The sequence below is a fragment of the Streptomyces sp. NPDC005808 genome, from assembly GCF_042871385.1.
GTDB lineage: Bacteria > Actinomycetota > Actinomycetes > Streptomycetales > Streptomycetaceae > Streptomyces.
Map to the genome: position 1 here is coordinate 1 of NZ_JBIAIK010000027.1, position 56,726 is coordinate 56,726.

Annotated in this window: 48 protein-coding genes; 23 read left to right on the forward strand and 25 right to left on the reverse strand. The window is 70.8% G+C overall.

Features of this window, described 5'->3' with window-relative positions:
* The first annotated feature begins 300 nt into the window (after positions 1–300).
* Positions 301–996 (forward strand): copper homeostasis protein CutC, encoded by a 696-nt coding sequence (locus ACFYPC_RS35705; protein ID WP_391891499.1) that lies wholly within the window; start codon positions 301–303, stop codon positions 994–996.
* A 12-nt stretch (positions 997–1,008) separates the two neighbouring features.
* Here the strand turns inward: ACFYPC_RS35705 and ACFYPC_RS35710 are convergent, their stop codons facing one another.
* Positions 1,009–2,205 carry an MFS transporter gene (locus ACFYPC_RS35710; protein WP_391891500.1) on the reverse strand — a complete coding sequence of 399 codons (1,197 nt, stop codon included), beginning with the start codon at positions 2,203–2,205 and terminating at the stop codon, positions 1,009–1,011.
* A 105-nt stretch (positions 2,206–2,310) separates the two neighbouring features.
* Here ACFYPC_RS35710 and ACFYPC_RS35715 point away from each other — a divergent pair, with 105 nt between their 5' ends.
* On the forward strand, positions 2,311–2,634 hold the full coding sequence (locus tag ACFYPC_RS35715) for an ArsR/SmtB family transcription factor (RefSeq protein WP_391891501.1): 324 nt from the start codon (positions 2,311–2,313) through the stop codon (positions 2,632–2,634).
* Here the strand turns inward: ACFYPC_RS35715 and ACFYPC_RS35720 are convergent.
* The gene (locus tag ACFYPC_RS35720) at positions 2,627–4,684 is read right to left on the reverse strand and encodes a HelD family protein (protein ID WP_391891502.1); all 2,058 of its coding nucleotides are present in this window, start codon (positions 4,682–4,684) and stop codon (positions 2,627–2,629) included. The two genes, ACFYPC_RS35715 and ACFYPC_RS35720, sit on opposite strands and share 8 nt — an antisense overlap.
* Before the next feature lie 391 nt (positions 4,685–5,075).
* Here ACFYPC_RS35720 and ACFYPC_RS35725 point away from each other — a divergent pair, with 391 nt between their 5' ends.
* The gene (locus ACFYPC_RS35725) at positions 5,076–5,261 is read left to right on the forward strand and encodes a hypothetical protein (protein ID WP_391891503.1); all 186 of its coding nucleotides are present in this window, start codon (positions 5,076–5,078) and stop codon (positions 5,259–5,261) included.
* A gap of 177 nt (positions 5,262–5,438) precedes the next feature.
* The gene (locus ACFYPC_RS35730; protein WP_391891544.1) at positions 5,439–6,539 is read left to right on the forward strand and encodes a glycosyltransferase 87 family protein; all 1,101 of its coding nucleotides are present in this window, start codon (positions 5,439–5,441) and stop codon (positions 6,537–6,539) included.
* On the opposite strand, the gene ACFYPC_RS35735 is transcribed toward ACFYPC_RS35730, so the two are convergent.
* The 4 genes from ACFYPC_RS35735 to ACFYPC_RS35750 form a co-directional block, all read right to left on the reverse strand.
* Complete coding sequence (locus tag ACFYPC_RS35735) at positions 6,488–8,140, reverse strand: DNA repair helicase XPB (RefSeq protein WP_391891545.1); 1,653 nt, start codon at positions 8,138–8,140, stop codon at positions 6,488–6,490. The two genes, ACFYPC_RS35730 and ACFYPC_RS35735, sit on opposite strands and share 52 nt — an antisense overlap.
* A 209-nt stretch (positions 8,141–8,349) precedes the next feature.
* Positions 8,350–9,981 (reverse strand): MDR family MFS transporter, encoded by a 1,632-nt coding sequence (locus ACFYPC_RS35740; RefSeq protein ID WP_391891504.1) that lies wholly within the window; start codon positions 9,979–9,981, stop codon positions 8,350–8,352.
* A gap of 214 nt (positions 9,982–10,195) precedes the next feature.
* Entirely contained in the window at positions 10,196–11,413 is a 1,218-nt protein-coding gene (locus tag ACFYPC_RS35745) for a glycosyltransferase (protein WP_391891505.1), read from the reverse strand.
* A 55-nt stretch (positions 11,414–11,468) separates the two neighbouring features.
* Entirely contained in the window at positions 11,469–12,782 is a 1,314-nt protein-coding gene (locus ACFYPC_RS35750; RefSeq protein WP_391891506.1) for a UDP-glucose dehydrogenase family protein, read from the reverse strand.
* 245 nt (positions 12,783–13,027) lie between these two features.
* Here ACFYPC_RS35750 and ACFYPC_RS35755 point away from each other — a divergent pair, with 245 nt between their 5' ends.
* Positions 13,028–13,666 carry a TetR/AcrR family transcriptional regulator gene (locus tag ACFYPC_RS35755; RefSeq protein WP_391891507.1) on the forward strand — a complete coding sequence of 213 codons (639 nt, stop codon included), beginning with the start codon at positions 13,028–13,030 and terminating at the stop codon, positions 13,664–13,666.
* 147 nt (positions 13,667–13,813) lie between these two features.
* Here ACFYPC_RS35755 and ACFYPC_RS35760 read toward each other — a convergent pair whose 3' ends face one another.
* Positions 13,814–16,492, reverse strand: coding sequence for a helicase-associated domain-containing protein (locus ACFYPC_RS35760; protein WP_391891508.1), 2,679 nt, complete (start codon positions 16,490–16,492; stop codon positions 13,814–13,816).
* A 354-nt stretch (positions 16,493–16,846) separates the two neighbouring features.
* Between ACFYPC_RS35760 and ACFYPC_RS35765 the strand changes: the two genes are divergently transcribed.
* Positions 16,847–17,833 carry a hypothetical protein gene (locus tag ACFYPC_RS35765; protein WP_391891509.1) on the forward strand — a complete coding sequence of 329 codons (987 nt, stop codon included), beginning with the start codon at positions 16,847–16,849 and terminating at the stop codon, positions 17,831–17,833.
* A 127-nt stretch (positions 17,834–17,960) separates the two neighbouring features.
* On the forward strand, positions 17,961–18,608 hold the full coding sequence (locus tag ACFYPC_RS35770; protein WP_391891510.1) for an HAD family hydrolase: 648 nt from the start codon (positions 17,961–17,963) through the stop codon (positions 18,606–18,608).
* Between the two features lie 98 nt (positions 18,609–18,706).
* On the opposite strand, the gene ACFYPC_RS35775 is transcribed toward ACFYPC_RS35770, so the two are convergent.
* Complete coding sequence (locus ACFYPC_RS35775; RefSeq protein WP_391891511.1) at positions 18,707–18,961, reverse strand: hypothetical protein; 255 nt, start codon at positions 18,959–18,961, stop codon at positions 18,707–18,709.
* A gap of 216 nt (positions 18,962–19,177) precedes the next feature.
* On the opposite strand from ACFYPC_RS35775, the gene ACFYPC_RS35780 reads away from it, so the two are divergent.
* Positions 19,178–19,561, forward strand: a complete 384-nt coding sequence (locus ACFYPC_RS35780; RefSeq protein WP_365432565.1) for a cold-shock protein — start codon at positions 19,178–19,180, stop codon at positions 19,559–19,561.
* A 112-nt stretch (positions 19,562–19,673) separates the two neighbouring features.
* Here the strand turns inward: ACFYPC_RS35780 and ACFYPC_RS35785 are convergent, their stop codons facing one another.
* The 4 genes from ACFYPC_RS35785 to ACFYPC_RS35800 form a co-directional block, all read right to left on the reverse strand.
* Positions 19,674–20,570, reverse strand: coding sequence for a 1,4-dihydroxy-6-naphthoate synthase (locus ACFYPC_RS35785; protein ID WP_391891512.1), 897 nt, complete (start codon positions 20,568–20,570; stop codon positions 19,674–19,676).
* Positions 20,560–21,318 (reverse strand): futalosine hydrolase, encoded by a 759-nt coding sequence (locus ACFYPC_RS35790; protein ID WP_391891513.1) that lies wholly within the window; start codon positions 21,316–21,318, stop codon positions 20,560–20,562. Before ACFYPC_RS35790 ends, ACFYPC_RS35785 begins: the two co-directional genes overlap by 11 nt.
* Positions 21,288–21,770 (reverse strand): DUF2771 domain-containing protein, encoded by a 483-nt coding sequence (locus ACFYPC_RS35795; protein WP_391891514.1) that lies wholly within the window; start codon positions 21,768–21,770, stop codon positions 21,288–21,290. The genes ACFYPC_RS35790 and ACFYPC_RS35795 overlap by 31 nt, the downstream gene beginning before the upstream one ends.
* A gap of 171 nt (positions 21,771–21,941) precedes the next feature.
* A complete protein-coding gene (locus tag ACFYPC_RS35800) occupies positions 21,942–23,366 on the reverse strand; it encodes an MFS transporter (protein WP_391891515.1) in 1,425 nt (474 codons plus the stop codon).
* 479 nt (positions 23,367–23,845) lie between these two features.
* Here ACFYPC_RS35800 and ACFYPC_RS35805 point away from each other — a divergent pair, with 479 nt between their 5' ends.
* Positions 23,846–24,772, forward strand: a complete 927-nt coding sequence (locus ACFYPC_RS35805; protein WP_391891516.1) for a DUF3027 domain-containing protein — start codon at positions 23,846–23,848, stop codon at positions 24,770–24,772.
* A 21-nt stretch (positions 24,773–24,793) separates the two neighbouring features.
* Here ACFYPC_RS35805 and ACFYPC_RS35810 read toward each other — a convergent pair whose 3' ends face one another.
* The 4 genes from ACFYPC_RS35810 to ACFYPC_RS35825 all read right to left on the reverse strand — a co-directional run bounded on the left by ACFYPC_RS35810 (position 24,794) and on the right by ACFYPC_RS35825 (position 27,035).
* A complete protein-coding gene (locus tag ACFYPC_RS35810) occupies positions 24,794–25,051 on the reverse strand; it encodes a hypothetical protein (RefSeq protein ID WP_391891517.1) in 258 nt (85 codons plus the stop codon).
* Entirely contained in the window at positions 25,048–25,395 is a 348-nt protein-coding gene (locus tag ACFYPC_RS35815) for a hypothetical protein (RefSeq protein WP_391891518.1), read from the reverse strand. The genes ACFYPC_RS35810 and ACFYPC_RS35815 overlap by 4 nt, the downstream gene beginning before the upstream one ends.
* A gap of 91 nt (positions 25,396–25,486) precedes the next feature.
* Entirely contained in the window at positions 25,487–26,332 is an 846-nt protein-coding gene (locus ACFYPC_RS35820) for a helix-turn-helix domain-containing protein (protein WP_391891519.1), read from the reverse strand.
* 169 nt (positions 26,333–26,501) lie between these two features.
* Complete coding sequence (locus ACFYPC_RS35825) at positions 26,502–27,035, reverse strand: ATP-binding protein (RefSeq protein ID WP_391891520.1); 534 nt, start codon at positions 27,033–27,035, stop codon at positions 26,502–26,504.
* Positions 27,036–27,189: 154 nt separating this feature from the next.
* On the opposite strand from ACFYPC_RS35825, the gene ACFYPC_RS35830 reads away from it, so the two are divergent.
* From ACFYPC_RS35830 to ACFYPC_RS35855, 6 genes are all read left to right on the forward strand, one after another.
* On the forward strand, positions 27,190–28,065 hold the full coding sequence (locus tag ACFYPC_RS35830) for a helix-turn-helix domain-containing protein (protein ID WP_391891521.1): 876 nt from the start codon (positions 27,190–27,192) through the stop codon (positions 28,063–28,065).
* Positions 28,062–28,346 carry a DUF397 domain-containing protein gene (locus tag ACFYPC_RS35835; protein WP_391891522.1) on the forward strand — a complete coding sequence of 95 codons (285 nt, stop codon included), beginning with the start codon at positions 28,062–28,064 and terminating at the stop codon, positions 28,344–28,346. Before ACFYPC_RS35830 ends, ACFYPC_RS35835 begins: the two co-directional genes overlap by 4 nt.
* 78 nt (positions 28,347–28,424) lie before the next feature.
* Positions 28,425–29,135 (forward strand): PH domain-containing protein, encoded by a 711-nt coding sequence (locus ACFYPC_RS35840; RefSeq protein WP_391891523.1) that lies wholly within the window; start codon positions 28,425–28,427, stop codon positions 29,133–29,135.
* 94 nt (positions 29,136–29,229) lie between these two features.
* Positions 29,230–32,400, forward strand: coding sequence for a sacsin N-terminal ATP-binding-like domain-containing protein (locus ACFYPC_RS35845; protein WP_391891524.1), 3,171 nt, complete (start codon positions 29,230–29,232; stop codon positions 32,398–32,400).
* 186 nt (positions 32,401–32,586) lie between these two features.
* The gene (locus ACFYPC_RS35850) at positions 32,587–33,465 is read left to right on the forward strand and encodes a calcium-binding protein (RefSeq protein ID WP_391891525.1); all 879 of its coding nucleotides are present in this window, start codon (positions 32,587–32,589) and stop codon (positions 33,463–33,465) included.
* A gap of 220 nt (positions 33,466–33,685) precedes the next feature.
* Complete coding sequence (locus tag ACFYPC_RS35855; RefSeq protein ID WP_391891526.1) at positions 33,686–34,621, forward strand: hypothetical protein; 936 nt, start codon at positions 33,686–33,688, stop codon at positions 34,619–34,621.
* Between the two features lie 12 nt (positions 34,622–34,633).
* Here the strand turns inward: ACFYPC_RS35855 and ACFYPC_RS35860 are convergent, their stop codons facing one another.
* Positions 34,634–37,039 (reverse strand): HAD-IC family P-type ATPase, encoded by a 2,406-nt coding sequence (locus ACFYPC_RS35860; RefSeq protein WP_391891527.1) that lies wholly within the window; start codon positions 37,037–37,039, stop codon positions 34,634–34,636.
* Between the two features lie 113 nt (positions 37,040–37,152).
* The gene (locus ACFYPC_RS35865; protein ID WP_391891528.1) at positions 37,153–37,428 is read right to left on the reverse strand and encodes a DUF2530 domain-containing protein; all 276 of its coding nucleotides are present in this window, start codon (positions 37,426–37,428) and stop codon (positions 37,153–37,155) included.
* 289 nt (positions 37,429–37,717) lie between these two features.
* On the opposite strand from ACFYPC_RS35865, the gene ACFYPC_RS35870 reads away from it, so the two are divergent.
* Positions 37,718–39,169 carry an NCS2 family permease gene (locus ACFYPC_RS35870; RefSeq protein WP_391891529.1) on the forward strand — a complete coding sequence of 484 codons (1,452 nt, stop codon included), beginning with the start codon at positions 37,718–37,720 and terminating at the stop codon, positions 39,167–39,169.
* A 33-nt stretch (positions 39,170–39,202) separates the two neighbouring features.
* Here ACFYPC_RS35870 and ACFYPC_RS35875 read toward each other — a convergent pair whose 3' ends face one another.
* Positions 39,203–39,385, reverse strand: a complete 183-nt coding sequence (locus ACFYPC_RS35875) for a ribbon-helix-helix protein, CopG family (RefSeq protein WP_391891530.1) — start codon at positions 39,383–39,385, stop codon at positions 39,203–39,205.
* Between the two features lie 144 nt (positions 39,386–39,529).
* On the opposite strand from ACFYPC_RS35875, the gene ACFYPC_RS35880 reads away from it, so the two are divergent.
* The 3 genes from ACFYPC_RS35880 to thpR all read left to right on the forward strand — a co-directional run bounded on the left by ACFYPC_RS35880 (position 39,530) and on the right by thpR (position 42,189).
* Positions 39,530–39,967: a MarR family winged helix-turn-helix transcriptional regulator gene (locus tag ACFYPC_RS35880; protein WP_391891531.1), complete on the forward strand. Its 438-nt coding sequence runs from the start codon at positions 39,530–39,532 to the stop codon at positions 39,965–39,967.
* 215 nt (positions 39,968–40,182) lie between these two features.
* On the forward strand, positions 40,183–41,466 hold the full coding sequence (locus ACFYPC_RS35885; RefSeq protein ID WP_391891532.1) for an MFS transporter: 1,284 nt from the start codon (positions 40,183–40,185) through the stop codon (positions 41,464–41,466).
* Positions 41,467–41,616: 150 nt separating this feature from the next.
* Positions 41,617–42,189, forward strand: a complete 573-nt coding sequence (thpR, locus tag ACFYPC_RS35890) for an RNA 2',3'-cyclic phosphodiesterase (RefSeq protein WP_391891533.1) — start codon at positions 41,617–41,619, stop codon at positions 42,187–42,189.
* Between the two features lie 135 nt (positions 42,190–42,324).
* Here thpR and ACFYPC_RS35895 read toward each other — a convergent pair whose 3' ends face one another.
* The 4 genes from ACFYPC_RS35895 to ACFYPC_RS35910 all read right to left on the reverse strand — a co-directional run bounded on the left by ACFYPC_RS35895 (position 42,325) and on the right by ACFYPC_RS35910 (position 50,290).
* The gene (locus ACFYPC_RS35895; protein WP_391891534.1) at positions 42,325–46,371 is read right to left on the reverse strand and encodes a polymorphic toxin-type HINT domain-containing protein; all 4,047 of its coding nucleotides are present in this window, start codon (positions 46,369–46,371) and stop codon (positions 42,325–42,327) included.
* 410 nt (positions 46,372–46,781) lie between these two features.
* A complete protein-coding gene (locus ACFYPC_RS35900) occupies positions 46,782–47,507 on the reverse strand; it encodes a DUF6193 family natural product biosynthesis protein (protein ID WP_391891535.1) in 726 nt (241 codons plus the stop codon).
* Between the two features lie 142 nt (positions 47,508–47,649).
* A complete protein-coding gene (locus ACFYPC_RS35905) occupies positions 47,650–49,824 on the reverse strand; it encodes a trypsin-like serine protease (RefSeq protein ID WP_391891536.1) in 2,175 nt (724 codons plus the stop codon).
* Positions 49,825–49,858: 34 nt separating this feature from the next.
* Positions 49,859–50,290, reverse strand: coding sequence for a hypothetical protein (locus ACFYPC_RS35910; RefSeq protein ID WP_391891537.1), 432 nt, complete (start codon positions 50,288–50,290; stop codon positions 49,859–49,861).
* 486 nt (positions 50,291–50,776) lie between these two features.
* Between ACFYPC_RS35910 and ACFYPC_RS35915 the strand changes: the two genes are divergently transcribed.
* The gene (locus ACFYPC_RS35915) at positions 50,777–51,769 is read left to right on the forward strand and encodes an aldo/keto reductase (protein ID WP_391891538.1); all 993 of its coding nucleotides are present in this window, start codon (positions 50,777–50,779) and stop codon (positions 51,767–51,769) included.
* A 192-nt stretch (positions 51,770–51,961) separates the two neighbouring features.
* Here the strand turns inward: ACFYPC_RS35915 and ACFYPC_RS35920 are convergent, their stop codons facing one another.
* Positions 51,962–52,636 (reverse strand): SGNH/GDSL hydrolase family protein, encoded by a 675-nt coding sequence (locus tag ACFYPC_RS35920; protein WP_391891539.1) that lies wholly within the window; start codon positions 52,634–52,636, stop codon positions 51,962–51,964.
* A 267-nt stretch (positions 52,637–52,903) separates the two neighbouring features.
* Here ACFYPC_RS35920 and ACFYPC_RS35925 point away from each other — a divergent pair, with 267 nt between their 5' ends.
* Entirely contained in the window at positions 52,904–53,872 is a 969-nt protein-coding gene (locus ACFYPC_RS35925; RefSeq protein WP_391891540.1) for a WD40 repeat domain-containing protein, read from the forward strand.
* Positions 53,873–53,910: 38 nt separating this feature from the next.
* Here ACFYPC_RS35925 and ACFYPC_RS35930 read toward each other — a convergent pair whose 3' ends face one another.
* On the reverse strand, positions 53,911–54,669 hold the full coding sequence (locus ACFYPC_RS35930; protein ID WP_391891541.1) for a TetR/AcrR family transcriptional regulator: 759 nt from the start codon (positions 54,667–54,669) through the stop codon (positions 53,911–53,913).
* Between the two features lie 90 nt (positions 54,670–54,759).
* Here ACFYPC_RS35930 and ACFYPC_RS35935 point away from each other — a divergent pair, with 90 nt between their 5' ends.
* Together ACFYPC_RS35935 and ACFYPC_RS35940 are read left to right on the forward strand one after the other, a co-directional pair.
* Positions 54,760–55,743: an ATP-binding cassette domain-containing protein gene (locus tag ACFYPC_RS35935; RefSeq protein ID WP_391891542.1), complete on the forward strand. Its 984-nt coding sequence runs from the start codon at positions 54,760–54,762 to the stop codon at positions 55,741–55,743.
* Positions 55,740–56,561, forward strand: a complete 822-nt coding sequence (locus ACFYPC_RS35940; protein WP_391891543.1) for an ABC transporter permease — start codon at positions 55,740–55,742, stop codon at positions 56,559–56,561. The genes ACFYPC_RS35935 and ACFYPC_RS35940 overlap by 4 nt, the downstream gene beginning before the upstream one ends.
* The last annotated feature ends 165 nt before the right edge of the window (positions 56,562–56,726 follow it).

Sequence of the window (56,726 nt, forward strand, 5' to 3'; positions counted from 1 at the left end):
GGGGCCCGGGGGGGGGGGGGGTTTGGGGGGGGGGGGTGGTGGGGGGGCTGGGGGTCTTGGGGGGGGGGCGGGGGGGGGGGGGGGGGGGTTTGTTCGCCCCCTCCGCCCCTGCCCGTCCCGTTTCTGGGGGCTGCCGCCCCCAGGCCCCCGCTTCGGCCTGGACGGCCTCGTCCTCAAACGCCGGACGGGCTGGAAGGTCTCCAGCCCCGTACGGGCTGAAAGATCTCCGGCCGGGGTTGAAGGATCTCGCGTACGCTTGGATTGGACTAGACCTGTAGCCGCTCCAAGGGAAGAGGTCCGATGAGCAAGCGCAAGCGTGCACTCCTGGAGGTGATCGCCCTCGGTGTGGAGGACGCGGTCGCCGCTGAGGCCGGAGGCGCGGACCGCCTTGAGCTGGTCACGGACATGGCCGCGGACGGGCTCACCCCGCCCGTGGAGACTTTCGTCGGGATCCGTGCCGCGGTCGACATCTCGCTGCGCGTGATGCTGAGGCGCTCGGACGGTTTCGCGGCGGGAGATCTCGACGCGCTCGTACGCGCCGCGGGCGAGCTGCGCAGTGCGGGGGCCGAAGAGTTCGTGCTCGGTTTCCTCGACGAGCACGGCGGCCTCGATCTGGCCGCCGTGGAGCGGATCGTCGCCGAGCTGGACGGCTGCCGCTGGACCTTCCACCGCGCGATCGACCGCGCCGCCGACCGCGACGCCCTGCGCAAGCCGCTCGCGGAGCTGCCGGGCCTCGACGCCTACCTGACCGCCGGTTCCCCCGCCGGGGTCGACGAGGGCATGCCCACCCTCCTCGCCGAGGCCGCCCGCAGCGGTGAGCCCGGCTACGAACCGCAGATCATGGTGGGCGGCGGCCTGCGCCTGGACCACGTGCCGCGGCTGCTTGCCGCGGGCGTCGACGCCTTCCACATCGGCGGCGCCGCCCGTCCCGGCGGCTGGACCGGGCCGGTCTCGGCGGAGGCGGTACGGCAGTGGCGGCAGGTCCTGGACGCTTAGGACCGCAGAGCGTCAAGTGGTCGAGCGGGCAGGGCTGTTGGTGGCCTCCGGTGCCAGGCGCCGGAGGTCACGCGTCGGCTCCCGCGTCGTGACCGCGGCCACCGCCGTAGCCACTGCCATCAGGCCCGCTCCCACCAGCAGGAACCAGCGGTCGCCGAACAGTGTGATCGCCAGACTGCCGGTGCCGCCCGCCGCCGCCATGCCCAGGTAGAGCGCGCTGCTGTTCAGGGAGACCAGGACGGGCGCGTTGGGCGGGTCGAGGGAGGCCAGGCGGGTGATCAGGGCGACCGCGATCCCCCAGCCGACCAGCGGGGTCAGCGCGGAGGCGACGAGCGCCGTCGGCATGGTGCGCAGGGTCCAGGGCGCGGCGGCGGCGAGGACGACGTACGCCGTGCTGCTCGTGAGGATCACGACGCGCGGCCCCCACTTGTCCACCAGCCGTCCGCCGATCGAGGAGCCGCCGACCGAGGCGATCCCGGAGACCAGGAGCAGGAGCGTCAGCCGGTCCTGGTCGCCGCCGGTCGCCGCGTGCGTGCCCACGGTGTAGTAGATGTACGAGGTCTGGAAGGCGAGGAAGACCAGGAAGGTGGTCAGCGCCGCGCCCAGTACGCGAGTGTTGGCGAGCGGAGCCAACCGGTCCCGCAGGGTCAACGCGGCGGCCGGCTGAGGGAGTTCGCGCAGCAGGAGGGCGAGGCCGCCGAACGCGGCCACCCCGAGGCCGGTCACCAGCCACATCGTCAGCCGCCAGTCACTGCGGCCGATCCAGGTGCCCAGCGGCACCCCGAGCGCGGTGGCGACGGTCAGCCCGCCCATCACCACGGCGATGGCCCGGCCACGCCGCTCCGGCGGCACGAGCCCGGTCGCCACCGCGTTCGCGGTGGGGGTGTAGAGGGCGGCTCCGGCCGCGGCGAGCACCCGGGTGGCGAGCAGGGTGCCGTACGAAGGGGCCAGTGCCGTGAGGCAGTTGGCGAGCGTGAAGACGATGAGCGCGATGAGCAGGGTGCGGCGGCGCGGCCAGCGGGCGGTCGCCGTGGCGAGAACGGGTGCGAGTACCGCGTAGGCCAGGGCGAAGACGGTCACCGCCTGTCCGGCGACCGAGATGGAGACGTCCAGATCGCGGGCGATGAGCGGCAGGATGCCTGCCATCACCATGCCGTCCGTTCCGACGGCGAAGGTGCCGAGGGCGAGCAGGAGCAGGCGTAGGCGCACGGGGTCCCCCAGTGGTCCGTGAATGATTCAATGACGGTTTGACGTTGGTCAAACAATAGAGACTGTTGGATGATTGTCAAACGGTATGAGGAGGGAGGCCCAGGCATGGGCGAGGAAGGCGAGTGGCTGCCGCAGCCCGACGCGGACGACATCGAGCTGGTCAAGGTGCTGCACGCGCTCGGCGACCCGGTGCGGCTGTCGCTGCTGAAGGTGTACTCGGCAGGCGAGCAGTTCAGTTGCGCGCCCGACGCGCTCGGCATCGGGCATCTGCACAAGTCGACCGTCTCGCACCACATGCGGATCATGCGTGAGGCCGGGATCACCTCGACGCGGGCCGTCGGCCGCAACCGTTACGTACAGCTGCGGCGCGACGAACTCGACGCCCGGTTTCCCGGCCTCCTGGACGCGCTCCTCAAATCCCTTACGTGAGCTGGGCCGGCAGCGGCGCCGCATGCGTCACGATCAGGCCCGACACCGCTCGGGTCAGGGCCACGTACAGGCGGCGCAGACCGGTGCGTTCGTCGGGTTCGCCGTCGACCACCGCCTGCGGCTCGTCCAGGACCACGTAGTCGTACTCGAGGCCCTTGGCGAGCGAGGCGGGTACGAGGGTGAGGCGGGTGTCGGCGGTCGTCTCCTCGCCCGGGCCGAGGCTGGTGAGGCCGGCCGCCGTCAGCGCCTCGGCGAGTACGGGGATGCGGGCATCGGCGGCGATCAGACCGATCGAGCCCTCGTGCCGGAGCAACTCCCCGCAGGCCGCGATGACTTCGGAGTCACCGGACGTCGTACGCACATCGAAGAAGCCCGGGTTCTCCCGCACCGAAGCCACCGGCGTCAGCCCCGGCGCGATGTGAGGCAGCAGCCGGGACGCGTAGGTGATGACGTCCGTGGGGACACGGAAACCCGCCGTCAGCTCCTCCACCACCGCCTCCCCCTTGCCGAGATGGCCGAGCGCCTCGGCCCAACTCCGCGTCGCCCAGGGCGTCGTGCCCTGCGCGAGATCGCCGAGCACGGTCGCCGAACCGGTGGTGCAGCGCCGCCCCACCGCCCGGTACTGCATCGGCGACAGGTCCTGCGCCTCGTCGAGGACGACATGCCCGAGTGAGTGCGTCCGCTGCACCAGGTCGGTCACCTCGTCGATCAACACGGCATCCGCCAGGGCCCACTTGGCGGCCTTCACGGACCGCGCCGGCTTCTGCCAGAGGATCTCCTTCTGCTCGTCCTCGTCGAGGATCCCCGCCGCGTGTACGGCGAGGAAGTCCGCGTCGGAGAGGAGCCGGAGGATGAGCTTGGCGGGGTCGACGGGCGGCCAGATCGCCTTGACCGCGGCCTTCACGGCGGGGTTACGGGCGACGGCGTCCTGCACCCGGTCGTCCGGAGCCTCGCCCGCGCGCTCCATCTGGACGAGCACGGCATGCGCGATCCGCTGCGGAAGAGCGTCGCGGGCGGCGCCGTACCGGATGTCGCGGTCGAGCAACTCCCGGACGATCTCCTCCAGTTCGTACGCGGGGACGCGCCAGCGCCGTGAGCCGCGGACGACCATCACCGGCTCGGTCGGCAACGTCACGTGCGCACGGACGGCCCTGCGCAGGACCTCGGCCATCCGGGCGTCGCCCTTGATGACAGCGGCGGTGGCACCGTCCGTGCCGCGGATCTCCACATGCGCGACGAGGTCGTCGACCGTTGCTTGCTTGACCTCCAACTCGCCGAGCGCGGGTAGCACTTGCTCGATGTAGTGCAGGAAGGAGCTGTTCGGCCCGATGACGAGGGTGCCGGTGCGGGCGAGCCGCTCGCGATGGGCGTACAGCAGATACGCCACGCGGTGCAGGCCGACGGCCGTCTTGCCGGTGCCGGGACCACCCTGCACGCAGACGGAGCCGGAGAGCCCCGACCGTACGATCTCGTCCTGCTCCGGCTGGATCGTCGCCACGATGTCGCGCATCGGGCCCACGCGCGGGCGCTCGATCTCCTGCTGGAGCAGCTTGCTGGTGGTCGCCGCCTCGGACGGGTCGGAGAGGTGCTCGTCCTCGTACGCGGTGAGGTCGCCGCCCGTGTAACCGAACCGGCGGCGCAGCGCGACATCCATCGGCTGCTTCTTCGAGGCCCGGTAGAACGGCTGCGACACGGGGGCGCGCCAGTCGATGACCATCGGATCGCCGTCGGCGTCGTGGACGTGCCGTCGCCCGATGTAGAAGCGCTCGCCCTCCGCGCCCTCCGCCCGGTCGGCGCCGGGAGCGTGCAGGTAGTCGAGCCGGCCGAAGAACAGCGGGGTGTGGCTGAGGTCGGCGAGGGCTTTGATGCGCTCGTCGATCTGGTGCTGGAGGACGGCCGCGTTCACCCAGTTCGCGGTGACGTCCTTGATGTCGAGGTTCTCCACGTCCTCGCGCATCGCGCGCAGGGCGGCACGGGACTCGCCGAGGTGGCTGCGCTCGCGGGAGAGGGGGTCCTGAGGGTCGTAAGGGTCGTCGGACGGGCTGGACAAGGGGGTGCCTCCGGGAGACCTGCGGTGGGGGTGATTCCTGGATGCCGTCCGGTTTCCGTCCGGACGGCGGCGCTCCGTGCTGGGAGGCGGGCAAGAGCGGAGATTCTAGGCGAGGGAGGGAGGCCGGGGCCAACCCTTTTTCGGCGGCCTCAGCGGTACGCCTTTTCCGCGGCCTCAGCGGTACGGCTTTTCGGCGGCCTCAGCGGTACGGCTTTTCGGCGGCCTCAGCGGTACGCCTTTTCCGCGGCCTCAGGGGTGCCCCCGCAAAAGCCCTAGGGGTCGGCGTCCGTCGTGAGGCGTACGAGGGGCGGCCCACAGGCGTACGACTGGGCCGCCGAGGTTCGGTCGGGAGGCCGACGCCATCCGGGGCCGCGAGTTCCACCATGGATACATGAGCGCAGCTACCTTCACCCCAGGCCCCCCTGCCCACCCCGGCGGCGCCACCGCCGCCTCCGGCACCCACCGCCGCCACCGCATCGGCGACGCCCTGCGCGCCGTCAAGGTGTTCGCGGGCGCCGCCCTCAGCGTGGTCCTCCTCGGCGAGTACGGAGAGGAGGCAGGCGTACGGCGACGGTGAGCCGTATGAGCAACGCGCGGCGCTGAGCTGTACGAGCAACCCGCGGCGCTGAGCCGTATGACCAACCCGTGGCGGTGAGCCGTACGCCGGGCCGAACTGCCCGGACACTAAGGTCACTCCGTGCTTCAACGGAACGTGATCGACACCTCACCCACCGAAGTCGTCTCCGCGCGCGCCCTGCTCCTCCTCTCCCTCGCAGCCTTCTCCGCGCTGTGCGTCCTCACCCGCGCCCCCATGGCCGACGTACTGGTCTACCGGGCCGAAGGCGCGGCCGTGGCGAACGGCACGGATCTCTACGGGTTCACCGTCACCGAGTGGCGGCTGCCCGCGACGTATCCGCCCTTCGCGGCGCTCCTCTTCGTACCGATGACCTGGCTCCCGCTCGCCGCCCTCAAGGTGGCCTTCGTCGCCGGGAACGTGGCCCTGCTGGCCGCCCTGGTCAGGCTCTCCTGCCGCCTCGCGGACCTACCGGCCAAGACCCCCGCCGTCTGCGCCGCCACCGCCCTCGCCCTCTGGCTCGAACCCGTCTTCCAGACCGTCCTGTTCGGCCAGATCAACCTCGCGCTCGCCGTGCTGATCCTCTGGGACCTCACACGGCCGACCGGCGCCCGTGGCAAGGGAATCGCGCTCGGCATCGCCGCCGGAGTGAAACTGACCCCGGCCCTCTTCATCGCGTACCTGCTGCTCAGGGGACGGCGAAGGGAGGCGGCCACAGCCGGGGCGGCCTTCGCCGGGACCCTACTGCTCGGCGCGCTCGTACTCCCCGCCGCCAGCGCCGACTTCTGGACCCGGCGGCTCTACGAGACCGGCCGCGTCGGCAAGGCGTGGATCGTCGACAACCAGTCGCTTCAGGGGCTGGTCGCCCGCGCGCTGGGGGAGCCGTCGCCGGGTCTCGCCTGGCTGCTGCCTGCCGTGGTTGTCGGCTGCGCGGGCCTCTGGCTCGCCCGCCGCGCACCCCAGGACCGCTGGGGCATCCTGCTCACCGCCACCACGGCCCTCCTCGTCTGCCCCATCAGCTGGTCGCACCACTGGGTGTGGTGCGTACCGCTGATCGCCGTCCTCTACGCCGAACGCCGCCTCCACCTGGCAGCGGCGGTGGCGGTCGTCTTCACGGCCCGCACCCTCTGGCTGGTCCCGCACCAGGGCGAGCTGGACCTGCAACTCCCCTGGTGGCAGCAGCTGTTGGCCTCTCCCTACCCTCTGCTCGGACTGGCCGTCCTGGCGTCTCAGCCGTCCTTGTCCGCCGCCAGCAACTCATCGGCGTCCATGATCCGGTAGGCGTACCCCTGCTCCGCCAGGAACCGCTGCCGATGGGCGGCGAAGTCCTGGTCGATGGTGTCGCGGGCGACGACGGAGTAGAAGTGCGCCTGGTGACCGTCGGCCTTGGGTCGCAGCACGCGCCCCAGCCGCTGGGCCTCCTCCTGCCGGGAACCGAAGGTCCCCGAGACCTGGATGGCGACGGTCGCCTCGGGCAGGTCGATGGAGAAGTTCGCCACCTTCGACACCACGAGTACGGAGATCTCGCCCTCGCGGAAGGCGCCGAACAGCTTCTCGCGCTGCGCGTTGCTCGTCTCGCCTTTGATGACCGGCGCGTTCAAGTGCTCGCCCAGCTCGTCGAGTTGGTCGATGTACTGACCGATCACCAGGATCTGCTGCCCCGCGAACCGCCGTACCAGCGCCTCCGTCACCTTCCGCTTGGTCGCGGTCGTCGCACAGAAGCGGTACTTCTCCTCGGTCTCGGCGGTCGCGTAGGCGAGCCGCTCGGTCTCGGTGAGGTTGACGCGGACCTCGACGCAGTCGGCGGGCGCGATGTACCCCTGCGCCTCGATCTCCTTCCACGGCGCGTCGAACCGCTTCGGCCCGATGAGCGAGAACACGTCCGACTCACGGCCGTCCTCGCGCACCAGGGTCGCCGTCAGACCGAGCCGACGGCGTGCCTGGAGGTCGGCGGTGAACTTGAAGACGGGCGCCGGCAGCAGATGCACCTCGTCGTAGAGGATGAGCCCCCAGTCGCGCGAGTCGAAGAGCTCCAGGTGCGGGTAGACACCCTTCCGCTTCGTCGTCAGCACCTGGTACGTCGCGATGGTGACGGGCCGGATCTCCTTGCGCGTACCGCTGTACTCGCCGATCTCCTCCTCGGTCAGCGATGTCCGCTTCACCAGCTCGTGCTTCCACTGCCGGGCGGAGACGGTGTTCGTGACGAGGATGAGGGTGGTGGCCTTGGCCTCCGCCATCGCCCCGGCGCCGACGAGGGTCTTGCCGGCGCCGCAGGGCAGTACGACGACACCGCTGCCGCCGTGCCAGAAGTTCTCCACGGCCTGTCGCTGGTAGGGGCGCAGTGCCCACCCCGTCTCGTCCAGCTCGATCGCGTGCGCCTCACCGTCGACGTACCCGGCGAGGTCCTCGGCCGGCCAGCCCAGCTTCAGCAGCGTCTGCTTGATCTGCCCGCGCTCGGAGGGGTGCACGGCGACCGTGTCCGGGTCGATCCGGTTGCCGACCAGCGGCGCGACCCGCTTGGACCGCAGGATCTCCTCCAGGATCGGCCGGTCTGTGGTGGTGAGGACCAGACCGTGGGCGGGGTGCTTGCTGAGGGTGAGCCGTCCGTAGCGGTCCATCGTCTCCGCGATGTCCACCAGCAGTGCGTGCGGCACGGGATAGCGGCTGAACTCGACGAGCGCGTCCACGACCTGCTCGGCGTCGTGCCCGGCCGCCCGCGCGTTCCACAGCCCGAGCGGCGTCACCCGGTAGGTGTGGATGTGCTCGGGCGCCCGCTCCAGCTCGGCGAACGGCGCGATGGCCCGACGGCAGGCGTCGGCGTTCTCGTGGTCGACTTCGAGCAGGAGTGTTTTGTCAGATTGGACGATGAGAGGTCCGTTCACGCCCGTGCCTTTCTGCGTGGCGGCACCCATGCGCGGGTGCTTGGCCAAACGTCCAGTGTGCATCACCGGCGGACGATCATGGGCGGCAGTTGCCCAGGCTTGTCCATCACCACACCTGGTCGTCGATCGGACCTGGTGGTCGCCGGGGCTCGCAAGCCAGGCGACCACCAGGTGTGCGAGTCGTTCCGAAGACGTCCCGAATGACTTGTCTAGTCGGCGGAGAGTTTCGTGTCCGGTACGCGCCAGGCGGCGATCACGAAGGCGATCAGGGTCACGGCGGCGCCGGTGAGGAAGACGACCTGGAGGGCGCTGACGTAGCCCTCCAGGAAGGGCATCGCCACCCGCGGATCGAGGGTGCGCAGGAAGGCCGAGTCCTCCAGGTTCACACTGCCGTCGGCCCGCAGGACGCCCGCCAGCGCGTCGGCGTTCGCCGGCTCTTCGGCCAGCCGGCGGAACGACGGCTCCTGCAAGGCGCTGGTCAGCCGCTCGCCGATCCGTGTGCCGGCCAGGGAGAAGAAGATGGAGAGGAAGGCGGCGGCGCCCACCGTGCCACCGTTGGAACGGAAGAAGTTCACCGACGCGGTCGCCGCACCCATGTCCTGGCGCGGTACTTCGGACTGGGCGAGTGTGGTGATCGTCTGCATCGCCGCGCCGAGGCCGGCCCCCATGAACAGCATGCCGATGGAGACGTGCCACAGCGGACTGTCCACCCGCAGCGTCGCGAACACCACCATGGCGACGGTGAGGGAGCCGACGCCCGCCACCAGGTGGACCTTGAACTTTCCCGTACGGGACATCAGCCGGCCGACCACCAGGGTCACCGTCACGTTGGCCACCACGGTGGGCAGCGTGGCGAGGCCGGCGCGGATGGGGCTCATCCCCCGGGCGAGCTGGAGATACAGCGGAAGCATCGTCATGGCGCCGAACATCCCGATGCCGACAACGAAGTGCAGGACGCTGCCCAGGCGGAACGCCTTGATGCGGAACAGCCGCAACGGCAGCAGGGCGGCGTCGGCCATCCGGCGTTCCACCAGGACGAAGACCACGAGGCCGGTCAGCCCCACGGCGTACAGGGCCAGCGCGCGAGAAGAGGCCCAGCCCCAGCTTCGTCCCTGCTCGGCGATGACGAGCAGCGGGACGATGCCGACCGCCAGCGCCGCCGCCCCGCCGTAGTCCAGCCGGTGCCGTACGGGCTGGTGCGGCAGGTGCAGTACACGCAGGATCGCGACGACGGCCAGGGCTGCCAACGGCACGTTGACCAGGAAGATCCAGCGCCAGCCGTCGAGACCGAGCAGGGTGGCGCGCTCCGCGAACACCCCGCCCACCAGCGGTCCGGTGACGCTGGAACCGGCGAAGACCGCCGTGATGTAACCCTGGTAGCGGCCACGTTCACGCGGCGAGGTGATGTCGGCGATGATCGTCATGGCGAGGGACATCAACCCGCCGCCGCCGAGGCCCTGTACCGCGCGGAAGGCCGCGAGTTCGTAGATGGAGGTGGCGAATCCGCACAGCAGGGATCCCACGGCGAACAGGACGATGGCGCTCAGGTAGACCGGTCGACGGCCGTAGATGTCGGAGAGCTTCCCGTACAGCGGGGTGGCTATGGTGCCGGCGACGAGGTAGGCGGTCGTCACCCAGGCCTGGGCGGTGAGTCCGTGGAGGTCGTCGGCGATGGTGCGCAGCGCGGTCGAGACCACCGTCTGGTCCAGTGCCGCGAGGAACATCCCGAGCATGAGCCCGGAAAGGACGCTGACGACTTGACGATGTGTCAGTCGGGCGGTTGCCTCCGGTTCACCTCGTGGGCCGTCCGCCGTGTCGGCCGTGCGGGGTGAGGACGTCATAGGAACCTTCTTTGCCGCAACGGCGTGCTTCGGATACGGGCGAGGAGTGGAGCGGGGAGTGGGGCGGGGAGTGGGGCGGGGACTGGGGCGAGGAGTGGGGCGGGGAGTGGAGCGGGGACTGGGGCGGGAGGCGGGGCCCGTGACTCCGCCTTCCGTGACCGCGCGGCCGGGCGGGCCTGCCGCGCGGTCACGGGACCGGGCTCCGTGGCGCGGCCTATCCGGCGAGCTTCTCCAGGTCGGCGACGGCGCTCTCGATCTCCGGCAGCGTCAGCATCGCCAGACGTGCCCGGCGGGCGTTCGCGCCGATAGCGGCGTCGGCCAGCACGTCACGGCAGACCGTCGCGATGCCGTCCGGTGTGGGGTCGGCGACCTCCAGACCGATGCCGAGTTCCTGGACGCGCCGCGCGTTGGAGTGCTGATCGCCGAACTGCGGCAGCACAGCCAGCGGCGTCGCCGTGCGCAGTGACTCCCGGATGCTGTTGAAACCGCCGTGTGTCAGAAAGAGGTCGACGGATTCCAGCAGGAGCGGCTGCGGCAGCTGTTCGGTGATGTGGACATGCGGCGGCAGGCCGTCGGTGTCCGCCGGAACGCCCGAGGTCGCCACGACGACCGTGTATTCGTCCAGCAGTGACGCCGCCTCGATGATCGTCCGCAGGGTGTCGACCGGGTCCGGCACCCAGGAGGGCAGGCCCGCGGACTCCTCGCCTTGCGCCTTCTTGCGCACCAGGGGGAGCGCGGTACCGATGGCGGCGAACATGAGGGGGCGGTCAGTGGGCAGTTCCGCGATCCACGGCGGCAGGACGGAGCGGCGGTCCACGGTCACCGTCTGCCGGTACGCCCACGATGCCGGCAGATGCTTGGCGAAGGAGAAGGCCGGCGGCACATAGTCGACGCGCCCCTGCGGGACGATGGACAGCGGGTCCTCGTGGGCGGGGAGCCCGTACTCCTCCCGGACGATGTTGAGGCCTCGCAGCATGTCGGCCGGGTCGATGGTGTTGCTGGTCCCGGACGGGGTGGGCAGCTGCGGGATACCCAGCAGTTCGGCGATCACGACACTGCCCATGTCCATGCCGTCGCGGAGGATGAGATCGGGGCGGAAGTCCCGTGCCAAGGGAAGCAAAATGTCCAGGAGCTCCCTCGCCACCGGACCGGACAGGGCCTGCGACATGGCGCGCATCCTCAACGCGCTCTGCTGTTCGGCATCGAGTTCCGGGTGGTCACCCAGTTCCTTCAGGGCGTTCGCCGCGTGGTAGACCGGTATGGAGTCGCTGATGGGGCTCGTCACCCGGACGTCGTCGTGTTCGAAGACCGCGGTGAGGTCCGGGCTGGTGGCCACCAGAACCTCATGGCCGGCGGCGGCGAGCGCCCGGGCGAGGGGCAGTTGCGCACGTCCGTGCGAGGGGCTGCCGAGGGTGGTGATCAATACACGCACGAATGGGCCTTTCTTTTGTGGGGGGTCTTGTCGCGAGGGGGACGCCGGTCCGCGGTCAGCCAGCCATCGCGAACGAGCGGCCGATGCCCTCCCAGGACAGTCCGGCGCGGTGGAGCAGCGTCGGGTCGAGGAGGTTGCGGAAGTCGTAGACGACCGGACTCTCCAGCAGTCCGGCGACCGTTTCCCAGTCGAGGTCACGGAATTGAGGCCACTCGGTGAGGACGACGCAGGCACGGGCGTGCTCGACGGCCTTCTCCGGGGTGTCCACGATGGTGAGCAGATCGCTGAGGTCGGGGCGGCTCTCGCTGAGGGCGGGGTCGTAGGCGTAGAGCTCGGCGCCACGCTCCCTGAGCAGGCGGGCGACAGCAAGGGCGGGCGAGTCGCGCAGGTCGGAGGTGCCGGCCTTGAAGGAAAGGCCGAGCAGTGCCAGCCGTACGCCGTGCAGCGAGCCGTCCTGCGTCGAGCACCCGTCGACCACGCGCTCGACGAGCCGGCGCTGGTGCTCCACGTTGGTCTCGATGGTGGCCCGCAACAGCGGGAAGTCCACGCCGGACTCCTCGCAGGCGGTCAGCAGCGCGTGGGTGTCCTTCGGGAGGCAGGAGCCGCCCCATCCCGGTCCCGGACTGAGGAACGCGCCGCCTATGCGCGGGTCGTGGCCGATGCCGGAGATGACGTCGTCGACGTCCGCGCCGAGGCGTTCGCACAGCGTGGCCAGGTTGTTCGCGAAAGACAGCTTCATGGCCAGGAAGAAGTTCGCCGCGTACTTGGTGAGTTCCGCGCCGGCCGTGTCCGTGAGCACCAGCGGGGCGTCGAGTTCGGCGTACAGGTCTGCCACGCGCTGCGCGGCGGCCCGGTCGGCGGCGCCGACCACGATGCGGTCGGGGTTGAGGAAGTCCCGCACCGCGTGCCCCTCGCGGAGGAACTCCGGGTTGCTCACCACGGTCACGTCAGGACGCCCGAGCAGCGCCGCGACGCGCTCGGCCGTGCCCACCGGCACCGTGGACTTGTTGGTCACGACGGCTTCGTACGGCAGGACCGTGCGGATCTCCTCCGCGACGGCCTCGACGGCGGCCAGATCCGCGCCGCCGCCGACTCCCATCGGGGTCGGCAGGCAGAGGAACACCACATCGGCGGCCTTGACGGCGCCCGGCGTGTCCTGGACGAACTCCAGGCGGCCCGAGTCCAGTCCCTGCCTGACGAGTTCCGGCAGGCCGGGTTCCAGGATGTCGACCTCCGCTCGCCGAAGACGTTCGATCTTGTGGGGGTCGGAGTCCGCGCACACCACCCGGTGGCCGAGCGAGGCCAGGCAGGCTCCGGTGGTCAGTCCGACGTATCCGGTTCCAATGACGGCGATGCGTCGATCAGGCAAGGAAGATCACCACTTCTGCTGGGTTCGGGGGCGGGCGCCTGGCGCGTGAGCCGATGTACCGGCCTTTCCCGGAGTGCTCTCGGCAGTGGCTGTGCGAACGGAGGGCCCAAGATCACTGCCCGTTGATCAAAAAATATGGTTGCCCCAGGCGTGAGTCAACGATTGGTGACAACGTTCGATGACTTTTGGACATGGGTGAAGCTGGGCGACAGCATGGGTGGCATGACCAAGGCGGAGGTACGGCAGTGAACAGACCAGGCACATCGGACCAGGGCGAAATCTGTTCCGGGCAAGCCCGCAAGTACGACGCGGCGGGTACGCGCGCGGCTCTGATGGACGCCGCCATCTCGCGTTTCGGGAAGTACGGCTACGACGGCACCAGCGTCCGGGACATCGCCAAGGAGGCCGGAGTGGACGCGGCCCTGGTCTACCGCTACTTCGGCTCAAAAGAAGCACTGTTCAAAGCGGTGACGACGAACACCGCCCTGTTCGAACCGCTGCGCTGCCTACCGCTCGAAGACGTGCCGGCATGGATCTGTGACTTCGTCCTCAACGCGCCCAGCGAGGACGAGGTCCCGCATCCGGTGCTGTCGGTGCTCCGCTCCTCCAGCCGGGAGGAGGCCGTCGGGCAGCTCCGCGACGAGATCACCGAAATCTTCTCGGAGTGCTTCGCCCGGCGCCTCGACGGCCCTGATGCCGCGCTGCGGGCCGAGTTGCTCTCGTCCTGGCTGCTCGGCATCACCCTGATGCGTAAGGCCATCCGCACCCCGGCGCTGGCCTCCGTGTCGGACAGCACGCTGCTCACGTACCTCAGGGCGGGGATCGACCCTCTGCTGAGCCCGCCCGCCGACCCCGCCGAGGCCGCCGAGACCGACGGGCGGTGACGCCCGTGACGGTGTCAGGAGGCCGGCGCGGCCGGGGCCGCTCGCACCCGAACGGACCGGACCTTCAGCGGACACCTGGCCGGAGTACCCAAGCCGCTCCCCGTGCCCGCCGTCACCATCCGCGGTCGGCGGACGCCCGCCGGTCGCTCAGGCCTGTCCCTCGGCCAGTTCCGCGACTCCCGTGACGCGGTGCAGGGGGTACGTCCGGACTTCGTCCGCCGTGTGGTCGTACGCCGTCACGAAACCGCCCTCGACACGGATCGGGGCGATGACCCGCTGGGTGGCGGTGCCCTCCGCGTTGACGTAGCCGATCCAGAGGGCCTCGCCGGTCATCACGGCGGCCTGCACGGTGGCGAGGGTCTCGGCGGGGCTGGTGCGCGGGAGGCCGCCGCTGCCGGGCCCGCTGTCCGAGGCGGGCTTGCGGGGCGTCGTGGACGCCAGGTCGCCGGCACGGATGGCACGGACGGCGGCGCCGAGCAGGGTGGCGTCGGGGACCGGCGGGCCGTCCGGGACGGGCGCGGGGGCCGAGCGCGGCGGGGTGCGGTGGGCGTGCGCGCGGGTGATCAGGACGTCACCCTCGGCGGACTCGGCGGCGGGCGCGAAGCCCATCGCGCGCAGCCCTTCGAGGAGCGCCCCCGGATCGGCCTGCGCGGCGAGCACGGTCGGCGCGAGGCGCCTCAGACGCAGCACCTGCGACCGCTTGTCGGCGAGGATCTCGTTCAGCATCGAGTCGTCGTCGCACCGCACGTACGCCGACGCCGAGCCGATCCGCAGATGACCGTGCCTGCGCGCCACGTCGTCGATCAGATACGTGAGCGGCTGCGGGACGGGCGTGCGCGAGTGCGCGGCGAGGAACGCGTGCAGGTCCGACGCCGACCGGCCGGCGTCCAGCGCCCGCCGTACCGACCCCGGCGTGAAGCGGTAGACCGTCGCCCCGCCCTTCGACTCGACGTCCGCGAGGACGCCGAGCGTGTCGCTGAGCGGGCGTTGCAGCGGGCCCGGCGCGACCGCCGTCAGGTCCGCCTGGAGGAGGACGTGGTCCAGCGGCTCGGGCAGGAGCGGGGCGAGGAGCCGGGCCGCCCGCTCAGCGGCGGCGGCCTGCTCGGCGGGGGAGCGGGGGAACTCGGGGGCGGGGTGGGCGCGCCTGTGGACGGGGAGCTTGTCGCCGGGACCGGCCGCGGCGACGGCGTCATGGCCGGTTCCGGTACCGGCGTTGTGGCCAGCCGCGGAACCGGCGTCGTGGCCGCCCGCGGAACCGGCGTTGCGGTTGGTTGCGGTACCGGCGTCATGACCGGCCGCCGACGGCAGACCGAGCAGCGCCCGCCCCTGCGCCGACAGCGCACCCCGGCCCGTCACGCCCAGCGACTCCGCCTCGGACAGGGTCCAGCGGGCGAGCCGGGTACGCAGGTCGTCCGTCGACTGCGGGCTCCGCAGCGGGCGTTCCCACTGGAGGCGCGCGAGGACGGAGGCCGCGGCGGGGGAGGCACCTTCGGGGAGGGCGGCCAGGAGGCTGAGGACGCGGTGGCGGACCTCGGAGGCCGCCGAGCGGTCCAGACCCGGGCCGAGCGCCGACAACGTACGGTCCTTCGCGTCCCGCCCGCCGACCAGGCCCGGCGCACGGGTCGACGTCAGCCACGCCGAGGCGAGCCGCACCCAGCGCTCGGCGGAAGGCAGTTCCACCCACTCGTCGTACGCGGGTGTCGCCGCGTACCGCTCCTCGGCCGCACCGTCCGACGCCAGCAGGCCCGCCGCGTAGGCGAGTTCGACCCAGAACGCGGCCACCGGCTCCGACACGTCCAGCGCCACCGCCGTCCGCTTCAGATCACGCACACTCAGCCCGCCCGCGCGCAGCACGGCCGGACCGCCCTCGTGCCAGTCCTTCAGCAGCTCCTCGACGGTGGCGAGCGCCGTGTACGCCTGGCCCGCCGCGGTGCTGTCCACAAGCTGTGGACGGTGCGTCGCCGCGGCCGCGGACTGGACGGGCGGTGCCACCGGCTCCGTCTCCCGGTGCGCGCGGCCCGCCCGCAGGTGCAGGGCCACCTCCCTGGGCAGTACGACCGTGCCGGGCGCCGTCGGCAGCAGCAGCCCCCGGTCGATCAGCCAGCGCAGATGGCGTGCCGGATCGGCGGTCACCTGCCCGTACGGCGGCCCCCACACCAGCCGGGACAGCACGTCCACGGACTCGGCCGGGGCGCTGTCGAGGAGCGCCGACATCCTGGCGCGGTCCGTGAACAGGCCGGTCAGCGCCGCCCTGGCCGATACGGAGTCATGGGTGCTCGGCAGCCCGGCCGCGGTCACGATCTCCTGGACCCGCCCCGGCGACATGCCCGCCGTGGCCTCCGCGACCGTCGGCCCCAGGCCCGTCGGGGACGGGTGCTGCGGGGACGGCGCGAGCAGCTCACGGGCCGTGCGCACGAGACGCAGACGGTCGTCGGGTCCCCAGACGAGAGCCTGCTCGCGGAGCGTGCCCAGGGCGCGCGGGAACGCCCCGGTGACCGTCGGATCGCGGTCGTCGCCCGCCAGCAAGGCCAGCAGCTCCTCGTACGCCGCCGGTTCCGACGCCACGGCCAGGGCCTCGGCCGTCTGCAGGGCGAACCGGTCCAGGCGCTCCAGGGCGCGCACGACCGACGCGCGCGTGCCTGCCCGGGTGGCCAGCTGCGTCAGGTCCGTGGGGACGGGGGTGATCAGGTCCGGGCGGGCACGGAGGAGCGCGGCCAGCGAGGCGTCGTCGCGGGTGCGGAGGGCTTCCGCCAGCGAACGCGGAGCGTTCCCCGCGGGGGCGGGGTCCGTGCCGCCTGGGCGCGTGGGGTGCTCCTCGGTGCTCATCCGGCCAACGGTAGCGGGTTTCGGCTCCTGTGCCCCTGACCTCCCTGGCCTCCTTGACCCCGGGCTCGGTCCTGGGGCTACGGGCCGGGTTCCGTGCGGGACCTTCCCCGGTCTCGCTTCCGGTCCTGCTCCGGCCTTTGGTCCGGTCCTGCTCCAGCCTTGGTCCGGTCCTGCTCCGGCCTTTGCTCCGGGCCTGCTCCGGCCTTTGCTCCGGGCCTGCTCCGGGTACGCCGGAAGCGCCGGAAGCGCCGGAAGCGCCGGAATCCCGGGAGCGGCGGGTGCGGAAAACCCGGTACCGTCGTGACCACGGACTATGCACGGACTGTGCAACGCGTGCGCCCCGGAGGGGACTTCGTGGGGATTGAGAGCGACCAGCTGGTCTACGACTACCTGAGCCGGGTCGGAGACCTGGCCCAGCAGCGCCAGGTGCCGTCCGCGACGCGCATGCGGCTCGTGTCGGAACTGCGCAACGAGATCGACCGGCGCAGGGCGAGAACGACCGGCGACAGCCCCGCCGCCGTCCGCAGGATCCTCGACCGCCTCGGCACCCCCGACGCGATCGTCGACGCCGCGGGCGCGGGCACCCCGGGAGAGGCGGCCGGCGGGACGGGAACCTGGGCCGCCGTGCCCACCCAACGGCAGGCCGACGCCCCGCAGCCCCGTCCCAAGGGCCTGCGCCGCGTCGTCCCGAAGCCGCGCCCCGCGGAACCGGACCCCGTCGAGGACGCGCCGTCCCCGCCGCATCTCGCGAGCGCGGACGAGCTGGGCGACAGCGCCACCCAGCCGGACTGGTGGCGGGTGGACAGCAGCCTGTTCGGTCCCGGGGAGAGTGTGCCGGGGTTCGTGGGCGGCGTGGAGATCCCCGAAATACTGAAGCCGCCGCCACCCGAGACGGTCGGGGGCGCGGTACCTGAGGCGCAGGGCAAGGCCGCTGCCGCGGACGTCGTGGACGAGCCTGTGGTCGAGGCCCGGCGGCGCCGTCTCCTCCGCCTCCCGCGCCTCGGCGCGTGGAGCAACCCGCTCCTGCTGCTGGCCGCCGCCCTCCTCGTCGCGGGCGCCGTCCTCGGCAACTGGTTCGCCCTCGTCCTCGGCTGGGTCATCGCCTACGCCTCCCGCCGACTGACCCCCGCCGAGGTGAAGGGCGCCGTCCTCGTCCTGCCCGGCCTGGCGGCCACGGCCGGCATCGTCTGGTTGTGGGGGCGCATGAACGGCCGCTGGGGCGCGCCGATCCCCGAGGGGCACCTGAACGAGGCGATCACGCAGACCTGGCCGTGGGTCGTGCGGGGGGCGGCGGTGGGGTCGGCCTTGTATGTGGTCTGGCGGTCGCAGCGACGGCGGTGACGGGTGGTGTTTTTCGCCCCCTCCGCCCCTCCCCGTCCCCTTTCTGGGGGCTGCCGCCCCAGGCCCCCACTTCGGCCTGGACGGCCTCGGAGGGGGCGAAAACCCCACCCCCCACCCCCTGGGCACAATGACGCACATGACATCGCGCCCCCGCACCCCCCTCACCGTCGGCTTCGACCTCGACATGACGCTGATCGACTCCCGGCCCGGGATCCACGCGTGCTACCAGGCGTTCTCGGCGCGCACGGGGACGTACATCGACTGCGACCTGGCCATCACGCGGCTCGGGCCGCCGCTGGAGGAGGAGCTCGCCAACTGGTTCCCCGCGGACGAGGTGGCCGCGGCGGCGGACATCTACCGTGAGATGTACCCCACATACGCGATCGCGGCCACGCCCGCCATGCCCGGCGCCCGCGAGGCCGTAGCGGCGGTGCAGGCGGCGGGCGGGCGCGCGATCGTCGTCACCGCGAAGTGGGAGCCCAACGCGAAGCTGCACCTGAAGCACCTGGGGATCGACGCGGACGCGGTCGTCGGCAACCTGTGGGCGGAGCAGAAGGCGCAGGCGCTGCGTGAGCACGGCGCGAGCGTGTACGTCGGCGACCACACCGGCGACGTACGCGGCGCGCACACCGCGGACGCGTACTCCGTCGCGGTGGCCACCGGCCCGTGCGACGCCGCGGAACTGCACGCGGCGGGCGCAGACGTGGTGCTCGCCGACCTGACGGAGTTCCCGGCATGGCTGACGGGGTTCTGCGAGGCGCCGCTGAGGGCGTGACTTACCGCGAGGCCCGCTACCGGCCCGCCGGTTACCGCGAGGCACCGCCTCGGGCCTGACGGGAGTGCCCGCCAGGCGCCGCTACCGGCCTGCCGGGGTCACCGCGAGGCGCCCTCGCGGGCCTGACGGCGTCCCGCGGCGAGCGACTGGAACACCCCCGCTCCGGCCATCAGGAAGCCGACGCCCATGAGCATGCTCAACCCGAACATGTACGTCGGGAAAGGCGCCGTATCGAGCAACAGCGGGGCCACGGTGACCAGAGTGGCCACGGCGCCGAGGAAGAACACGATGGCACCGGCACGGATCAGCCGGTCACCGGGTTCCGCGGAATTCGCTTGGGTTTTGTCACGCACCCGACCAGGGTAGTTCCCAGCGGCAAGGAACAATCCGGCGACGTCTTGTCAGCAGCCGCCCTGCCACTAGCCTTGGTAGCGGCGGGTCCGACGACCCGCTGTAGTGCTATCCAGAGCTGTTTCCGAGCAGTTGCCGCGAACGAGCCGAGCAGTTGCAAAGCACTACCCAGCAGTTTTCAGAGCAGTTTCCCGACGAGTACGAGGACGAGGACAGACGTGCCCACCGGCAAGGTCAAGTGGTTCAACAGTGAGAAGGGCTTCGGCTTTCTCTCCCGCGACGACGGCGGCGACGTCTTCGTTCATTCCTCGGTCCTGCCCGCCGGAGTCGAAGTCCTCAAGCCCGGCCAGCGCGTGGAGTTCGGTGTGGTCGCCGGCCAGCGCGGTGACCAGGCGCTTTCGGTGGTCCTCCTGGACCCGACGCCCTCCGTGGCGGTCGCGCAGCGCCGTAAGCCGGACGAACTGGCCTCCATCGTCCAGGATCTGACGACCCTTCTCGAAAACATCACGCCGATGCTGGAGAGGGGCCGTTACCCCGACAAGGCCTCCGGCAGCAAGATCGCGGGCCTGCTGAGAGCGGTCGCCGACCAGCTCGACGTATAGCCGGAATCCCCCGGTAGGAGCCCTCCGGTAGCCCGTATTCCGTATCCGGTTCTACGGGAAGCAATCTCAGCGCGTCCGGGCCGAGGGGCGGCACCAGCCCCTCGGCGATGGCTCAGGGGAACGACAGTGCGTCGGGCCCCAGCGCCGGAACGAGCCCCTCCGCCGCCGCGCGTGTCAGCAGGCCCCTGACTGCCGCGTAACCGTCGTCGCCGAGATCGGCCGTGAATTCGTTCACATACAGGCCGATGTGCTGGTCGGCGACGGCGGGGTCCATTTCCTGGGCGTGTTCCAGGACGTAGGGGCGGGAGATCTCCGGGTCGTCCCAGGCCATCCTGACCGACGTACGGGCAGCCGCGGCGAGCGCGGTGAGCCGCTCCTCGCCCAGCGAACGCTTGGCGATGATCGCGCCCAGCGGGATGGGCAGGCCGGTCGTCCGCTCCCAGTGCTCGCCCATGTCGGCGAGCTTGTGCAGCCCGTAGTTCTGGTACGTGAAACGCGCCTCGTGGATGACGAGTCCCGCGTCGACCTTCCCGTCCCGTACGGCGGGCATGATCTCGTGGAACGGCATGACCACGACCTCGCCGACCCCGTCGGCCAGCGTGTCCGCCGCCCACAGACGGAAGAGCAGATACGCCGTCGACCGCTCGCTCGGCACGGCGACCGTACGGCCTGTCAGGTCAGCGTCCGCCTCCCGGGTGAGCACCAGGGGCCCGCAGCCCCGGCCCAGCGCCCCGCCGCAGGGCAGCAGCGCGTACTCGTCGAGGACGTACGGCAGCACGGCGTACGACACCTTCAGCACGTCGAACTCACCGCGCTCGGCCATGCCGTTGGTGATGTCGATGTCCGCGAAGGTGACGTCGAGCGCGGGCGCCCCCGGCACGCGGCCGTGCGCCCAGGCGTCGAAGACGAAGGTGTCGTTCGGGCAGGGCGAGTACGCGATCCGCAGGGATGCAGGCAGGTTCTCGGACAGCTTCTCGGACAGCTTCTCGGGCAGCTTCTCAGGGCTCATGTGGGTTCCAACTCTCCAGTACGGGCGCGAGCTTCCCGAATGCCTCGGTGAGCGCCGTGAGCGCCTCGCCGATGCGCCAGGCGGCGCGGTCGCGGGGGCCGACGGGATTGGAGACCGCGCGCAGTTCGAGTACGGGCACGCCGTGCGCGGCGGCGGCCTCGGCGACCCCGAAACCCTCCATGGCCTCGGCGAGGGCGCGGGGGTGGCGGGCGCGCAGCTCGGCGGCGCGGGCGGCGCTGCCGGTGACGGTGGACACGGTCAGGACCGTCCCGGCGCGGCCCCCCGTGGCGGCCACGAGGTCTCGTACGAGTGAAGGGGGTGGATGGTGGCTGACGACTCCGAAGCCGAGTCCGGTGACGGACACGAACCCGTCGGCGGTCTCGGCGCCAAGGTCGGCCACCGTGATCTCGTCGGCGACGACGAGGGAGCCGACGGGCGCGTCGGGCTGGAAACCGCCGGCGATGCCCGTGGAGATGACGAGGTCGTACGGCGTGTCCGCCAGGGCGGCCGCGGTGAGGGCGGCGGCGGTGGACGCGGCGGCGAGGGCGGGACCGACGCCGGCGGCGAGCAGGTCGACGGCACCGGCGCGGTGGAGGGTTGCCCCGGGGAGCTGGACCTCAAGGAGAGTCCGGTGCGGGAACGCCTGTGCCACCGCGTCCCGTTCGACCGGGACGGCGGTGGCTACGAGGACACGTGCCGCGGGTACGGCGGACGTGGTCAGGAGTCCTTCTTGAGCGTGAAGGACCACAGACCGCTGACCGCCGTGTCGCCCTGCTCGGCCTCCTGGATGGAGACGAGCGTGGAGTTGCCGCTCGCGCCGTACTGGGCGTTGAAGAACACGCTGCCCGGGATCGTGCGGTACGTCTTCTTGCTGGAGTCGGTCAGCGGCTGACCGTTCATCAGGATCGTCCAGCCCTTGTCGGCGATGTCGGGGTCCACGCCGAACCGCACGGTCTCGTCGGGGTCGACCGTGATGGACTTGATGTCCTTGGCCTTGAGGCACTTGGCCAGCTCATCGGTCTTCACCTCCTTGCCGTCGTTGTAGCAGTCGGTCTCGGAGCTCACCGAGTTGTCGCCGACCGTGATGGTGGCCAGCGGTGTCGGCTTGTCGCAGGCGGACAGGACGAGAAGTCCGGCGGATACGGCTCCGACGGCGGCGACGGCGCGACGACGGCGCGCGGCGCTGAATCCAGAGGTCATGGGCGAAGGTTATCGGGCACGTCCACCGCTCCCCCCACGTGGGGTACGGCGTGCCGTGGCCGGGGTGTGCCGTGGCTACGCCCCGCGCGGCCGTGCAGAGCCCCGCGCAGCCTGCCGCCGCTATGCCCCGCGCGGTGGTGCGGAGCCCCCGTGCGCCTGCCGCCGCTATGCCTATGCCACGCGCGGCCGTGCGGAGCCCCCGCGCCGGGCCACCCCGATCAGCCCCCGCACGGTGGTGAGCCAGCCGGTGGCGACGATCGCGGCGGCCACGGAGAGGCCCAGCGTGCCGTTCAGGGGCAGCGCCATGCCGATGCCGCCGCCGATGACCCAGGCCATCTGCAGCAGCGTCTCGGAGCGCGCGAAGGCGGACGTACGGACGAGTTCGGGTACGTCCCGCTGGATCAGCGCGTCCAGGGACAGCTTGGCGAGGGCCTGCGCGAACCCGGCGACCGCGGCCAGACAGGCCACCAGGACCGCGCCGAAGAACACCGCGGCGATGATCGCGGCCCCCAGCACGAACGCGACGACCGTCACGATGATGATCTCGGGAGCGCGCGATTTCAGCCATGCTCCGACCGCCGTGCCGAGCGCGTTGCCTGCCCCCGCCGAGACGCCCACTATCGCCAGCGAGGCCGCCGCGCTCGCCCCGGCCAGCGGATGCTCGCGCATCAGGAAGGCGAGGAAGAAGATCAGGAAGCCGGAGAGACAGCGCAGGGCGGCGTTCGCCGCGAGGGCGTGCGTGACGGCGGTGCCGACGGTACGCAGCCCGGGGCGCGGGACCTTCTTCAGGTGCGGCCCGTGCAGATGCTCCGCGTCCGCCGCGAGCAGCGCCTTGTCCTCGCCCTTGGCCGAGTCGACCTTGGGCGGCAGCGAGAACGACAGGAACATCCCCGCGATGAAGATCACGAAGGCGCCGTAGAGCGGATAGCGCGGGCCGAGCGCCTGCAGCCCCGCCCCGATCGGTGCCGCAACACCGGTGGCGAGCAGCCCGCCGAGGGTGACCCGGGAGTTCGCCTTCACCAGGGAGAACCCCGGTGGCAGCAGCCGGGGCACGACGGCGCTGCGCACCACCCCGTACGCCTTCGACGACACCAGCACACCCAGCGCGGCGGGGTACAGCTCGATGCCACCGGTGACCACCGCGCCGGACAGCAGGAGCGCGAGGAAGGCCCGGGCGAGCATCGCGCCCGCCATCGCGGCGCGCCGGCCGTGCGGGACGCGGTCCAGGAGCGGGCCGATCACGGGGGCCAGGAGCGTGAAGGGGGCCATGGTGATGGCGAGGTAGAGCGCGACGCGGCCGCGGGCCTCGTCCGTGGGCACCGAGAAGAAGACGGTGGAGGCCAGCGCGACGGTGATCATGACGTCGCCCGCGCCGTTCACGCCGTGCAGTTCGATGAGTTTCCCGAGGCCCGACTCGCCCGCGCCGTGCGCGTGCGTCGCCTTGCGGATGCCGCGCGCCGTACCCGTCACCGGGAAGTGCAGGGCACGGCCGACCGCACGGACGGGCCCGGTCACCCGGGCCGATCCGCCACCTCGGCTGTTCCCCTTGGCGCCACCGATCCCGGTGGCTCCGTGGGGCGACCTTGCGGCTGCCACCCCGTCATAGTGCCCCGAGATGGCGGTGCGTAGTGCAGTTACCGCGCGTATGGCGGCCGAGTGGGGTGGGGTGGGGGCGCTCGGGGAGGCTGTGTTTTTCGGTGCTTTCCAGCCGACCGAGACGGGCGGGCGGGCGGTAAACATCGCCGCGGAGCGGCGGGAATCGAGCCGCGGAGCGGCGGGAGGCTGGGGCCGCGGAGCGGCGAAAAACGCGGCGCGGAGCGCCGAAAAACGCGGCGCGGAGCGCCGAAGAGGCCCGCCGGTGTGGGCCCAGGGGCCAGGAGAAGGTAGCGTGCGTAGCGCGCCAGTGGCGATTGTTCTCGGCCGCGCGCCTCTCGGTCATCCCGCAGAATGGATGACGTAGGTGCGCCCGAGCGCGATCGGGCGCGGACGTCGACGCGGTCCCCTGGTCCGCTCCGTCCGCACCCCCGCCGTGGAATGGCGCACCCGTGAGACGGCGTAGGAGAGAAGCGATACCTGTGAGCGCAGCGACCACGCGAAGCCGCACCCCCGACCGCCTGTGCGCCGAGGCGGTCGATCTCGCCCGCGCCGCCGCCGAGGAGGCCGCCGCCCCCGGCGTCGTCGGCGAGCACGTGGAGCTCGTTTCCGAAGGTGACCGGGTCGTCACCCACTTCTTCGAGTGCAAGGAGATGGGCTACCGCGGCTGGCGCTGGGCCGTGACCGTCGCCCGCGCCTCCCGCGCGAAGCTCGTCACCCTCAGCGAGACCGTGCTGCTGCCCGGCCCCGACTCCATCCTGGCCCCCGAGTGGGTGCCGTGGAGCGAGCGTCTGCGCCCCGGTGACCTGGGCCCCGGTGACCTGCTGCCCACGGACGCCGAGGATCTGCGCCTGGAGCCGGGCTACACCGGCGAGGACGAGCCCCCGCCCAACTCGCCGCTCTCCGAGGAGATGGCCGAGCTGGTCGAGGCGGAGGACGCCGAGGTCTCGGGTGTGACGCCCGCGGACCTGCTCCTCGCGCCGATGCGCGGTTCGATCGCGTCGGTCGCCGAGGAGCTGGGGCTACGGCGTGCGCGTGTCCTGTCCCGCTACGGGCTGCATGTCGCGGCCGACCGCTGGGAAGAGGGGTACGGGCCGAAGACGCCCATGGCGCAGGCGGCGCCGGCGTCGTGCGTCAGCTGCGGTTTCCTCAACCGGATCGGCGGCTCGCTCGGACAGGCGTTCGGCGTATGCGCGAACGAGTTCTCGCCGGCCGACGGTCATGTCGTCTCCCTCGCCTACGGCTGCGGCGGCCACTCCGAGGCCGCGGTCATGCCCGCACCGCCGCGTCCGGCGCCTCACGTGATCGACGAGACCCGGGTGGACCCGTTCCCGCTGCGCCCGGCGGCGGACTCGGGGTCGGTGTCGGAGGTCTCGGACGAGGCTGCGGCGGAGTTGGGGCACTCGTAAGACGGGGGGCGCGTCAGAGGTTCAGAATCCCAGGTAGGTGATCTGAACGACGTAGACGCGTTCGCTACGCACGACGACCTGATACGTGAACATGCCGCCCGGCACGATGATGTTGCCGCCTTTCGGGTCGATTCCTTGGTGGGCCCGTCCGTGGATATGGAGGGATTCGGCGGCTCTGACCAGCTCTTGCGCCTTTCTGTCCACTCTGGCGAGGAAATCGGCCGGAGCGGTGCGGGCGGCTTCCTCCGCGCCGAAGGCGTACTCCCATTTCCAGCTCAACCGCGCACTGCCTTCATGGCTTCGTCCAGGACGGCGCTCAGCTCCCTCAGGGCTTCTTGGGCGGTGGCCGGGTCCTCGTTTTCCAGCGTGCTCTGCGCGCGGGCGTGACGAGAGGAAAGTCCGGGGCGGCGGGCGATCTCGATATCCCTGGCCCACATCAGGACCCAGCTCTGCACCGGGCTCAGGGACTGCCACTCGACAGCCTGTGCAAAGGCTTCGTCCTTCGTGGCCTGCATCTCCCCCAAGCGGCCCGGGGCAACGACGGCCAAGGCCGCGCGCAGGGCGTCAGGGGTCTGCGCCGGGCGGGGGATCAGCTCGCGTCCGTGGTCGGGCAGTGTGCTCATGATGTCCTCCAGGAGTGCCCTGCCCAGGCTATCCGCCCGGGGCGGCGGCGAGGAGGGCTCCTCGGCGGCGGGAACGGCAAGGATCGACTTGCTAGGCGCCCTCCAGAAGATCGGTTCGGCAGTCTCGGCACCGGCCGGGGGTGGGGGAGCGGAACGCGCGGTCGCAGCCGTCGCAGGTCTGGAAGGGGTGCCGTACGGCCGGGGGCGGGGTGGGGGCCCGGAACGGGGGCAGTGGGGGGAGCTGCGCGGCCAGGCGGTGGGCCAGGAAGGCTGCCGGGCGGCGTAGGTCCTCGGGTGGCAGGTCCGCTGCCAGGGCGTGGCGTACGGCGGTGGGGGTGAGGTCGCGCTCCAGCCAGGCGGCGACGCCGGGAGCGAGGTGTTCGGCGTCGGTGGCCGAGAGCAGGAGGCGGGGATCCTGGCGGCGGAGACCGGCGAGGAGGTCGGTTGCCTGCTGGAGGAGGGTGGGGGAGGAGTAGGCGGGCCCCGGGACGGGCGGGAGTTTCTTGCGGGGTGGGGCGGCGTCCGGCCGTCTGCGCGGTGGCTTCGGGGCGTCGGCCGGCCGGTCGTGGTGCCCGGGCCGGTTGCAGGACACCGTCCGGGTGACGATGCGGCCGCCGGGAACGCGTTCGCGGGTGCGGCGCAGATAGCCGTGGGCTTCCAACTCCCGCAGGGCGGCGGCGATACGGGCCGGACTCTCCGGGAAGCGGGCCGCGAGGGTCTTGATGTCGGCGGAGGCGCCCGTGGGGAGGGACTGGATGTGGACGGCCAGTCCGATGGCGAGGCCCGACAACTCCGGGTGCTGGGCGAGGTGATTGCCGATCACCGTGAAGCGTTCGGTGTGCCGGGCGTTGTCGTGAATCACACCGGAGTGGGGGTGATTCCGGGCCCGAGTACGGGACTGGGGGCGCGCGGGGGCGCTAGTGTTTTGCGTGTCCATCGGGAAGCGATCTCTTCCTTGGTGGTCAGGCCCTCGCATTGGGATGCCAGTCCCGGCGAGGGCCGTCGTATGTCTGCGGTTGTTCCGCGGTTGTTCTGTGGTTGTCAGTGCTTGTCGCGCTGAGCGTAGGGCAGGCAACCGGGCCCGAATCCAGCTGAGTTGGTGATGTTCACTCTCGCGAGTGAGTTTGGGCTGCGGGCGGGAGGGGTGGGGCTTGGTGAGGGTTCTTTCTCCCGGGTCCTTTGGAAAGACCGCCCGCGTCACCGGAGCTCAGAGGGCTGAGCTTCGGTGGTGACGGCGACGGGAGGGTGACTTCGGCCCATACGGTTTTGCGAGGGTGCGGACCCGTGTTCGTGCCCCAGCGGTCGGCGAGGGCGTCCACGATGAGCAGCCCCCGGCCCGACTCCGCGTCGGGGGTGGGGTGTTGGGCGTGCGGGGCACGGTCCCCTCTCGTGTCCGTGACCTCGATACGGAGGGTGTCGCCGACGACGTAGAGCGTGAGCCGGAAGTCCCGGCCCGGGACCCGGCCGTGCGTGACCGCGTTCGCCGCCAGCTCCGCCACGATGTGCGCCGCCGGGTCCAACGGGAGCCCCCAGTCGCGGAGTTGCTCCGTGGCGAGCAGCCGGGCGAGACGGGCTCCGCGTGGCGTGGCGGACAGAGGCACGCTGAAGTTGCGGATGAGGGTGGAGGTTTCCTGATTCACGTCACTCAGCGTGGCCGCGCCCGCCTACCGTGAACAGTGACGACGCCGTTGCGTACGGTGACTGTCCGGAGCTTGTCCGGAGCTGTCCGGGCTGTCGGGGGCGGGCGCACGGGTAGGGGCGTTGCGGCACGGTCGTACGACGGAGGGGTGCGGTATGTCGGTGGACGCGGGCGCGGGTCGGCTCAGGACCGAGGCGGACGAGCCGGGCTGGGAGGTGGATCCCGACGACGAGTGGGGAGTCGCGGTCATCGCCACGGTGGGACGGCAGCTCAAGCTGCGGCGGGAGGCGTCCGGCATGCGGGCCGCCGAGTTCGGGGAGTCGGTCGGGTACGGCGAGGACCTCGTCTACAAGATCGAGGGCGGCAAGCGGATCCCTCGGCAGGAGTATCTGGACAGGGCGGACGAGGTGTTGGGGGCGGGTGGGCTGATCTCGGCGACTTGGGAGGACGTCAAGAGGGTTCGGTATCCGAAGAAGGTGCGGGAGCTGGGGCAGTTGGAGGCCAAGGCGGTCGAGCTTCAGCTCTATGACCCGCTGAACATCCACGGGCTGTTGCAGACGCCGGAGTACGCACGCGGGCTGCTCCTCATGCGGCGCCCGGCGTATACCGAGGACGAGGTGGAGCGGTTCATCTCGGCGCGCGTGGCCCGCAAGGCCGTATTCGAGCGGGACCCGGTGCCCGAACTCAGCTTCGTCCTGGAGGAATGGACGCTACGACGTCCGCTTGGAGGGAGGTCGGTGCTGCGCCGCCAGCTTGAACGTCTCTTGGAGGCCGGGCAGTTGCGGAACGTCGAGCTTCAGGTGATGCCGATGGATCGCGAGGAGCACGCGGGACTGGCCGGTGGCATCGAGGTGCTGAAGTTCGCAGACGGATCTGCGGTGGGTCGATCACCAGTGGTGGTCGGCGGGCGGCCGGTCTCGGAGCCCAAGCAGCTCCGTATCCTTGAACTGCGGTATGGCATCATCCGGGCCCAAGCTCTCACGCCCCGTGAGTCAGCGGCCTTCATCGAACAACTGCTGGGGGAAACATGATCCGTAACACCTCGGCCGGGGGCGCCCCTGATCTGGCGTGGTTCAAGAGCAGCTACAGCAGCAGCAGCGAGGGCGACTCCTGCGTGGAGATCGCGCTGGACTGGTTCAAGAGCAGCTACAGCAGCGGCAACGATGGAAACTCCTGCGTCGAGATCGCGGCAGCCCCCCGCACCATCCACGTCCGCGACTCCAAGTGCCTCACCACCGGCCCCCAACTCGCCCTAACCCCCCAGGCCTGGGCCGACTTCGTGCCGTATGTGTCCCGGGGTTCCTACGTCTGACATGCACAGAGACCGCCTGTAACATCCCCCCGCCCTCATGCGTCTGCCATGCAGGGCCGTGAAAGCGGGGGAGTTGCGATGAATGACGGCATAGAGCGGCAGTACCGCAGACGTCGGACGGCGCCGACGGTGTACGTACTGCTGGTGGCCGTGACGATGGTGGTCGCGCTCAACCTGCTGGACGCGATGACGCTGCCCGGGCTGAGGGCCTCGGAAGCGATGGTCCCGGTGCTCTGGCTGTTCATCGGTGTCCGACTGGCCCTGGAGCAGTGGCGGGCGCGTACGTTCGTCACGGCCGAGGGGATCACCGTACGAGGGCCGTTGCGCACTCGAACCTGGGCCTGGTCCGATATCCACGGCATCCGGGTCGAGGGCAACAGCTGGGGCAGCCCCCGATGGCAGGCGTATCTCTACGGTACCGACGGGCGCCGGGTTCGCCTCCCCCACCTCGACGAGGTTCAGCTGGGCGACCCGGTCGCCGAGGCCGCCGACCTGTGCGCCACCGCCGTAGGGCTCGGGCTCATGTCTCTTGAGACGCCGCCCGAGGTGGAGGAGCGTATCCGGCGAGGGGCGCGACGGCGCAAGGCGTTGCAGCGGGCGGGCGTCGCCAGCCTGGCAGTCATTGGCGCCCTGCTCGTCCGCGACTTCTGGATGATTGTCACCGACCGGCCCACGCTCTCGTTCCCGTTCCTCCTGGGCATCCCCCTCCTCAGCCTCCCCGTCTTCTTCTTCCTCCTGGACCGCCTCGGCGAGGCCCTCGCAGCCCGGCGTCCACCGGGTCACGCCTAGCGTTCACCGGGCGGTTCGACCTGGGTGTGGACTGGCGGGGCGCCCGGCGCCGCCTCGCGGTACCTTCATCGTCACGCCGATGAGGAGAACCAACGTGAGCAAGTTCGTGCGGCCCGCAGCCGAGGGTGCCGACCCGTTCGGGACCGCCCGTCTCAGGCGGGGTGTGCTGGACGCCTGGGCGACCAGCCCGGCCCGGTTCCGCGAGGACGCCAACGCCGAGGAGGACCTCGTCCTCGGCGGATACCGCGACCGTCTGGTCGTGGAGCTTGCCCAGAACGCGGCCGACGCCGCGGCGAGGGCCCGGGTTCCCGGCCGCCTCCGGCTCACCCTCCGTGGCGGCGTGCTCGTCGCGGCCAACACCGGCGCCCCCCTGGACGCGACGGGTGTCGAGTCGCTCTCCACGCTCCGTGCCTCCGCGAAGCGGGATGCCGACGACACGGCGGTCGGCCGCTTCGGTGTCGGCTTCGCCGCGGTTCTCGCGGTGACCGACGAGCCCGCGGTGGTGGGTCGGCACGGCGGTGTCCGCTGGTCCCTCGCAGAGGCCCGCGACCTGGCCTCGGAGACCGCCCGTCACAGCCCGGGACTGGGTGACGAGATCCGCCGCCGGGACGGTCATGTGCCCCTGCTCCGGCTGCCGTTCGCCGCCGAGGGCACGGCCCCCGACCCGTACGACACCGCGGTGATCCTCCCGCTGCGGGACCCCGCCGCGCAGGACCTCGCCGAGCGGCTCCTGCAGAACGTCGACGACGCGCTGCTCCTCGCGCTGCCCGGCCTCGAAGAGGTCGTCGTCGAGATCGGCGATGACGAGGTGCGTACGCTGCGGCGTCGCGCGGGCGAGCACGGCGTTGTGATCGAGGACTCCCGCGACGGCACCACCCGCTGGCGCACTGTCTTCCACCACGGCGCCCTGGAACCCGCTCTGCTCGCCGACCGCCCGGTGGAGGAACGGCTGCGTCCGCACTGGTCGGTGACCTGGGCCGTCCCCGTGGACGCCGATGGCGCTCCGGCCAAGCCCCGCACCAGCCCCGTCGTGCACGCGCCCACGCCCAGCGACGAACCCCTGGGCGTACCCGCGCTGTTGATCGCCTCCCTCCCGCTCGACACCACCCGCCGCCACGCGGCCCCCGGCCCCCTCACCGCCTTCATCGTGGAGCGCGCGGCCGACGCGTACGCCGAACTGCTCGCCGCCTGGAGCCCGGTGGACACCGGGATCATCGACCTCGTGCCGGGCCCGCTGGGCAAGGGCGAACTGGACGGCACCCTGCGGCAGGCGATCCTGGAGCGGCTGCCGCGCACCGCGTTCCTGCCGCCCGCGGCCCCGCCGGACACCGCCGTCCCGGAGACTCCCGTCGACTGGCCCGACACCGGCGCCAGTACCGCGGAGAACCCCGTCGCTCTGCGTCCTCGTGACGCCGAGGTGGTCGAGGGCGCCGGTGCCGACACCGTCCGGGTGCTCGCCGAGGTGCTGCCCAGCCTGCTGCCCGCCGGGCTCGAACGCCGGGCGGAACTACGGACGTTGGGCGTCGCCCGGGTGCCGCTCACCGAGGCCGTGGACCGGCTGGCGGGTCTGGAGAAGGACCCGGGCTGGTGGCGGCGGCTGTACGACAGCCTCTCCGGCGTCGACCCCGACCGGCTCTCGGGGCTGCCGGTGCCGCTCGCTGACGGACGCACGACGATCGGCCCCCGCCAGGTCCTGCTTCCGCTGCCCGACGACGCCGATACCGCCGCGGCTCCCGAAACCCTCGCCCGGCTCGGCCTCAAGGTCGCCCACCCGGATGCCGCCCACCCGCTCCTGGAGAAGCTGGGCGCCCTCCCGGCCACCCCCCGCGCCGTCCTCACCACCCCGCAGGTGCGCGCCGCCGTAGCGGCCTCCCTCGACGACGAGGGCGCTGGCTGGGACGAGGACACCCCGGACGCCGAGGAGCTGGCCGACACCGTCCTCGCGCTCGTCCGCGCCGCCGGTCTCGAACCCGGCGACGAGCCCTGGCTCGGCGCCCTCGCCCTCCCCGACGACGAGGGCGAACTGGTGCCCGCGGGTGAACTGGTCCTGCCCGGCAGCCCGTTCGCCCAGGTCATGCGCGAGGACGAACTCGCGTTCGTCGACTCCGAGTTGGCCGACCGCTGGGGCGAGCAGCCGCTGGCCGCCTGTGGCGTCCTCGCCAACTTCACCCTCGTACGCGCCACCGATGTCGTCCTGGACCCGGACGAACTGGAGCCGCGCGACTCCGACTTCGCGGAGCCCGACGACGCGGGTCTCCTCGATGCCGTCGACGTGTGGTGCGAGGACGTCCTGGACCGGCTGCCCGACACACCCGTGCCGCCCGTCGCCACCGAGATCGTCGCCGTCCGGGACCTGGATCTCGTCGACGACGACCGCTGGCCGCAGGCCCTCGCCCTGCTGTCGCAGCCGCCGCTGCGAGACGCGCTCACCCAGCCGGTGCGGCTGCTGCTGCCGGACGGGACGCACGAGATCGTACGGTCGTACACGGCCTGGTGGCTGCGCGGTAACCCCGTCCTGGACGGGCGTCGCCCGGCCGGATTGCGGTCCGCGGGCGGCGACCCGCTGCTGCACGGGCTCTACGACGCCGCCGACGCGAGCGGTTTCGAGGACGAGCAGGTGCTGCGGGCGCTGGGCGTACGGACCTCCGTGGCCGCCCTCCTCGACGAACCCGGCGGCGCGGCCGAGCTCCTGGACCGCCTCGCCGACCCGGACCGCGAGGTCTCCGGCGCCCAACTGCACGCCCTCTACAGCGCCTTGGCCGACCTCGACCCCGAGCAGGTCACCCTGCCGGACGAGCTGCGGGCCGTCGTCGACGGTCAGGTGACCGTCGTGGACGCGGCCGACGCCATGGTCGTGGACTCACCCGACCTGCTGCCCTTCACCAGCGGCGTGCCGCTGCTCCCGGTACGGCCTGCGCGGGCCGCCGAACTCGCCGAGCTCTTCCAGGTGCGGCGGCTGAGCGAGTCGGTGACCGGCGAGGTCGACTCCGAGGGCGCCGAGCACGACGTACCGGAGTCCGTGCGGGTGCTGCTCGGCCCCGCCACCCCGGCGTCGTACACCGAGCACGAGGAACTCGTCGTCGACGGCGTCGAACTGGACTGGCTCCGCACCCGCGACGGGGTGCTGCACGCCGCCACCCTGGAGGGCGTCGCCGCCGCCCTCGCCTGGGCGTCCGGCCAGTGGCCCCGCCGCTTCGAGGTCGCAGCCCTCCTGGAGGACCCGTCCCGCACGGAGGAACTGGAACGGGACCGTTGGTTCGACTGACCGCGATCCGCGGGTGCGGCCACTTTTCATCTCACGCACATTTCCCTCACCAGTCGTACAACTATCCACCTCCGCCATGCATCTGATCATGTGAGTCAGCAGGCTCACATGATCACTCGGGTCCCGAGCCGACGACGAGCCGTAGGGAACAACCAGCGCTCGGGACTCCTTCAACGTGGGGAACACATGCGTATACGAGCCACCGTGGCCGCCGTCACCGGCGCCCTGGCCCTCTCCGCCCTCGTCATCCCGGCAGCGCAGGCCGACGCGCAGGGTGCCGCGAGCCTGGACCGTCCGAGTGCCGCGGAGCGTTTCGGCACATCCTCCGCCAAGTCGACGTTCAGCACCGCCGCCGCCGCGTTCACCATCTCCAACCTCCAGGTGAACGCCAACAAGAGCGTCGTCGTCGGCACCCCCGCCGCCAAGACCTTCACCGTGTCCGTGACCGCCAGCCACGCCAGCGGCATCGTGGACGCCTACATCGACCTGTGGCACGGCACGGACGTCGAGAGCGATGTCGACGGTTGGCTCCCGCCGAACGAGGAAGCGGCGAATTGCACGGCCATCAGCGCAACGAAGTCGAACTGCAAGCTCACCCTCACGGCCACTCCCGGTTTGAACACCGACACCGGCATCGGCGACCTGTACGCCAACGTGCTGGCCGGTAACTGGCACGTCACCGTGGGCGCGCTGTCCACGGACGGCGAGATCTACTGGAACGACTTCTACAAGACCCACAAGGTTCAGCGTGCCTCGAAGCTGACGGTCAACGCCGCTCCGGAGCCGGTGAAGAAGGGCAAGACCATCACGGTCACCGGCAAGCTGACGCGTGCCGACTGGGAGACGAACAAGTACGCGGGCCTGAGTGGTCAGTCGGTCGTTCTGCAGTTCCGCAAGGCCGGGACCACGACGTACAAGAACGTCAAGACCATCAAGTCGACCTCGGGCGGCGCGCTGAAGACCACGGTCAAGGCCTCGGTCGACGGCTTCTACCGCTACACCTACGCGGGCGTCTCGACCGTCGGCGCCTCCACCGCCACGGGTGACTACATCGACGTGAAGTAGTCGACCGGCTGAAGCTCCAGTGTCTTTCGAACGGCCCCCGGGTTTTCCCGGGGGCCGTTCGTCATTCATGGGCAAAATCCATCTCACCCGTACAACCAATCGCACCTCGCCAGGCATCTGATCATCCGAGTCAACAGACTCCGACATCACTTGGGCCCCAGGTGTGAATCGAGCCGTAAGGACGACCACCGGCGGGCCCCTTTCTCCACTTGGGGATCGCATGCGCATCAGAGCCACCGTGGCCGCCGTCTCCGGCGCCCTGGCCCTCTCCGCCTTCGCTGTACCCGGCGCGCACGCCGCCGACTCCGGCTCCGCCTACCGCGCGGACGTCGCCAAGGTGCGGGAAGCCGCCCGCGCCGCCGACTCCGGCGAGAGCGTGTTCCGCGCCGCCGCCGTCGCCGTGGACGAGCCGTACGCCCTCGACGTCACCTTCTCCAACATCAAGGTGAACCAGGGCAAGTCGATCGTCGTCGGCGCCACCACCCACACCGTCGTCCCGGTCACGTACACCCTGACCCACCCCGTGGACGTCAACATCGCCGCCGCCGACTTCTTCAGCGGCCCGTACATCTACAGGGGCACCTTCGGCAACGCGGACAACGAGCAGTTCGGCGACAAGCCGGGCACCTGCACCCCCACCACGTCGACGACCGCCTCCTGCAAGGGCAACATCGACATCTACGCCAACGAGGGCTACCTGGCCAACTCGGATGCCGGCACCTGGAAGGCCGCCGGCCTCGCCATCGCGTACAACGGCCAGGACCCGTCGAGCACGAGCTTCGACATCACCAAGGTCGGCCTCGCCGACCAGGGCGGCTTCACCTCTCCCAATGTCAAGCGGATGTCGAAGCTGACGGTCAACGCCGCGCCGGAGCCGGTCGTGAAGGGCAAGACCATCACGGTCACCGGGAAGCTGACGCGTGCCGACTGGGAGACGAACACGTACGCGGGTCTGAGCGGTCAGTCGGTCGTTCTCCAGTACCGCAAGGCCGGGACCACGACGTACAAGAACGTCAAGACCATCAAGTCGACCTCGGGCGGCGCGCTGAAGACCACGGTCACGGCCTCGGCCGACGGCTTCTACCGCTACACCTACGCGGGCGTCTCGACCGTCGGGGCCTCCACCGCCACGGGTGACTACATCGACGTGAAGTAGGCAGCCCCGCGCCTACGCCGGAATGCGGCGGTCGACCCACCTCCAGGTGAACTCCAGGGCGGCCGCCGCCACCGCCGCGATACCCACCGCGATCCACGGCATCGTCACCCCGACCAGCTTCAGCGCGAAGAAGTTCTGCAGCCACGGCACGACGAGCACCACCAGGAACGCCCCGCCCATGCTCGCGACCAGGGTGATCCGCCACCAGGTGTAGGGCCGGGCGATGATCGCCAGCACCCACATCGAGATCAGGAAGAGCGTCAGCGTCGCGGCGCTCGTCTCCGCGGCCAAGGCGCCGGTCCCGGTGTAGTGGTGACGGGCGATCAGGTAGCTGACGAAGGTGGCCACTGCGGCGATCACACCGCCGGGGATCGAGTACCGCATGACCCGCCGGACGAAATTGGGCCTGGCCCGTTCCTTGTTGGGGGCGAGGGCGAGGAAGAAGGCGGGGACGCCGATCGTCAGGGTGGACAGCAGCGTCAAGTGGCGCGGCAGGAAGGGGTATTCGACCTGCCAGCACACCACCAGGATGGCCAGCAGCACCGAGTAGACCGTCTTCACCAGGAACAGGGTCGCGACCCGGGTGATGTTCCCGATGACCCTGCGGCCCTCCGCGACCACCGAAGGCAGCGTCGCGAAACTGTTGTTGAGCAGCACGATCTGCGCCACGGCTCGCGTCGCCTCGGAGCCCGAGCCCATGCTGACCCCGATGTCGGCGTCCTTCAGGGCCAGTACGTCGTTCACGCCGTCGCCGGTCATCGCCACGGTGTGCCCGTTCGACTGCAGCGCGCCCACCATGTCCCGCTTCTGCTGCGGGGTCACCCGCCCGAACACCGTGCCCTCGTCCAGCGACCTCGCCATCTCCGCCCGCTCGGTGGGCAGCCGGCGCGCGTCCACGACCGCGCCGCTGAGCCCGAGCTTCCCGGCCACCGCGCCCACCGACACCGCGTTGTCGCCGGAGATGACCTTCGCCTGGACGTTCTGCTCCGCGAAGTACCGCAGCGTGTCCGCCGCGTCCGGGCGCAGCCGCTGCTCCAGGACGACCAGGGCGGTGGGCCTCGCGCCCTCGGCGACCGCGGGATCGCCGAGGTCCTTCGTGGCCCGGGTGAGCAGCAGCACCCGCAGCCCCGCCTCGTTCAGCCGCGCGGTCTCGGCGAGCGCCGGATCCCCGTCGGACAGCAGCACGTCCGGGGCGCCGAGCAGCCAGGTGCTCGCCTCGCCGTTTCCCTCGCTGAACGTCGCCCCGCTGTACTTGCGGGCCGAGGAGAAAGGCAGCGACTCCGTGCAGCGCCAGTCCTCGCTGTCCGGGTAGGCGTCGATGATCGCCTGGAGCGATGCGTTCGGTCGCGGGTCCGACTCGCCGAGTGAGCCGAGGACCTTCCGTACGTAATTCTCGTCGCTGCCGTTGAGCGAGCGCACCTCGGTGACGTCCATGCCGCCCTCGGTGAGCGTGCCCGTCTTGTCGAGGCAGACGGTGTCGACGCGGGCGAGGCCCTCGATGGCGGGCAACTCCTGCACCAGGCACTGCTGCCGGCCGAGCCGGATGACGCCGATCGCGAAGGCGACGGAGGTGAGGAGAACCAGACCCTCCGGGACCATGGGGACGATCCCGCCGACCGTCCGGGCGACGGAGCCCTTGAAGTCGTTCTGCTTGACCACCAGTTGGGTGATGACCAGACCGATCGCGCTCGGGATCATCATCCACGTCACGTACTTGAGGATCGTGGAGATGCCCGTCCGCAGCTCGGACTGAACGAGCGTGAACCGGGACGCCTCCTCGGCGAGCTGCGCCGCGTACGCCTCCCGGCCCACCTTCGTCGCTGTGAACGCGCCGCCGCCCGCGACCACGAAGCTGCCCGACATCACCTCGTCACCGGCCTGCTTGACCACCGGGTCGGCCTCGCCGGTGAGCAGCGACTCGTCGATCTCCAGGCCGTCGGCCTCCACGCACGCGCCATCGACGACGATCTTGTCCCCCGGCCCGATCTCGATCAGGTCCCCGAGCACGATCTGCGAGGTGCTGACCTCGGCGGCGACCCCGTCCCTTCGTACGGTCGGTTTCGCCTCGCCGATCACCGCGAGCGAGTCCAGGGTCTTCTTGGCCCGCCACTCCTGGATGATGCCGATCCCGGTGTTGGCGAGGATGACGTACCCGAACAGGCTGTCCTGGAACGGCGCCACGAACAGCATGATCAGCCAGAGCACACCGATGATCGCGTTGAACCGGGTGAAGACGTTCGCGCGGACGATCTCCCGCACGGAGCGGCTGCTGCGCACGGGTACGTCGTTCACCTCGCCGCGCGCCACCCGCTGGGCCACCTCGGCGGCGGACAGCCCCCGCGCCCGTCCGGAGGGGGAGGCAGGCAGGGGCACAGGGTGAACGGGATCGAGTTCGGCGCCCGCGTCGATGTGCGTCATGCGTTCGACGGTACGTGTGGATATACGGCTTCACCCGCCGAGTGCCCGAAAGATCCGACCAGGGGAGGACGGGGGTGGCGGTCAATGATGCCGTGGTCGTAGGCGGGGAGTGGTCACTCCGTAGGGGAGTCGGCGGGGGACTTGAGCGCCGCGTTCCGCTTGAGGGCGGCCTCGCGCCCGCGGACGTACCAGATGCCGATCAGGCCGAGACCCGCGCCGGCCAGGCACGTCCATACCCACCAGGTGTGCCCGTGGTCGTCGAACCAGCCGTAGAACGGCAGCTGCACCAGGAAGAGGACGAACCAGAGAATCGTCAGGCCTGTGATGGTGGCGACGACGGGACCCTCCAGGGGCTCCGGCGCCTCGTGCTTGGGGGTCCACTTCGCCATGGGGACAGCTTACGAGAGCGCGTCCAGGTCCTCTTAAGCGCGTGGGAAGTCCTTGTATACCAAGGGTCTACGCGCGGAGATGGCGATTAAGGACTCATATGTTCATACTGAAACCACCTGAGCCTGGCTCTTTCTGTTCGTACGAAACACCAACGGAAACACTCAGGAAACCTGACGGTGATCACGCAGCGGCCAGAGTGGTGGCCAGACTCGATCAAGTTCCCCAGCCCGGCGCCGTCCCGCCCGGCGCCCACCGGCCCCGCAAGGCCCCGTACGTATGAGGTCACGCATGTCCACCTCGGCTCTCGCCAAGGCCCCCACCCCGGAGCAGCCGGAGCCCCGGCCCGGGCACGGCGTACTGGACCGCTACTTCAAGATCTCCGAGCGGGGCAGCACGCTGCCGCGCGAGATCCGCGGCGGTTTCGCCACCTTCTTCGCGATGGCCTACATCATCGTGCTGAACCCGATCATCCTGGGCAGCGCGAAGGACATGTACGGGCACCAGCTGGACAACGGCCAGCTGGTCACCGCGACCGCGCTGACCGCGGCGCTCACCACGCTCCTCATGGGTGTCATCGGCAATGTGCCGATCGCGCTCGCCGCCGGCCTCGGAGTGAACACGGTCGTCGCGCTCCAGCTCGCCCCGCGGATGTCCTGGCCCGACGCCATGGGCATGGTGGTCCTCGCGGGCCTCGTCGTGATGCTCCTGGTCGCCACCGGCCTGCGTGAGCGCGTGATGAACGCCGTGCCGCTGGGCCTGCGCAAGGCCATCTCCATCGGTATCGGCCTGTTCATCATGCTGATCGGTCTGGTCGACTCCGGCTTCGTCTCGCGCATCCCGGACGTCGCGCAGACCACCGTCCCGCTCCAGCTGGGCTGCGACGGTCACCTCAACGGCTGGCCCGTCCTGATCTTCGTCCTCGGTGTGCTGCTCACGCTCGCCCTGATGGTCCGCAAGGTGTCCGGCGCGATCCTCATCTCGATCGTCACGATGACCGTCCTCGCGGTGATCATCAACGCCGTCGCCAAGGTCCCGTCCTGGGGTCTGACCACCCCGAAGTGGCCCGGCAACCCCGTCGCGACCCCCGACTTCGGGCTCGTCGGCAAGGTCAGCCTCTTCGGCGGCTTCGACAAGGTCGGCGTGCTGACCGGCGTCCTCTTCGTCTTCACCGTGCTGCTGTCGTGCTTCTTCGACGCGATGGGCACGATCATGGGAGTCAGCGACGAGGCCAGACTGACCGACGCCCAGGGCAACATGCCCGGCATCAACAAGGTCCTCTTCGTCGACGGCATCGCGGTCGCCGCGGGCGGTGCCACCTCCTCCTCGGCCACCACCTGCTTCGTGGAGTCCACGGCGGGCGTCGGCGAGGGCGCCCGCACCGGTTTCGCCAACGTCGTCACCGGAGCGCTCTTCGCCGTCGCGCTCTTCCTGACCCCCGTCGCCACCATGGTCCCGTCCCAGGCGGCCACGCCCGCACTGCTCGCGGTCGGCTTCATGATCCTGGCGGGGTCGATCAGGGAGATCGACTGGGCGGACCACACGATCGCCATCCCGGCGTTCATCACGATGGTGATGATGCCGTTCACCTACTCGATCACGAACGGCATCGGTATGGGCTTCATCACCTTCGTGGTGCTGCGCCTGGTGGCGGGACGCGGCCGTGACATCCCGGTCGCGATGTACGTGGTGGCGGCGGTGTTCGGGTTCTACTACCTGATGCCGGCGCTGGGGCTGACCTGAGCGGCGACCGTACGGGGCCGGGCGGCCCACCGCTCACGTGACCCCGTAGAACTTCTCCGTCTCCTCGACCGCGGTCTGGAACCGCTCGTCGAAGTCGTCGCGAATGAGCGTCTGGACCACATAGTCCTGGACGCTCATTCCGCGTTTGGCGGCGTGGTGTCGGAGCCGGTTGAGCAGCTCCCCGTCTATCCGCAGGCTGAGCACGCTGGTCCCCATGGAGTCGAGGGTCGCGTTCCCCTGTGGGGTGAGGGGTCACTTTCCGGATCTGGCTCACTCGTATGAGTGACGTAAAGATTCGGTTTCCGGTTTCGCGGGCATCGCGGTGGTCTTTAGGGAGAGTAATGAGTTATGCTAAGGAACATGCCTGACCTTGCCCATGGCGACGATGCTGCCGCCGTGAACTCCCTCCGCTCCGCAGTCATGCGGCTGTCGCGCCGACTCAAGCACCAACGGGTCGACGAGTCGCTGAGCCCCACCGAGATCTCGGTGCTCGGCACCCTCGCCCGCTGTGGCAACGCCACGCCGGGTGAACTCGCCCGCAAAGAGCATGTGCAGCCGCCGTCGATGACCCGCATCGTCGCGCTGCTCGAAGCCAAGGGACTGGTCAGACTGGAGCCGCACCCCGACGACCGGCGACAGAAGGTCGTCACGCCGACCGACAAGGCCGAGGCCATGCTCGAAGAGGCCCGCCGCAAGCGGAACGCGTGGCTGGCCGGCCTGGCCGAAGGCCTCGACGAGGACGAGTGGGCCAAGCTCCGTGCGGCCGCTCCCGTTCTGGAGAAGCTCGCACAGATCTGAACCGAGCCGCAGCCGCACCGGTCGCGGTGTCCATCACGGGCGGACGACGACGTCCGCCGTCTCGGGACGACGACGTCCGCCGTCTCGGGACGACGACGTCCGCACACCCCCCCACGCCTAGGAGGCGAGCCCTTTTGAGTTCGGGACCCGGAGCAGACTCCGCACCCGCACCAGCCACCCACGACTCCCCGCCCACCCCACACACCCGCTCGTCGATGTTCAGCTCGCTGAAGGTCCGGAACTACCGCCTGTTCTTCATGGGCCAGGTCGTCTCCAACACCGGCACCTGGATGCAGCGCATCGCTCAGGACTGGCTGGTGCTGAGCCTGACCGGCTCGTCCGCCGCGGTCGGTATCACCACCGCACTGCAGTTCCTGCCGATGCTGCTGTTCGGGCTGTACGGCGGCGTCCTCGTCGACCGGCTCCGCAAGCGCCCGACCCTGCTGGCCACGCAGGCGGCCATGGGCGTCACCGGCCTCGTGCTCGCCTTCCTCACCCTCTCCGGCAACGTCCAGGTCTGGCAGGTCTACCTGGCCGCCTTTGTGGCCGGCCTCGTCACGGTCGTCGACAACCCGGCCCGCCAGTCCTTCGTCTCCGAGATGGTCGGCCCGGACCAGCTGCAGAACGCGGTCAGTCTGAACTCCGCCAACTTCCAGTCCGCCCGCCTGGTCGGCCCGGCCGTCGCGGGTGTCCTGATCACCGGCGTGGGCACCGGCTGGGCGTTCCTCTTCAACGGCCTGTCGTTCGTGGCGCCCCTCGCGGGCCTGCTGCTGATGCGCAGTCGCGACCTGCACCCCGTCAAGCGCGCCCCGCGTGCCAAGGGCCAGCTCCGCGAAGGACTCCACTACGTCGCCGGCCGCCCCGAGCTGCTCTGGCCGATCGTCCTCGTCGGCTTCATCGGCACCTTCGGCTTCAACTTCCCGGTCTGGCTCTCGGCCTACGCCGACGACATCTTCCACGCCGGCGCGGGCGCGTACAGCCTGTTCAACATCCTGATGGCGGCCGGCTCCCTGGCCGGCGCGCTGCTCGCCGCCCGCCGCGGCACGGCCCGGCTGCGCGTCCTGATCGCCGCCGCGGTGGCCTTCGGTGTCCTGGAGGTGCTGGCGTCCGCGGCCCCCTCGCTCTGGCTCTTCGCCCTCCTCATGGTCCCGATCGGCGTCTTCGGCCTGACGGTCAACGTCACCGCGAACACCTCGGTCCAGATGGCCACCGACCCCGCGATGCGCGGCCGCGTCATGGCCCTGTTCATGATGGTCTTCATGGGCGGTACGCCCCTGGGGGCGCCCCTCGTCGGCTGGGTCACCGACGCCTACGGCCCGCGCATCGGCTTCGCCCTCGGCGGACTGATCTCGACGCTCTCCGCCATCACCATCGGCCTGGTCCTGGCCCGCCTCGGCGGCCTCCGCCTCTCCCTGGGCTGGAACCGCGGCCACCCGCACGTCCGCTTCGTACCGAAGGAGCAGCGGGAGCAGCGGGAGCCGCTGACCGCGGTGGTGTGACGGGCTTCATCCGGCGGTCCGCGGTGGTGTGACGGGCCTCGTCCGGCGGTCCGCAGTGACGTGACCTGCCCCGTCCGGCGGTCCGCGGTGGTGTGACGGGCCTCGTCCGGGAGAGGCGCCGGATGGTTCGTTCCCTGGAAGGGTGACGTCATGAGACTCTTCGCGGCTGTGGTGCCACCCGAGGACGTGGTGAGTGAACTAGGCTCGGTGGTGGACGAGTTGCGCGAGCTGCCGGGGGCGGACGCCTTGCGCTGGACCGGCCGTCCCGGCTGGCACTACACGCTCGCGTTCTACGGCGAGGTGGCGGAGGAGCTGCTGCCGGACCTGTCGGCGCGGCTGGAGCGGGCCGCCCACCGCACCGCGCCCTTCCTGCTGGCAGTGCGCGGCGGGGGCCAGTTCGGCAAGGGTCGCGCCCTGTGGGCAGGTGCGGAGGGCGACCTGCCCGCGCTGCGGCTGCTGGCCGACCGGGCCGGGTCGGCGGCGCGCAAGGCGGGCGTGGAGACCGGGGAGCACCGTCGGTACAGGGCCCACCTGACCGTGGCCCGTAGCCGGGACGAGGTGGACGTAGGACCCTACGTCGACGTCCTCGCGTCCTTCACCAGCCGCACCTGGACGGTGACCGAGCTGGCGCTGATCCGCAGCAACCTGCCGAACTCGGGCGTCCCGGGCGAGCAGCCGCGTTACGAGGTGGTCGACCGCCGGCCCCTCGGCTCGGCCGGTTAGGCTCAAGGCGTGGACCCGAAAACCCGGAACCGGATCATGGCCGGTGTGCTTGTGCTGATGTTCGTCGTCGTCGCCCTGGCCGCTGCGGTCGGCCGGTAGGGCAGCGCCCCCTGGTGAGGCGCTGCCCTGAGGCGATCAGTTGGGCGGGTTGATAGGCACCACTTCACCGTATTCGCCATAGAAGGTCACGTTGTTCCAGTCCAGATCGCCTCTGCCGTGGTATTTGGCGATCTGGGCCATCTCCCATTCCGTGGAACGCCAGGGCTGGCCCGGCTGTCCGTTCGTCACGGCGAGGTCGAACCTCTGTTGATACGTGGCGCCGTCGAATCCCTTCAGGCTCACGGCGATCTTGCCGTTGTTCCGCATGACGTCGGTGACTCCGGCCATCCACCCGGTCATCGGTGTGCCGTCGGGCAGGTAAGCCTCCACCGTCTTGTACTTGTCATCCATGAAGTTGTATCCGCCCAGGCGGGTGGTCTCGCCGTCGATGTGCTCGGTCAGGCCGAGGATCAGGACCTTGCACTCGGAGTTGTGGACAAGGACCGGGGTGTCTTTGGCGAGGACGTAGAAGGAGTGCAGCCCCGCGACGGTGAGGCTGTATGTGACGGTCGTACGGGTGTAGGCCCGGTTGGCGAGCACCGTGGCGGTTTCGCCGCTGTCCGTGCGCAGGGTGTCGCCCGGCCGCAGGTCTTTTGCCGGCACCCAGGCCTGGAGGCTGGTGCTCCAGAAGGGGTGCTCGTAGGTGGCCGAGAGGTCGGCGCGCTCACCGGTCGGTCCCCGGATGGTGAGGGCGGCGAGGTACTTGTCGTCGTCGGGGGTGACGATCTGCTGCGTCACCCGCCGGGCCGCGGTCTCGCCGGTGACCGGGTCGGTGGCCCGGACCAGGTCGCCCGCCTCGATTTTCTCGATCGGCAGGCTGCCGCCGTCCGCCATGAGGACGCGGGTGCCGGGCAGGAAGCACTGGGTGCAGCCGCGCTGCAGCGCCATCAGCGACTTGTACGCGATGCCCACCATGCGGAACTTGGAGTTCATCGCCATGTCGCGGCCCAGTTCCCAGCACGCTTCCAGATCGCCCTTCTGGGCGCAGTTCTCCAGCTGGGTGAGGCCGGTGATGGCCTGGACGAACTCGTTGAGTTGCTTCATGCTCGCCTCGAAGGCGGGCCCCTGGGAGAGGATGTCGCAGTAGACCTCGTTGTGCTGGCACCACCGCCCCGGGTTCTCGACCGCCTCGCAGCCGAGGATTCCGCACCGGTAGAGCTCGGCGGGCGTGAGGCCCTCCTTCTCCTGGGCCTCCTTCGCGGCGACGGCCGCGCGGCGGCGGGCCTCCTCTTCCTCGCGGTACTTCTGGATGGTGACCACGAACGCCTCGGTCGCGGCCTGGGCCGCTTCCGCCGCGCTCTTGCCGGCCCGTTCCGCCGAGGTCTGCGCCGCGGTGGCCGAGGCCCACGCGGAGGACGCGGAGTTCTGGGCGAGTTCCGCGGACACGGTCGCGTCGCTGGCGGATTTGGCGGCGTTCTGCGCGGCCGTGTCGGCCCTGTTCGCCGCGGCCCGAGCCGTCTTCGCCGACTCCGCTGCCTGCTGCGCGGAGGCCTCCGCGTCGTCGGCGTACTGGTCGGCCTGGGTGGAGTAGTCGGCCGCCTCGTCGGCGGACTGCTTCGCCTTCGTCGCCCACTGCTGGGCCTCGGCCGACGCCTTGCGGGCCGTTGCCGCGGTGGCCTGGGCCTCGGCGGCGTCCTGCTGTGCCTTCGCGCCCACCTGGGCGGCTTCGGACACGAGCTGCTGTACCTGCAACTGGTGGGTCAGCGACAGGAGGTCCTGGCGCTGGGCGGTGTACTGCCCGGACGCCACGAACCGGCGCAGCAGCTCCGCGGGACCCTCCAGGGCGATGCGCGCGGCGGAACTCACCTCCGGGTCGCCGCTGTCGACCAGCTGGGCGGCGGTCACCCGGTCGTCCTGGACCTGGGCCTCGGCGAGGGTGCTGGTGAGGAAGGTGCGGTAGGCGTCGGTGGTACCGGCGCTCAGCGCGGCGCGCGCCTTGTCCTGGACGTTCGGGCCCCCGGCGTCGGCTGCTTGGGCGACCGCAACCCGGAACGCCTCGCGGCCGGCCTCGTACTGGCCCTCGCGCAGGAACGCGCCGACCGCGGTCGCGTCGCCGTCCAGTGCCGTCTCCGCCGCGTCGCGGACCTCCTTGACGGAGCTCTCCTCGGCGAGGCGTGCCACGTCCGCGCGGTCGTCCTGCTGCTGGGCCTCGGCCCGGCCGGTGCGCACATACGCGACGACGCCGGCGGTGTCGTCGCCCAGTGCCTCCTGGGCGGCGGCGCGGAGCCAGGGCTTGCCGTCCTTCGTGTCGAGCAGGGCGAGCTCGCGGCCCTGTACGGCGATCTCCTCGTCGTCGGTGCCTGACTGGGCTTGTCGGGCCAACTCCTCGGCGGTGGCCTGCCGTTCGGCCGCCTCAGTGGCCTCCTGCTCGCGCTGCTGCGCGGCGGCGGTCTCCTGGGCCTTGAGGTCGCGGGCGTTCTCGATGCCCGCGTTGGTGCGGCCGAGCAGTTCCGCCGCCTCGACCTCGCGGGCCAGCGTGTAGACGGTCTGGGCCTGCTGGGCGGCCTTCGTGGCGGCGTTCGCCGCTTCGGTCGCCGCGTTGGCGTGGGCGGTGGACTTCGCGGCTGCGGTGGCCGCGTCGCCCGCGCTGTCGGCGGCTTCCAGCGCGGCCGTCGCCGCGTTCCTGGCGTGGACGGCGGCCGACCGCGCGGAGTCCCGGGCTTCCCCGGCCGCAGTGGCTGCCTTGCGGGCCAGCGATTCGGCCTGGCCTGCGGCCCGGTTGGCCTCTGCGGCCTGCCGGTGTGCCGAGGCCGCGGCGGCCCGGGCGTTCGCCGCCGCGGAGCTGCCCGCGCCGGCGTACTGGCTGGCCAGTACCGCCGCGTCGGCCGCCGCGGCGGCGTTGGTGCCCGCGCCGGCGGCGGACCTGGCGGCGTCACCGGCGGCGGTGGCGGCCTTCACCGCCTGGTCGGCGGCATCCGCCGCCCGGTCCGCGCCCTTGGCCGCGTCGCTGGCCTTGGTGGCGGCCTTCCTGGCCGCGTCCGCGTTGGCCTCGTCGGTCGCGGCCGCGGCCGCCGCGTTGCGCGCGTCGGAGGCCGCGTTGGCGGCGTTGACCGCCGCTGCCGCCGCCTGGGCCGCTGCCGCCGCCGCGGTCCGCGCGGACTGCTCGGCGGAGTTGGCCGCGCTGATGGCCCGCTGCGCGGCCTTCGCCGCCCCGGACGCGGCGCTCGCCGCCCGGTTCGCGGCGCGTGCCGCGTCGGCGGAGTCCTCCTGCGTGGCCTCGGCCTCGGCGGCCGCCTCCTGCGCGGCCTTCTTGGCCTGCGCGGCGGCTTCGACGGCCTCCGCGGAGGCGTCCTCGGCTTTCGCGGTCTCCTCCGCGGCGAGCTTTCCCGCCCGCTCGGCCTGGTCCGCGAGCTCCGCGATGCTCGCGTACTCCTGGTCGCGGTTGCGGGCGACGAACTGTCCGACGTCCAGGAACTCCCGTACGTCGTCGATGGTTCCGCTCAGTGCGAGCCGCCCGGCGGCCCGCACATTGGTGCCGCCGGCGGCGATGATCTGCGACAGCAGAACCCGGTCGTCCTGCTCCTGGGCCTCACTCAGCCCGGTGCCCAGGAAGGTCTGGATGTCCTCGGTGGTGCCGGCGAGCGCCGCCCGGCCGCGCTCCTGAACCTCGGGGCCGCCCGCGTCGATCGCCCGGGCGACCAGGACCCGCTGGTCCTGCTCCAGGGGCTCCTGCCAGCCCGACTTCATGAACAGGGCGAGGTCGCCCTCGTCGCCGGCCAGCGCGGTGCGGACGGCGGCGAGCGTGTTCTCCCCGCCGATGGCGGCCAGTTGGGCGGCCTCGACCCGGTAGTCCTGTAGCTGCTGGTCCCCGTAGGTGGTGAGGAAGGCGGCGATTTCGTCAGGGCTGCCGACCAGCGCGGCCTCGGCGGCCGACCGCACCTCGGTACCCCCGGACGCCCAGAGGTCCACCGCCTGCTGACGGAAGGTGCGGGATATCGGTACGACGGTCTCGTCGGCCGTGTCGTCGGCGGCGGCCGGGTACGTGGCGAGCAGGCCGGCCAGCACGGCCAGGGCCAGGGAACTCGCTGTGCGTCTGCGGGCGCTCGCGAGTTTCCCGGAGCGCCCGGGTGGCTTTCCTCTCATGGATGTCCTCGGTTCGTCGTAGGGCCGTGCGGCCGGCCGGACTTCACGAAGACCGGAGGCTGCGGGCGGCGGAACGGGTCGGCTCCGTCCGGCAGTCCGCCCGGTCTGCGGGTCCGCCCTCCCTGCGACGGCGAGGCATCCCCGGGCGGCGGCCGCGGACGTCGTCGACCGACGACCGACCGCTCCTTTTCCCCCCGGAAATCAGCCTTACCAGACTGCGACCCTTTTACCGCGCGCCGGACATTGCCACGGAAAGCATAACTGGATGGCCATGGAAAATGGAGTGGAATTGGAAAGTTGATTCCCTGTCCAGTCATCCCGGCAATGAGCATTGCGGAGAATTTACCGGGCCATCCCTTTTGGGGGTCGACTTCTGCTTTCGGACATCTCGGTGGGGTATCGTCGCACGGTCAGTCGGACCCGCCGGGGTACCCCGCGACGGCCGGACCGACAGTGTCCGGGAGGTTCGCCAGGGCGAGCGCCACCGCCTCCGCGGCGGTGGAGACTTCGCCGAGCATGCCGGTGTTCGGGTGCCGCAGGACGAAGTACTGCCCACCGTGGTACGGGGCGATCGCGACCTCGGTCCGGTAGCGGCGCCCGGTGCAGGAGCTGAAGGCGACCGTCCAGTGGCTGGTGAACGGGAAGAGCTGCCGCAGCCGGGGTTCCGCGTGCGCCGCCTCCACCACCAGGCCGAACTCGGGGAAGGTCGGGGTGTCGGCAGCCAGTTCCTTCAGCCGCTCCCACTGCGCCGTGACCGCTGCGGCGGGTCCGCGCTCGTGGGCATCGGCGATCGGGTCGTACAGGAGGGAGGGCAGCGCCTGACGCATCTGTGGCACGGGCGTGCCCGCCGCCCAGAGCGCGCCCGCCTCGACCACGTCCCGGAGTTCCGGGACCCCCCCGGTGACGATGTCGACCTCCCTGGCACGGCCGATGACGTGGAAGCCACGGGCATCGGCGCGCGGGAACACCAGGAGCGGGAGCCGGCCGGGGGCCGTGGTGGCGATACCGACCGCATCGGGTATTTCATTTCGTCCGGGAACGAGAACGAGAGGGACGCCGAGGTCGGCTGCCGATCGCTCCAGCGCGGCGGCCAGGCCACCGGCTTCGACCAGGTCCGGATAGAATTCGGAATTCACCCGGACAGTGTGGCATCGGGCGGCCTCGAAATGGAACCGCAATTCTCCTTTCGGTCCTGTGAGGGTGGGTGGCTGGCGGCGGGCGCCCCGCGGTCTCCCGGGGGATGCCCGCCGCCCACGCGTGCGGTACGGCGGAACAGACCTACCGTGCCGCGTATCCGAAACTGACGTCCGCGGCCGGGAGACCGCCCGCGCCCGGCTGGTAGGTGGTGACCGCGGCGACGGTGCCACCGGCCGTCACGTTGGACAGGGGCAGGGCGTACAGGGAGCCGTAGACGGACGGACCGTAGGGCAGGCCGACGTACAGCTTGGTGCCGGTGAAGTGGAGGCTGGTGCCCAGCCGCTGGTTGGCGCCGGGGGTGCCGGGGATGCCGTCACCGTCGCCTGCCTCGAGCCAGCGGTCGTTGGCGCCGGGCGTGCCCAGGAGCGAGAAGGTGCTGATGGCGCCCGCGCTCGCGGTGGTGCCGATGGCCTCGCCCGGGATTCCGACGGCCAGCTTGAGGGTGTCGGTGGTGCTCACTGCGCGCGGCGCGGTGTTCACGGCGGTCAGTGCCTGGCCGAAGTGGTCCCCGGCCTCGGCGGTGCCGGACACGTCGTCCTCGCCGGTGCCCGAGGAGTAGCCCTCGAGTTGGCTGTAGGTGCCCGTGGCGGTGATCCGGAAGGTCAGGACCCAGCCCGTTTCGGCCTTGTCGACGCCGTCGATGCTCAGGGCCTCGCCGGGGGAGCCGACCGCGAGGATCGACTCGGTGGCGGCCGTGCTCCCGGAGGGGCGGTAGGGGACCAGGGCCAGGGACTGGCCGAAGAGGTCACCGGCCTCGGCGGCGCCGGAGACGGCGTCGAGGTCCTGGTCCAGGCCGAAGAGCGGGGTGGGACGGCCCTCGGAGTTCAGGGTGTGGGAGAAGACGGCCAGGTTGCCGGCGTTGGCGTCGGAGCCGATGGCGTCTCCCGGTGCGCCGATGGCCATGTGGTTGGCGTCGGCGGCGACGCTGGTGCCGAAGCCGTCGTTGGCCTCCGCCGCGCCGTCCACACCGGTGGCCTCCTGGTTGACGGCGATGTTGGTGGTGCCGTGCAGGTAGATCACGCTGCCGGCCTTGGCGATGGAGCCGAGGGCCTCGCCGGGCACGCCCATTACGATGAACGGTTCACCGGTGGCGGAGTTTCCCGCGGCCAGGGCCTGGCCCAGACGGTCTCCGCTCTCGTTGGCGGATGCGCCCAGCGAACCGGTGCCCGAGCCCTGCTCGAAGTGGGTGTCCTTCTTGGTGCCCGTGCCGAGGCCGCCGGTCGCGCCGTGCAGCACATCGACCATGCCGGCGTCGGCGACGGTGCCGAGGTCCTCGGCCGGGGTGCCGACGACCAGGTCGGTGCAGCCGTCCTCGTCGTAGTCGACCGTGGCGATGGCCGTGCCGAAGCCGTCGGACGCCTCTGCCGCGCCGGAGACCCAGTCGACGTCCTGGTTGAGCTCGGCGGTGCCCTTGCCGCCGCCGTAGACGACGCGGACCAGACCGGCCTTGGCGACCCCGCCCACGGTGGCCTCGGGGTCGGAGATCGCGATGTCCGCCACGCCGTCGCAGTTGAAGTCGCTCACGGGTGCCGCACCGGTGGTGGCGGACACCCAGGCGGACAGGTCGTCGGAGCGGGCGGCGACCGCGCCGGTGCGGGTCTCCGTTTCTCCGAGGCAACCGCCCTGCCAGGACCGGCTGCCGACACCGACCAGCTGGGCCGTGCCGCTGGTCTCACGCAGAAGGGGGCCGCCGGTGTCGCCCTGGCACAGCGCGCCGTCCAGGCCGGTGACGGTGAGGTCGTCGGTGCCGACGGCGTCCACGCTGAAGGCGCTGGTGTGCGCGGTGTCCGTCACCCAGTCGGTCGCGGTGCGGCCGTAGCCGACCGCTCGCAGTTGCTCCCCCGCGGTGACGGCGGTGGATGCGACGGTCACAGGGGTGACCCCGGTGACGGGCCGCGCGAGGCGGGCAAGCACCAGGTCACGGCCGGCCCGCGGCACGAGCTGCACCACGGCGCTGGTCCTGCCCGCGACGGTGGCGGTGGCCGACAGGGCGGGCTTGCCCGCGGCGACGGTGGGCACCTCGGGGTCGGCGGCGAAACAGCTCGCCGCGGTGAGGATCCAGTCCGGTGCGACGAGGGCGCCGCTGCACGCGCGGGCCGTGTCGTCGGCACCGAGGGACACCTTGGCGGTGAAGGCGTAGGAGCCGGCGGACACGGGGGCGCCCGCGACGGCGTGGGCCGGGACGGCGAGCAGGGCTCCGGCGGTGGCGACTGCCGTCACCAGGGCGGCGCCCGCGGAAGAACGCAGGGAGGTCACGTTTCTCGATTCCTTGACGCTGGGCACGGCCGGGTCAGCCGGTGACACGGATCTCGACGAGGACGGAGCGGGCGCCGCCCACGGTGCCCTCGCCGACGCTCGCGAAGCCGCCCTCGGCGACGGCGACGGTGGTCGTCGCGCCGTTCGCGGTCAGGTCGGCGCTGATCGGGTGGTCGCCGGTCTCCAGGGCGAAGACCCGGGGCAGTTCGAGCGTGAGGTAGCCGGACGCGGCGGTGGCCTTGAAGCAGTAGTCGCCCCGGCGGCCCGCGGTGCTGTCCGCCACGGTGTAGACCCTGATCTGGTCCGCCGAGCCGTCGCAGGTGACGAGCACGATGTGGCCGTCGCCCTTCTTCAGCTGAATGCCGTCGGACGCGAGGATGCCCGCCGCGCCCGGATAGGCGAACTGCTCCACCGCGACGGGCGGTGTTTCGGCCGCCGCGACCGTGGAATCGTCGGCGACGGCCATTGGAATACCTACTGCCGCCCCCAGGATTCCGATAAGTCCGGCGAGGCCGGCAAAAACTAGACTACGAGCGCGGAAATTCACCGCACCCTCCTTTCGGGTGCGGCATTTCCATGCCGAAAGCCGCGCCCCCCGCGAGCACTGAATAAACAAAGATCTTCCACAACGTAACCACAAGTTCTTCCGCAGTCAATTTGTTTTTCACAGTGCCCAATCCGCTCCGTTCTGAGGCATTTTGGCCGCGCCAGAATTAGGCAAACGGCTTATGAAGGATATGATCGGCAAAATACATAAATGCCGGGATCGTGTACAGACCACGCATCGCCCACGCGTCGCCCACGCATCAACCACGCATTGCCGATGGCCTGAGGAGCAGGCTCTCCCCACCAGAGGAGGTGGCGAGAGCCTGCTCCTCAGGTGGGGAAGCTCGATGAAGCTCCGAGTGGGGCCCTTGCTTCGAGCGGACTCGAAGGCGTTGGCTGGGGACTCATGAAGTACACGCAGCTCGGACGCACGGGACTCAAGGTCAGTCGGCTGGTCCTTGGGACGATGAACTTCGGACCGCAGACCAACGAGGCCGACAGCCACGTCATCATGGACGCGGCGCTGGACGCGGGACTGAATTTCTTCGACACGGCCAATGTGTATGGCTGGGGCGAGGACAAGGGCCGTACTGAGAGCATCATCGGCAATTGGTTCGCGAAGGGCGGCGACCGCCGCGACAAGGTCGTGCTCGCCACCAAGGTGTACGGGAACATGGGCCCCGAGGGCGAGGCCTGGCCCAATCACGACCTGCTCTCCGCCCTCAACATCCGGCGCGCCGTCGACGCCAGCCTGAAGCGGCTGCAGACGGACCACATCGACGTCTACCAGTTCCACCACGTCGACCGCCGCACTCCTTTCGAGGAGATCTGGCAGGCGATCGACGTGCTGGTGCAGCAGGGGAAGATCCTTTACGTCGGGTCCTCCAACTTCCCCGGCTACAAGATCGCCCAGGCCAACGAAATCGCCGCCCGGCGCGGCGGCACCATCGGGCTGGTCAGCGAGCAGTGCCTGTACAACCTCGCTGAGCGGCGCGCCGAGATGGAGGTGATCCCGGCGGCCGAGGAGTACGGGCTGGGGGTCATCCCCTGGTCACCGCTGCAGGGCGGGCTGCTCGGCGGGGTCATCAAGAAGGAGGTCACGGGCGGGCGCCGGGCGAGCGGCCGGGCCGCCGACACGCTCGCCAACCCGACCTCACGGGCGCAGATCCAGGCATACGAGGACCTGCTCGGCAAACACGGGATCGAGCCCGGCGAGGCGGCCCTGGCCTGGTTGCTCACCAGGCCCGGCGTCACAGGACCGATCGTCGGTCCGCGCACGGCCGAACAACTCGACTCCGCACTGCGCGCCGTCGAACTGGAGCTGAGCGACGAACTGCTGGCCGGCCTCGACGAGATCTTCCCGGGCCCGGGACCGTCCCCGGAAGCGTTCGCCTGGTGATGTCCTGAGCGGGCGGCCACACCTGACAGGGCAGGCTCGTGGCCGTCCGCCTCGCCGGTCAGCGGACGGAGTTCGCCGGGGCTCGTCGCCAGCTCGTCGCCGCCGTCGAGTGACCGTGGGGCGATTTGTTCGGCGTTTTCGGCGCGATGATCCCCACACCGGGCCGATGCCGGCTGCGCGCAGGCGCCCCGCTCACGCGGAGTACGGCTCGCCCAGGTCCCAGGCCTGGTACATCGCCTCTGCGAAGACCTCCGCGATGCGGTGTTCGCCGCTCTCGTTCGGGTGCGTGCCGTCGTAGGTGTCGAGGTTGACGTCGTACGGGGACGGGGGCGATGTCAGGAGGAGGGGGGAGCGGGGTTCGTCGAGGTCGGCGACGGTCTTGGCGAGGAGTTCGTTGAAGGCGGCGACCTCGGTGGCGAAGGCGGCGTCGGACTCGGCGCGGACGTTCGGGGTCACCGGGAGCACGACCATGCGGATGCGCGGGTTCGCGGCGCGGGCCTCCGCGACGAAGGCGCGGGCGTTGTCCGCGGTCTGTGCCGCGTTCGTGTAGAAACCCAGGTCGATCAGGCCCAGGGAGACCAGCAAAATGTCGGCGCGCTGCGAGCGGACCGCCTCGCGGATCAGCGGGGTCATGTGGAGCCAGCCCTCGCCCCAGCCCGCGAGGTGGGCGCGGGGGAAGTCCGGGTCGGCGTACTCGTAGGAGTCGGGGGACTCCGTCGCCTTGTCGTAGAGCGTCTCGCGCGGGCCGACGATCCGGAACGGGCCCGCGTACGTCTCGCGCAGGTGCTGCCACATCCGGTAACGCCATGTGTGTTCGCCGACGCTTCCGATCGTCATGGAGTCGCCGACGGGCATGAACCTGAGCATTCGCTCATCATGAACGATCGGTACGGGTGCCATGGGCGGTGCGGGTGTGAGGCTGGACACGCCTCAACGGGCGGTGTGAGGTGGGGTGGTCACGCGTCACGGGCGGCGTGAGCGTGTGGGTGGTCACGCGTCACGGCCGGTGTGAGCGTGTGGGTTGGCACGCCTCACGGGCGGTGTCAGGTGTGGCTGGGCATGCCTCATGGCGGTCGGTCGGGCGGGAAGGTCGATGTGAACATCAGTCCCGGTGCGGAATGGCAGGCTTGGGGCATGCGCCGACCGCTCGTGTTCCTTGCCGGGGTCCTTCTCATGGGTGCGCTCGCCGCGCCCGCCTTCGCCGCCGACGGTGACGAGGGGTTCACGATCAAGGATCCTCGTATTACCGAGTCCAGCGGCCTTGCCGCTTCCCGGCAGCATCCCGGGATCTACTGGACCCACAACGACCAGGACACCGGCGCCTACCTCTACGCCGTCGACAGCCGCACCGGCGAGACCGTCGCGACGATCACCATGACCGGCGTGGGCACCCCGCGCGACGTCGAGGCCATCTCGATCGGCCCGGACAACCAGATCTACGTCGGTGACATCGGCGACAACGACGGCGTCGTCTGGGACTACGTGTGGGTCTACCAACTGCCCGAGCCCAAGGAACTCAAGGACCAGACGATCCGCACCACGCAGTACGTGGTGAAGTACTCCGACGGACCCCGTGACGCCGAGTCGCTCGTCGTGCACCCCAAGACCGGGCGGGTCTACATCATCGACAAACAGGAGGACGGCGGACACCTGTACGAGGGGTCCGCCGAGCTCTCCGCCTCCGGGACCAATGTCTTCAAGCCCGTCGTCGCCGTCGATCTGTGGGCCACCGACGCCGCCTTCTCCCCGGACGGCACGCGGCTCGCCGTACGCGGCTACTTCGGCGGGATCGCGTACGACTGGAACGACGGGAAGATCGAGAAGCTGGAGCGGATCAGCGTGCCCCTTGGGCAGGGGGAGTCCGTCAGCTACTCCACCGACGGGACCAAGCTCATGCTCGGCATGGAAGGCGCCGGGAGTGCGGTCGTGGCGGAGGATGCCCCCGGAGACGCCGGCGAGGCATCCGAGTCGCCTTCCGGGAGCGGGAGTTCAGCGGCAGAGGGTGGTGACGGTGACAGCGACGGCTTCAAGGTCGGCGCTCTTGCGATCGCCATCGGGCTTGTCGTCGTCATCGGCTTCAAGCGGCTGCTGCGGCGGTCGTAGCCGAAGGCCAGTCGTGCAGGCGCTGATCCCTCGGTTCGTCACCCTTCGGTGCGCCGGGAGACGAAGGTTTCGAGGCCGTCGAGGATGCGCTGAAGCCCGAACTCGAAGTGGTCGAAGTCGGTCCCGAAGGCGTCCTCGCTGAGGGCGGCGAGGAAGGGGTGGCTGCCGTCGGCCATGACCTTCTCGAAGATCGGCATGTGGGCCTGCCAGAACTCGGCATCCGTCAGACCGGTTCTGCGTTCCGCTTCCTCCTGGTACACCTGCGTGCGGGCCGCCCCGACGACGTATCCGTCGATCATGACGATCGCCGAGACCAGCTCTGGATCGGACAGGCCCATCGGCTTGATGCGGGAGAGCATCTTCTCCATGCCGTCGAGGGCGCTCGGACCGAGGATCGGGCGGGACTGGTTGACCTGGAGCAGCCAGGGATGGCGCCGGTAGAGGGCGAGGGTCGCGCGGCCCAGAGCCTCCAGGGCTGAACGCCAGCTGCCGTCGCCGAGGTCTGCCGGGTTCTCGGAGGGCCGCTGGACCCGGTCCAGCATCAGGTCGAGCAGCTCTCCCTTGCCGGGGACATAGCGGTAGAGGGACATCGCACCGGTGCCGAGTTCGGTGGCGACCCGGCGCATCGAGACCGCCTCGAGCCCGTCGGCGTCAGCGACCCGGATCGCCGCCTCCACGATCCCCTCCAGTGTCAGACCCGGCTTGGGCCCGCGACTGGGGCGCTTGCCGGTGTCCCACAGCAGTTCGAGGGTGCGCTGGATGTCACCGCTGCCACTGGTCTCCGTGCTGCTCTTCATGGGTGCAGCTTAGTTGCGCGAGAAAAAACTGGGTACGTTGTACGCGCAATCGGGTACGCTGTACTCAGTTACGGAGGAGAAGGGGGAACCATGAACGACGGTTACGCGGTACGGGCCGAGGGCCTGGAGAAGAGGTACGGAGACAAGCGCGCGCTCGACGGCTTCGATCTGGCGGTGCGGGAGGGGACGGTGCACGGCCTGCTCGGGCCGAACGGCGCGGGCAAGACCACCGCTGTCCGTATCCTCTCCACGCTCCTGCGGCTCGACGGCGGGAGCGCGACGGTGGCCGGCCTGGACGTGGCACGGCAGCCGCGGGAGGTACGGGCGAGGATCGGGCTGACCGGTCAGTACGCGGCGGTGGACGAGGTGCTCACCGGGCGGCAGAACCTGGAGATGTTCGGCCGGCTGTTCCATCTGGGCGGACGCCGGGCGCGGCTGCGGGCCGGCGAGCTGCTTGAGCAGTTCGACCTCGTCGAGGCAGCCGACAAGGGCGTCGGGAAGTACAGCGGCGGCATGCGGCGCCGGCTCGACCTCGCCGCGTCCATGATCCTCACCCCGAGCGTGCTGTTCCTGGACGAGCCGACGACCGGGCTCGATCCGCGCGGCCGGGGTGAAGTCTGGGATTCCGTAAGGGCGTTGGTGACCGGCGGCACGACCGTGCTGCTGACCACGCAGTATCTGGAGGAGGCCGACAAGCTCGCCTCGCACATCACGGTGATCGACCAGGGCCGGGCCATCGCGGACGACACACCGGACGGGCTGAAGGACATGGTCGGCGGCGACCGCATCGAGGTCGTGGTGAGCGAACGCGCCGACATCTCGCGGGCGGTGAAGGTCGTGGCCCGGGTCGCGGACGGCGAACCGGAGTCGGACGAGACCGAACTCCGCGTCCACGCGCCGGTGACCGACCGCGTGGCCGCGCTCACCGACGTGGCGCGGACCCTCCAGGACGAGGGCGTCGCGGTCGAGGACATCGGACTGCGCAGGCCGAGCCTCGACGACGTGTTCCTGCGCCTGACCGGACACCGTACGGAGACGACCACGGACACGAACGCGAAGGAGGCGGCGGCATGAGCGCGCCGGAGCTGACCGGACCGAGCGGTCACGGTCGTACGTACTGGGCACTCGTCGACTGCTGGAACGTCGTCCGGCGCGGACTGACCCACTACCAGCGCCAACCCATCAACATCGTCTGGCAGTTGGGCTTCCCGATCCTCTCCGTGCTGCTGTACGGGTATGTTTTCGGCAGCGCGATGAAGGTGCCTGGGGGCGGGGACTACAAGGACTTCCTGATGCCGGGCATGTTCGTGATGACGATGGCCTTCGGCTTCATCAACACCGCGACGGTCGTGGTCTACGACGCGACCAAGGGCGTCATCGACCGGTTCCGCTCGATGCCGATGGCGCCGTCCGCCGTGGTCTCCGGACGTGGGGTGACCGATCTGCTCGGCGCCTGCGCGGAGTTGACGATCCTGATGCTCACCGCGTTCGCCATGGGCTGGCGTCCCGACGGCGGACTCGCCTTCCTGGCGGCCTTCGCGCTGCTGCTCTGGCTGCGCTTCGCGCTGATCTGGCTCGGCGTGTGGCTCGGGCTGATGGTGCCCAACCCGGAGGCGGCGGGTGGGCTGTTCGCGGTGGCCTTCCCGCTGACGATGATCTCCAGCATCTTCGTCGCGCCGCAGCTGATGCCGGACTGGCTCGGCTTCGTCGCGGCCTGGAACCCGATCTCGTCCACGGCGGCGGCCTCGCGTGAGCTGTTCGGAACGCCCGTGGGCAGCGGGGACTCATGGGTCGAACAGCACGCGCTGCTGATGGCGGGCGTGTGGCCGGCGATCCTCACGCTGATCTTCCTGCCGCTCGCGGTACGGCGGTTCAGGAAGCTCAGCCACTGAGACGGGACATGAGACGCAGCCACTGAGACGGGACATGAGGGAGGGGGGGGGGGGGCGGGGGGGGTGGGGGGGGCGCCCCCCCCCCGGGTGACCGGGTAAAGGTGTAGTAATACCCCTTGATTTAGCGAGGGGCGGGGCCGCCGGCCGCCCCGGCGGGTGGCCGGG

What these genes read in the sequence shown, in the direction of transcription:
- ACFYPC_RS35870 (WP_391891529.1), top strand. Translation starts at nt 37,718, where the DNA reads ATGTCCACCTCGGCTCTCGCCAAGGCCCCCACCCCGGAGCAGCCGGAG.
- ACFYPC_RS35865 (WP_391891528.1), bottom strand. Translation starts at nt 37,428, where the DNA reads ATGGCGAAGTGGACCCCCAAGCACGAGGCGCCGGAGCCCCTGGAGGGT.
- ACFYPC_RS35920 (WP_391891539.1), bottom strand. Translation starts at nt 52,636, where the DNA reads ATGCTCAGGTTCATGCCCGTCGGCGACTCCATGACGATCGGAAGCGTC.
- ACFYPC_RS35835 (WP_391891522.1), top strand. Translation starts at nt 28,062, where the DNA reads ATGATCCGTAACACCTCGGCCGGGGGCGCCCCTGATCTGGCGTGGTTC.
- ACFYPC_RS35855 (WP_391891526.1), top strand. Translation starts at nt 33,686, where the DNA reads ATGCGCATCAGAGCCACCGTGGCCGCCGTCTCCGGCGCCCTGGCCCTC.
- ACFYPC_RS35860 (WP_391891527.1), bottom strand. Translation starts at nt 37,039, where the DNA reads ATGACGCACATCGACGCGGGCGCCGAACTCGATCCCGTTCACCCTGTG.
- ACFYPC_RS35930 (WP_391891541.1), bottom strand. Translation starts at nt 54,669, where the DNA reads ATGAAGAGCAGCACGGAGACCAGTGGCAGCGGTGACATCCAGCGCACC.
- ACFYPC_RS35770 (WP_391891510.1), top strand. Translation starts at nt 17,961, where the DNA reads ATGACGCACATGACATCGCGCCCCCGCACCCCCCTCACCGTCGGCTTC.
- ACFYPC_RS35705 (WP_391891499.1), top strand. Translation starts at nt 301, where the DNA reads ATGAGCAAGCGCAAGCGTGCACTCCTGGAGGTGATCGCCCTCGGTGTG.
- ACFYPC_RS35740 (WP_391891504.1), bottom strand. Translation starts at nt 9,981, where the DNA reads ATGACGTCCTCACCCCGCACGGCCGACACGGCGGACGGCCCACGAGGT.
- ACFYPC_RS35910 (WP_391891537.1), bottom strand. Translation starts at nt 50,290, where the DNA reads ATGGCCGTCGCCGACGATTCCACGGTCGCGGCGGCCGAAACACCGCCC.
- ACFYPC_RS35785 (WP_391891512.1), bottom strand. Translation starts at nt 20,570, where the DNA reads ATGAGCCCTGAGAAGCTGCCCGAGAAGCTGTCCGAGAAGCTGTCCGAG.
- ACFYPC_RS35940 (WP_391891543.1), top strand. Translation starts at nt 55,740, where the DNA reads ATGAGCGCGCCGGAGCTGACCGGACCGAGCGGTCACGGTCGTACGTAC.
- ACFYPC_RS35725 (WP_391891503.1), top strand. Translation starts at nt 5,076, where the DNA reads ATGAGCGCAGCTACCTTCACCCCAGGCCCCCCTGCCCACCCCGGCGGC.
- ACFYPC_RS35840 (WP_391891523.1), top strand. Translation starts at nt 28,425, where the DNA reads ATGAATGACGGCATAGAGCGGCAGTACCGCAGACGTCGGACGGCGCCG.
- ACFYPC_RS35830 (WP_391891521.1), top strand. Translation starts at nt 27,190, where the DNA reads ATGTCGGTGGACGCGGGCGCGGGTCGGCTCAGGACCGAGGCGGACGAG.
- ACFYPC_RS35875 (WP_391891530.1), bottom strand. Translation starts at nt 39,385, where the DNA reads ATGGGGACCAGCGTGCTCAGCCTGCGGATAGACGGGGAGCTGCTCAAC.
- ACFYPC_RS35815 (WP_391891518.1), bottom strand. Translation starts at nt 25,395, where the DNA reads ATGAGCACACTGCCCGACCACGGACGCGAGCTGATCCCCCGCCCGGCG.
- ACFYPC_RS35880 (WP_391891531.1), top strand. Translation starts at nt 39,530, where the DNA reads ATGCCTGACCTTGCCCATGGCGACGATGCTGCCGCCGTGAACTCCCTC.
- ACFYPC_RS35850 (WP_391891525.1), top strand. Translation starts at nt 32,587, where the DNA reads ATGCGTATACGAGCCACCGTGGCCGCCGTCACCGGCGCCCTGGCCCTC.
- ACFYPC_RS35820 (WP_391891519.1), bottom strand. Translation starts at nt 26,332, where the DNA reads ATGGACACGCAAAACACTAGCGCCCCCGCGCGCCCCCAGTCCCGTACT.
- ACFYPC_RS35915 (WP_391891538.1), top strand. Translation starts at nt 50,777, where the DNA reads ATGAAGTACACGCAGCTCGGACGCACGGGACTCAAGGTCAGTCGGCTG.
- ACFYPC_RS35795 (WP_391891514.1), bottom strand. Translation starts at nt 21,770, where the DNA reads ATGACCTCTGGATTCAGCGCCGCGCGCCGTCGTCGCGCCGTCGCCGCC.
- ACFYPC_RS35925 (WP_391891540.1), top strand. Translation starts at nt 52,904, where the DNA reads ATGCGCCGACCGCTCGTGTTCCTTGCCGGGGTCCTTCTCATGGGTGCG.
- ACFYPC_RS35715 (WP_391891501.1), top strand. Translation starts at nt 2,311, where the DNA reads ATGGGCGAGGAAGGCGAGTGGCTGCCGCAGCCCGACGCGGACGACATC.
- ACFYPC_RS35760 (WP_391891508.1), bottom strand. Translation starts at nt 16,492, where the DNA reads ATGAGCACCGAGGAGCACCCCACGCGCCCAGGCGGCACGGACCCCGCC.
- ACFYPC_RS35935 (WP_391891542.1), top strand. Translation starts at nt 54,760, where the DNA reads ATGAACGACGGTTACGCGGTACGGGCCGAGGGCCTGGAGAAGAGGTAC.
- thpR (WP_391891533.1), top strand. Translation starts at nt 41,617, where the DNA reads ATGAGACTCTTCGCGGCTGTGGTGCCACCCGAGGACGTGGTGAGTGAA.
- ACFYPC_RS35885 (WP_391891532.1), top strand. Translation starts at nt 40,183, where the DNA reads ATGTTCAGCTCGCTGAAGGTCCGGAACTACCGCCTGTTCTTCATGGGC.
- ACFYPC_RS35895 (WP_391891534.1), bottom strand. Translation starts at nt 46,371, where the DNA reads ATGAGAGGAAAGCCACCCGGGCGCTCCGGGAAACTCGCGAGCGCCCGC.